Source organism: Fictibacillus sp. Mic-4 (assembly GCF_049843615.1).
Lineage (GTDB): Bacteria > Bacillota > Bacilli > Bacillales > Fictibacillaceae > Fictibacillus_A > Fictibacillus_A gelatini.
In genome coordinates, this window is record NZ_JBBHZM010000006.1 from 56,795 (window position 1) to 114,465 (window position 57,671).

Sequence of the window (57,671 nt, forward strand, 5' to 3'; positions counted from 1 at the left end):
TGTTCCCTCCAAAAGCGACAAATCCCCGGTCGGCATCAAGCCTTTTCCCGCCTGCCAACTCTACTCCGCGAAACTTCCATTCATTTTCGGTTAAAATGCGCTTGATTGGCTCGTTTACGTAAGCAATGTTTTTGTCGGCTAACCTTTTAGCGAGATCGGCCCCCGGATCGCTTTGCTCATGATTAATATACGTAATGTCGTCCGTCCAGTACGTTAACGTCAGCGCCATAGTTGCTCCCGTTTTTCCCGCTCCCATAACGATCGTCTTTTTATTCGAGATTTCGTAGCCATCACAATCGGGGCACACATATACCGTGAGCCCCAGGCATGGAAGGAGACCTGGCAAGTCCGGCAGCCGATCCATCACTCCGGTTGCCAGCAAGATGCATTTGCCGGAAAACTGATTTCCCGTTTCATCCGTTACCGTAAATCCGTGTTCACTTTTTATTACTTCAATAATTTTCCCATAATGAAAACTTACATTATATGATGAGACATGCTGCTTTCCTAAATCCCGCAAATGGTCGCCGGCCACCCCGTCCGGCCATCCTAAAATATTATGATAGCTCTTGCATATCGTCGAGCGCCCCCAACTTGCATCAATGATTAAAACCGAACGTTTATAGCGTCCGAGTTGAATGGCGGCTTGGAGTCCCGCAATGCCTCCGCCAATAATTAAACAATCGTACTTCACGTATAGGTCGCCTGCCTTTTTAAGTAAGTCCAAAGAAACGGACATGGTTTCTTTCATCGTATGCGCTCTTCTTCATTAACGTTAGTATCACTCAAACCTATTTTTTTAGACGACTCAATTTTTCTACTGCTTTTGAAAGCATTTTTCGTAAACATATGCCACAATAAATGCTCGGCATACGTCGTGCTGAAAAAAACGTTTCCTTCATCCTTAAAAATTCACCGAATCCGCCCTACTGCTATTTTTTATGTTATGCTTAAGAAAAATAAGAGGGAGGTTTTTCATGTGGCAGAGCATCATTTTTACTTAAAAGCGGACTGGCCTGGCTTGAGAAACGACGTGGGTAAGATTGAGACGGCCAATTTAAAAACGAAAGTCTCGATCCCTCCGGAAATGGACGGGCCGGGCGTCGGGACAAATCCGGATGAGATGCTGCTCGGGGCGGCGGCTACGTGCTATATTATTACACTTGCAGCGATGATGGAGCGGAGCGGCCTGGAAAAGGTGAGCTTGACGATGGAGTCGGAAGGAATCGTCGATGTGACAAAAGGCATCATCACGTATAAAAAAATCATTCATCGCCCGCGGATCGTCTTAAATAAGGATGCTACAGAAAAAGACCAGAGACTCGCACAAAGACTCGCCGAAAAAGCGGAAACATCATGCATGATTTCCCGCGCAGTCAAAGGCAATGTCGAAATCGCGCTGGAAGCTACCGTCATGGTTGCTGAAGATTAAGAAAACCGCTCCGGCGTTTTACCATAATAAGGTTTCGTATAAAGGACGACAGCTATACTTAGTAAGGTTTTTGTTAAAAAATAGGTGGGATTCTTGAAGGACCCCACCTTTCCATGTATTAATCCGTATCCACTTCATTCGTCTTCACCAGTTTTTCCACAAGGAAGCTGGCGCCGTCTTCTCGGATCAAATATTCACTGTCAAACGTTTTTAGCTTCGTCGTTTTCCCTTGATACGTAATATTGTATTCTTCTGTTGTTGAAACTTTATAGCGCCCATTGTCCAGCTCTTCAACATTTGTCACCGTCGCGCCCAGAAACTCTTCCGTAATTTGTTTCTTTTTCGTATAAGCAATATAATCTTTTCCTTCCTTATATAATTTCCCATCTTTAGCAAGGAAGGATTCAACATAGGAAAAATCATGGTAATTGATCGCGTCGACTCCCGCTTTTAAATAGCTGTCCATAAATTGAGAAATAGCGCTATTGATCTCATCGGTGTTGCCAGCCTCATCATCCACAGGTTTTTCATAGTTGATCGATAAATCGACGTCATGAGTGGAGTCATTGATAATAACTTCTTTACTTTTTATCGTGCCTTCCGGAAAGCTTTTTTCCGCATGAAGCGTAATGGAGCCGTCCGTTGCAACAGGACCAAGTTCCTTTATGTCTCCTACAGTATGGCCAGTACTTTTTCCGTTTACGAAAAGAATCGCATCATCGTAGTTTGAGTACGGATAGACAAAAGTTCCATCTAGTTCAATGTCTGCCTTTGCGACATTATTCTCTACCTGGTTGAGTTTGAGTTCCTCTTTTTTCTCGATCTTTCCATAGTCCCCTTCATACGTTACTTTCACTTGAAGGTCCCCGGGGAAATAAGGACCGAATTTTTCCGATTCATCTTTATTTGGAAGCTGTCCCGCCTTTTGATGATTAATGTAGACAACGGAACCCCCATAATTGGATGAAATTTCAGCATAAATCGGCTTTACCTGAATGTTATAAGCGGTGAAAAAGAACCATTTGCTGCCCGCTTTACTCAGTTTTAAAAACTCATTTTTATTTGGATCCGCCGCCGCTTTCATCGTGCCGCCATCTTCCAATTGCTCCCCTTGGCTTTTTAATGCGGCAATCGTGTCGCTAAATAAGGAAGGATCTTTTTTATAATAAGAAATAAGTTCTTTTACTTGCTCGTCGCTTACTTTGGCTGCATTCGAGTCACTTTCAATCAGCTTTTTGACTTTCCCGACATCCTCTTGTTTCACCGCTTTTTCAAAATCTGAAATTATGGCGTCTGGCCCTGTTGCGTTTTTTCCGTAAAAATAGCCGCCCGTTCCAATTCCAATCAGAAGAACGATCCCGCATAAAAGAAGAGCCATTTTCTTTGACGGTTTCTTCCTGTTCTGTGCTCTCTCTTCTTGCCTTGAAGATTCCGGTTCTGCTTTTGGATTGGCAGTTTCATAAGCTTTCCCGCAATTGGTACAAAATTTCTCATCTGCGCCTAGTTTTTTTCCGCAGTTTACACAAAATTTCAAACGTATTCCCCCTCATCCCCAACAATGAATAGCCAGGCGGCCAACTTTCGCTTCTACCAGCGAAAAATTGACCGCTTCGCTACATCGGATCAGTATGTTTTCCCGAAGCTTCTTTTCACATAAGCCGTGATGCCAGCAACAACCCCTGAGAAGAGCACACTTATACAAAACGTTCCAATTAATTTAAATCCGATAAAAAGCGTAAGATCTTTCATTTCATGATTTTCACTTACTCCGGATATACCTAAATTCGTAATCGCTGCTAAAAATGCCATCGTCAATCCGTACGTCACACTAAAGATGAGGATCCCTTGAATGATGCTCTTCGACTGTTTGCTAATTTTAATTCCGGCCCAAATGAATAAAAGGATTGGGATAAAAACGAGCAAATAGAGCCATAGCTGAAAATCCGAACCGAAAAAGAGATCGGTACTGCTTAACCAGCTTAACGTTTGGTCGGTTTTTTCATCAAACCCGGTAAAAAGGTGGAACGACGATGTCACATCTTCAACATTCACCGTCATGATCAGAAGGTTCAATATTCCCCAGAGCCACAGCCCGAGCTGCGAGACGACAACAGCGGTAAAAGAGGCTGATAAGTCAATAAAGATTTTTAAGTCATCATAATGATAAAGGAAAACGATGAATGTAACGATCGTTGAAAGAATGAATCCTTTGACCACCGTGGCCATCCCTTGATAGATCGGCTCGCCGTAAGCCGTTGTGCTCCCGATTTCACGTCTTGCCTTAAAATAGCCCATTTGCAGTATCGAACCAATGTAGCTGAAGAGCGTCCCGAATACAATCCCATTGACGAGCGATCCCCAGAAGGAATAATCCGTATTGATTGAATAAGATCCTCTCAATAAGCCTTGATCGGCAGTGACATCGTAAGAAAACCCGGCAAATAATGAGATAATGGCAAGAATGACTCCATACCCGAGTCCAATGAACAGAGATGAGCGCAATCGTTCATGAATCGTTTCTTCCTTATTTTTAAATGCAAAATAGAAGCCGCCGGCAAGCAACCCAAGGAATGGGATAAAAAGAAATAATGGCGATCCTGTTTGCACATCGATTGATCGTTCATGTTCCCTGCCCTGCTCTTCGGCATGGAAAGTAATCGAACTGTCAACGAGGTGGGACATCATGACGGTATCACTCAGCCCAAAGATCGGGCCGGGTTTTGGGGCATCAATGCCCGCATCTGCAATTTCATTAGCCAATTCTTCAATGTCAATATCTTTTTCCTTTAAAAAATTGGCCATCCCGTCTCCTAATTTCATGTTCAAGAAGAAGGAAAGGATAAAGACAAGGGCGATAGATAAAACCGCGCTGATCGCCGCACTTGTCCATTTTTTCTGGTTTAGCTTAAAAATAGAACTGCTTTTTAGCTTTGGCAGTGCCGGTGTTTGGACGGAAAATGCGCCTTTCGTCTGTTCAACGGAAAAAAGGCTGTTGCCGCAATTCTCACAGTAATTGTTTCTTTTATTGTTATCCGTTCCGCAAGAAGGGCAATAACGCAAGTCTTGTTTCAACTTGACTGGCGAGTTTTTTGGCACGAACGTATGTAAAGGTGTTCCGTCATGAATACAATAGTTCCACGATTCCTCGTTGTGTCCGCCACACGTACGACAATACATTTCTCATCTCCCCCCTATTCCATTTTCAACCCGCAACTGGCACAAAAGGAGGCGCCAATCGGGACGGGCTCTTCACATGTCCGGCAGCGAACCATTTCTTCTTCGTTTAACTTAGCCAGCTGCTCAATGCGTTCCCCACAGCTTCCGCAAAATTTGTCGGTCGGCTGAATCGGGTTACCGCAGTTGCAGGCCATCCCATTTTCTTTTTGTTGCACTTCCTGCAAGGTTTTGTTGATTTGGTAAATCGTGCGGTCGAGTTCAATCATGTCGTTTTTGAACGTCTCCAGTTCAGGATTCACATAGTCGCCTTTTCGAAGCTGGCTATAGACCGTTTCCCCGAGCTGGATCACTAGCTCCAACCGCTTTGTGCGTGCTTCTGATGCGCTTTTCTTCAAATCGCTGATCACCTGAGCTTCCTGAAGTTTCTGCTTGCCTTGTTTTATGCTGCCCTGGATTTTAGCAAACCCGTCTCCAAGTTTAGATTGAATATCTGACAATAAACTCATCCTTTCTTTTTGATTTCGAAAGGGAGTACTTGATCCCTATCTCCCCTCCCTCCCAATATTATACTTTGCTGCTATTATTATGACTATATGTATTTAGGAAACAATTAGATTGGCTCTCCCTACGATTCCGAAATGAAGAACCTACTCTGATTTATTCCGTTCCGCTGATATGATGCTCGATTTGATCGATAACTCTTCTAATTTGATTGATATCCTACTCCAATTAATTGATAAACATAAAATTAGGGACCCGCTCCACTCGATTGATTGATATCATACTCGATTTGATCGATAACTCTTCTAATCTGATTGATATCCTGCTCTAATTGATTGATAAACATAAAATTAGGAATCCGCTTCGCTCGATTGATTGATATCCTGCTCGAATTGACTGATAACTCTTCTAATTTGACTGATATCCTACTCCAATTGATTGATAAACATAAAATTAGGGATCCGCTACGCTCAATTAATTGATATCCCTCGCAAATTGATCGATAAACAGAAGATGGCGTACCCGCTTCGCTCGATAAATTGTTCGCTTCTCTAGATGAAGTAAAGAAAGTCTGTTTCTTCTCCGTGCACCAAAGCCATCATTTATTTTAATAAGCAATAATAAAATAGAATGAAAACGAAAATGGAACCTGGGGGAAGAAACGTTGAAGAAACGATGGGGCGCCCTGCCGTATTCCCTGTTAGACGTTAAAGATGAATTAAAGAAAAAAAGCAAAACGAAGCCTCCTGTCCTGATGAAATCGGATTTAACGACCGAAGAGAAAACGATAATTCGCCATATTGAGGAACGAACAAGACAGCATAACAAAAACAACGTGACTCGAACGCAAAGCTATTTGGATTTTTACAATCGGCACCCGGAAATTGAGTGGGCGCTGCTCGGCCATATGGTTTCGCGAAACGGCGGCTGGAACATGACTGACCTAAAGGGCGAGCTCTATACGAGGCTATTATCTGAAAAAGAACAACATACCTTTTTCTCATTTTTAGAGCGCGGAAACTGGCTAATTTTCCAGGACGTCTACCCTCAATTTTTGTTGTACGAGCAAAGCGTGAAACGGAAAGAAAACTTGTTTTACCTTCTTCCTTTTTTTAATGTTTCAACGTTTATGGAAACGATGTGGAATCATTTTTGGCGAAAAGGCGACCGTTATCAATTGGCGATCGCAACCGTCATCAATGAACAAAACTATATCGAAAATCGGGTCATCCAAAACGACTATTTTAAAAAGACGGTCCTACAGACAATGAACTTTCAACTCTATGACTTTTTCCGCTTTAATCATATTCTCTTTCCTTATTATAAAGATGGAAGAAATCAAGAAGTCGGATTACTCGGTAACACTTTGCAACACTTCACTTCCCTACATGAGCGGATTATGTTAGGCAAGCGGCTGTATGCTTTGCTTTTTCGCCAGGAACGGTTATCCGACATCGTTCGCTGGGCATCCGATCATCCGCATACCGGTTCGCGGAAAGACTACTGGCCCCATTTGTTTTATGATGTGAACGAGACTTTCTCCCGCGCCATCTATAAGCGCAGGCTGAAAAACTGCCAATTGCGGAAAGGGGCAGGACGTTTGTATAGCCCGCCGCTGGTGTATGCGTGGAAAGAAGTCGAGCATGAAGAAGCAAAGCCCGGCGACTGGTTTGAAGACTGGCAGATTATCGACTATTTGATCGACAAAAATGAAACGATAAATGGAGAGATAAAGGATGAATACTGCAAAACATTGGAGGCGATCGAGCTTGCGATTCTGGCGAAAAGCGCCGTCCTCCTCCGGGAAGAGGATGAGGATGGATGACGACCTGAAAGCAATCGTTCTAGCCGTTCTTTTCGCATCTTTTATTGGAACGTATTTGGACTTGCTGTTTGTCGGGTGCAACTTGTATACCTTTCCAGTACGGCCTCTTGCCAGCGTCTTTTCGGTGAATATCGCGTTTACTTTATTTTTGTTGCCCCTCGTGACCGCCGTCTTTTTACGGATTGCACGAAAGCTTCAGCCCTTTTCAAGATTCATTTTGATCGTTTTCATCGGCCTTCTGGCAGGAGTTGGCGAACAACTTGCTGAAACATTCGGATGGTTCATCCATAGCAGGTCATGGCATCACTCCTACTCCATTTTCGGCTATATGGTTTTCCTCCTCATCATCTGGCGCGTCTATCGTTTGTTTCTTAAATAAAATGGCGTGTTCTTTTTTCACTTTTAAAAAATACATAATAAACTTGACTTCATGAAATATAATTATTATACTTACTTACATAAAGTAATTACATAACAAATCGGGAGGAATCCATTCTATGAGCAAAGATTTTTATGCCGCAGTGAAAGATAGACGATCCATTTATGGAATTAGCAAGGAAGCCGTCGTTTCGGATGAGCGCATTCAAGAAGTGATCGAGCATGCCGTGAAGCACACACCTTCTTCTTTTAATTCACAAAGCGCGAGAGTCGTCCTATTATTGGGCGAACAACACGATAAGCTCTGGGACATTACGAAAGAAACGTTAAGAAAAATCGTTCCCGCTGATCAATTTGCGCCGACGGAAGAAAAAATGAATGCATTCAAGAGTGGATATGGAACGGTGCTGTTTTTTGAAGATGAGACGGTTATTGAACAATTGCAACAGAGCTTCCCTTCGTATAAAGAGAACTTCCCGATCTGGTCCCACCATTCTTCCGGCATGCACCAATTTGTCGTTTGGACCGCATTGGAAATTGAAGGGTTCGGCGCCACATTGCAACATTACAATCCATTGATAGACGATCAAGTAAAACAAGAGTGGAACATTCCGGCAGAATGGAAACTCATTGCCCAAATGCCATTCGGAAAGCCAACTGTCCAGCCTGGCGAGAAAGAGTTCAAGCCGCTTGAAGACCGAATAAAAGTATTTAAATAAACAAAAGAAGGCGTGCACATCAGTCTGCATGCCTTCTTTTTATACCAACTACGCGTCTGTCTTCACTTTTTCAACTTTATTTTTTTATAAATAAAAAACACAAGGATCAGTCCGATAAGGCCGCCGACCGAATCTAGGATGACGTCCTCGACATGCGGGCTTCTCCCGCCTGTGAAATGCTGGTGAAATTCATCCGACGCTGCATAAAGGACGGTACTAAGGAGCGACAGAATGAACGCCGCAACCTCCCGCAAATACTGGCGGATCGCCCGGTACAGCAAAAAGGCCAAAATGAAATAAACACTGAAGTGGGCAAACTTGCGAATAAAAAATTGAACAAAATCCGCTGCCCCGAGATGCTGAATGCTTACTTCATCTCCCGCATAATCAAACTTCACCCAGGAAAATGCTGAATCGATCATATGCAAAGGAAGGTACTCCGTCAATGTCGGCTTCAGATCTTGCTTTTTATACGGCTGCGAAGAAGAGTAGAAAATGACACCCGCCCACACGATAACCGGGAGCCAGTATGCCATCCATTTTTTCATGTTCATCACCATTCTTTGCTATAATGAACTATCATAACATAAGCGCGGATCTAGTACAGTGAATCATCCTTTTTATTTAGATAGAATCAAAAAGAAAGGGGAGAAGGTCTTGAAGTATGAAACATTCTTTCCGGATAATGTAAAAAGCGCTCTTTCGAATGACCCTCCAGGAGCCTGGATGCCAAAAATCCCGCATCATTGCATTCGATTGCATGCAGGGTACCCAGCACCTTCCCTCATCCCGGATAAAGAAATCAATTCCGCAGTCAACGATTTAATAACCACCGAGCGTGATTTGCCTTTCCATTATCTCGGCAGTTCAAATGTTGAACGGCTAAAAGAAAAAATACGAAGGCGGCTATCCGAAAGGGGGATCACCGCTCGAGAGAATGAGCTTCTTCTGACTTCAGGGAGCAGCCAGGCCATTGATCTGATCGCTCGGATTCTTCTTGATCAATCGGCCATCGTGGTTGTGGAGGCGCCGACCTATATGGAAGCGCTGGAGACGTTTAAAAATTACACACGTCACATCCTCACTGTTCCGATAGACGAACACGGTCTTAAGGTTGATGCTCTGGAAACGGTGCTTCGCAAAAGAAAGAAAGAAAAATTGCCGATGCCGCGATTCGTGTATACGATCCCTTCCTTTCACAATCCGACAGGCGTTACGATGAGTCATGAGCGCCGGCGGCAATTGCTGAGTCTTGCCTCACAATTTGACTTCCTGATCGTTGAGGATGACGCATACGGGGAGTTGTCCTTTTCAAAAAGCCCCGTTCCGCTTAAAGCCATCGATACTGAAGGGCGGGTGCTCTACGTCGGGTCGCTTTCTAAAGTAGTGGCTCCGGGTATTCGCGTCGGATGGATTGCCGGTGCTGAAAACTTCGTCTCTTCATGCAAGTGGTTTAAGAAGGATTTAGATCATCCATTTATGCAAGCGGCAATCGGCACTTACTTGCATAACAGCAATTTTAAGGAACGAATAAAACACGTAAAGGAAGCTTACAGGAAGAGACGTGATTGTATGGTTGCCGCACTTCGGCAATCCATGCCTGAGTGGGTCACGTGGGATGTTCCGGACGGAGGTTACTTCGTTTGGCTTCATGCCCCGAACATCGATGCCTCTTCATTGCTAGAGGAATCTTTAAACATAGGAGTCTCATTTATCCCGGGCCAATATTTTTTCTTACATCCTCATGAAGGAAAGGAATACCTTCGGCTGTCATTTAGCTACGAACAGCCGGAGCGCATGACCCTCGGCGTTCAAAAATTAGCGGAACTTATACGAACGAATGTAAATCAATAGTCCCGGTTTTATATAATTCATTTAAATTCGAAATATATCAGCCACTTTTTATCGAATAACGGCCACTTCTACTAATTTATCAGCCGATTCACTAAAAAATGGAATCCATTTAAAGGAGAAGAGCATGTTTACCGCTAAACATGCTCTTCCGCATGAAAAAAGGCAAGGTTCTATGGCATAAAAAAATTCAGCAGGTTTTTAATAGGGCCATCTTCTTCAGGCGCTATTTTAAAGCTTACATTTCCATGCTTTGTGATATACGGAGAGAGCCTGTAGTTGACGTTTGATGGCAGTTCAATGGATTTCCCGCGATCGCCTTTTCCGAGACGGATGAATTGGTGGTCATTTCGGAGAGAACAGCTGACATACACATCGAGCTTTCCCTCTTCCAACTTGAATTATCTTGCAAGGCCGGCTAGCGAAAAGATGCTTGTAAATTGTGCCGCATATTCATCCTTCCACTCGACCTGTGCCGCCAAATACTGATCGATTAACTCGGTTCGTTCTCTGATATATAAGGAAAGCTTCAAGTCTTCTTGCAAACTTTCGATTCCCTTTGGAAAAGCAATGGTTCCTTCCAGTTTCATTTCATCATTATGATAGTCTACATTCGTTAACGTGAGTTGCGGCTTGCCAAGATTTGCCCGGCGGCGTTTTTGCTCGGACGCTTTTTCAAAAACACGAAGCCATTCCTGCGCAAATTTTTCATCACTTAACGTGTCTGCGATCTTCCGCGCTTCCTCGCCCATGAGCCGCCTTTTTTCCTGGTTGATGAAAAGCTCAATCATGGCGTCGCTTAGCGCCTCGATGTCATTCGGGTCAATTAAGAGGCCGTCTATCCCATTGGTGATCACATCATGTGGCCCGTATTTAATATTAAAGCTGATGACGGGGGCCCCTGCTGCCATGCTTTTTCGAATTGTGAAGCTAATATATTTGCACGGTTATAAAGGGCCTTCGTCACCCCACCTCGAACCGTTTCAATCGCATGGATCAAAAAGAAAAGTTGTGCATCCATTGATGTCTCTCCTCATTTTCGAGCATTAATGTTTCACATTCTTTGTCTTCCCAAACCTTGTCAGTATAAAACATAATTGTTCTAGATGTATGTGCCATGAAAAGAAATGCTGAATAAGCTAATTTTATAAAGGAGGTTTAAGTCAGGTGTACAATTCTTATCACCCCGGCTGGCACTACCCCCCGGGTCAAACAGGAAACGGCTGGCAAAACGGATCCCCCGGGCAAACGAATAACCGTGCTCATGGGCAAGGATCAGGGGACACCGCTAATGGCGGCGCTCAGGGACATCCATCGACTTACCAGGCAATCAGCCAGGGGCAAGGAACCCCTCAAGGCTATACGTATCCGCCATACCCGGCGCCAGGTTCCTATGGCGCTTCATCCGATATGCAATACATTTTCCAGGTGCTCGTCAACCTTGGGAACCAATTGGATCAATTAAGCAGGTTGATTGCGCAGAACAATCAACTGCTGCAATCGATGCATGGAGCGGAAGACACGAAATGCGTTCAGGGCGCTGGCGGCGGCGCGATCATTGTGCGAATGTAAATTTAGCTGGGAGTCCGGGTCGGGCCGAATCAGCAAAAGGCCGATTCACGCTTGCTTCACTCACTATGTAAAAAGGGTTGCTATATGGCAATCTTTTTTACATGAAATTTCTTCATCATTGATCGATCATCGCCCTTCCCCTCCTACTCCTCCAACAATTCCAGCTCAATGACTGTATCCCATTCATCAGGCAGCTGTGCGCCGGGCAAGTTGATGACCACCGCTTGCGATGTCGGAATATTGCTCGGCCGTCCATGGCGTTTGGACATGAAGCTCAGACCCGTCGGCCAGCAATCTTGCTTTTAGCCCTGAAAAATTAATCGGGCCAGTCTCCGGATCATAGACGTGAGCGTAAAGGAAGTTTCCTTTTTGGGTATTGCATCCCCACTCCGGTTTTGGAAGATTAGCTGAGCTGTAGCCGTAAATGCTCTCACCGTTGTTCTTCATCCATTTTCCAACCGCTTCCAAAATCTCAAGTAATTCTTTCGGAATTTCCCCCTTCGCATTCGGTCCTACATTCAATAAAAGGTTGCCGTATTTGCTGACGCACTCTACCAATGCGCGGATCACTTGCTTCGAAGATTTATAGTTTTTGCCATGAGTATGATAGCCCCAATGGTTATTTAACGTAATGCACGCTTCCCATGGCACCTGCTCCCCTTTTTCCTTCAGGATGTCTTCGGGCGGGACGATTTGCTCAGGAGAGTAAACGTTGCCAGCATAAATTTCCGGATTCACCGCTATAATGTTCCCGCCGAGACGGTTGTCGATAATCATGTCCGGCTGAAATGAGCGGATCATTTCCACCATTCGGTTTATCAACCCGAGCAGGTTATTGTCGGAAATCCTGAATGAATTGTCCAGGACCAGAACGCGATTGCGAGTTTTTAAATAACTGTTACCAAATAGAATACCCCTGATCCAAAAAATGTTCAGGGGTTGTTTTAATCTATTTTTCACCGGGAAACAACGGAGCGACAATTACGATATGCATTCCCGTCCTTTGGAGAAAGCGATTCGTACAACGATTGAATCACTTTCAAATTTAATAAACCTTATCACCGTTAAAAATGGAGTTTTTCACAACGACATAATCGACATTGCGGATGGCGTCAAGCTTGTTTCCTCCAGCATAAGAAATTGAGGATTGAAGATCTTGCTCCATTTCGATCAACGTATCTTTCAAAGAGCCTTTGAACTCGACAAACATTTTTTTCCCTTCTACATTTCTTCGTTCGCCTTTTTGAAATTCCGAAGCTGAGCCAAAGTATTCTTTATAGAGTTTGCCGTCTTTTTCAATCGTTACTCCTGGAGATTCTTCGTGTCCGGCAAATAATGATCCGATCATCACCATCGATGCACCAAATCGAATCGATTTAGCGATATCGCCATGTGTGCGGATACCTCCGTCGGCAATAATTGGCTTGCTTGCCGCTTTTGCGCACCATCTTAACGCGGCCAATTGCCAGCCGCCTGTTCCAAATCCAGTTTTAATTTTCGTAATGCACACTTTTCCCGGTCCAATCCCTACTTTTGTCGCATCTGCACCGGCATTCTCAAGTTCACGTACAGCTTCTGGCGTTCCGACATTTCCTGCAATGACGAAACTTTCAGGCAAATGTTTCTTAATATGCTGAATCATCTTGATCACATTATTGGAATGACCATGCGCGATATCAATCGTAATGAACTCAGGCACAAGACGCTCCTCTGCTAATTGCTCGATGAATGCGAATTCTTCCGCTTTCACGCCAACACTAATCGATGCGATTAATCCACGTGATTTCATATCTTTGACGAAAGAGAGGCGTTTCTCCGGCTGGAATCGATGCATAATGTAGAAATAGCCGTTTTCCGCCAAATATATTGAAATTTTTTCATCAATGATCGTCTGCATATTGGAAGGGACGACAGGCAATCTAAATGTATGCCCTCCCAACGTTACCGAAGTATCGCACTCTGTTCGACTATCTACTATACATTTTGCTGGAATTAATTGAATATCTTCATAATCAAACACATTTTCCATGAAATTTCACCTCAAACACGAATATTAAACTATATTCATTCAAAAAACGTTCGTATATTCTCACTATACCTAACTTTTATTAGGATGTCAAAATTTATTGAAACTATTAGAAAGGTTTCTTTCTGTTAATTTTTTACATATGCAACGCCAGTGAGTCTAGAAGAGTTTACTTTTTTATCCATTCCAGAAATTCTATACGGTTTCCAAAAGGGTCGAAAACATAGAACCTATTAGCTCCAGGCAGATGATCATCTTCAATAACAGCAACGCCGTTTGTTCTAAGGTGTTTTTTTAACTCCTCAACCTTTTCGATTTCAAATGCAGGATGTGCCTTTTTAGACGGGGAAAATGGTTCTTCAATCCCTATATGCACTTGATAATTTCCGAATCTAAACCAGACCCCGCCGCGTTTCTTTAATTCTTCCGGCTTTTCAATTTCAGCCAAACCTAAAATATTCTTATAAAACTTTCTTGCAATGTCCTCACTGCCTTTAGGAGCAGCCAGCTGAATATGGTCAATCGCTTTAAAAATAAAAGACATTTTGATCCTCTCCCTTTGCTTTGCTCTCCCCAATTTTAGGCGAAACAGGATAATAAGAAGATTTTAAAATGATTATTCATAAGCATAAGTCTTGCTTATCAGCAAAATAATGAAGGCTGCTTAAACTCTAATTCACTTTAAGGGCGAAAACATAGGAAGCATCACCGTGCATTTCGTCCGTCCACCATACGTCGTACGAATAATAATAGATGCCTTTTTGTGAAGGTGCCCTAAACTGATGATTTTTTACCTCGATTTCAGCTTGATTGCCTTTGTTCATTTGCACAACATGGAATTCATTCGGTTTTGGCTCATAATCCATTGCAAACGTTACATTTTCACCTGGTTTTACTTTTATGGGCTTTTTTTCTTTTAATAAATCGGTTGGCCCAACGGTATCCACACACGATGTTTTCCAGCAATACGTGCCCAATTTCGTTTCATAGGTTTGATCACCAATCTTTATGAACGCTTTTGGCGGCTTTTCCCGGGCTAACTCGCCATTTGAACACCCCATGATATTCATTGCAACAAGAATAAGTAAGACGGCCAACCACCGATTCATTTAAATACCACCTTTACACCCTTCATTTTTTGTCAGTGCGACCATAATGAGTGTTACGAGCCCCATTGTTTAATGCCGGCTAAAGGACATTTTTCATGCCATGGACCCTGATTTTGTCCTTTAGAACCTTTCTATAAGACACTTTTCATACTGCGGGCCACAATTTTGTCTAATAGAGCTGGTCTAAAGGACACTTTTTATACCGCAGGCTCCGTTTTCATCCATTAACATATACATGATTAAAGCAACTCCTTCACCATCGTATAATAACTGCTACCGGGCGGATAATCTTTGATTTCGCCTACCACTTTATATCCCTTTAATTCATAAAAAGAACGCGCTTGAAATTCAAAAGTAGTTAACAGGGCTTTTTTCGCTCCTTTTTCCATAGCGATTTTTTCAGTTTGATCGAGTAAGCGCCCGCCTAATCCTTGCCCCCTGAATTCTTCGCTTAGCCACAAGTCGTTAATTTCAACCCAGCCCCAATATACTTCTGCGTTGATGCCCCCGATCCATTGTCCATTATTGTCTGATGCAATGATGTTTATTGGCTGTATAGAGCCACTTTTCCTTGCCTCTTTATGATAAATAGAGCGTTCATTATTAAACTCCTTTATCTTCGCCTTTAAAAAAGTTGAAAACTGATCGTTATTCTCCAATAAAACTTCGAAATTATCATTCATCATCACGTTCTCCTTGTTTAAATACAGTAGTATTTTTTGCAAAAAAACAGCTATTAATTTGTAAAATGTGCCATAACTATTAAGTCATGATATGTTTCGCTATCAATCTTTATCGCCTTTACTTTGCGCCCTTCCTCGGCAAAACCCAATTTTTTATATAAACAGATGGCATTCGAATGGTCTGCGAATACTTCAAGGCAAACTTTTTCGATTAAAGGATTTCCTTTTGCCCACTCTAGCAATACGGTTAATAGCGCTTTACCAACTCCTTGATTTCTAAATATGCCCGCAACGCTCATACCGAAAGCGCCTTGATGTTTAGTTCTCTCTTTATGTCCATTATGGAAATCTAAAAAGCCAATGACTTCTCCTTGATACTCAGCGATAATCGCTAATTTCCCCTTATCGTCTGCCATCTGTTTTAATCACTCTTTTTCTTGATCATACGTTATATTAAATTCTGCCTCGGTCGTAACTAAATAAGGCGCCTCGCTAATGATTGCCTTGTTAAATGCAAGTATCTTTTCGGCATCTTCCGGCAATGCTGCTTTTACGTAAAATGTTTGGCCGTTCTTTGTTTGAAAAAGTTTTGGTTCAACTTTTTCCAAAAAAGCACCCCCTCCCATTCATATATAGATTCTTCTATTCCAATATTTTTCCTCCTGCCTTGCAAGAAAGAAGAACCTACTTTTGCCTCACCTTGAAATCAGCATAATTCTTCAGACTTGGAACTTTTAATTTTTTCCAGTTTTGCATGCGAGAAAAGAAATTTTGGACAGAAATTTCGAGTTTGGAAAATAAAATTAATTACCAAAGAACCGACAGAAATCGGCTTTTTGTCGTTCAACTTTAGGCAAAAAAATAGGCGGAATCGGCATTAGTCGATTCCGCCTTGAAATTTTAAAACTTATAGTTGAGTAATGCTAAATTTGTATTTTGTAATCGAATCGTATACCTCGCCTTTTTCCAAGATCCACGACGGAAAATGCGGGTGGTGAATGGCATCAGGGATTCCCTGGGTCTCCAGGCAAATACCGAGGTACTTTCGGGAAGGAACACCGCGAATTTCGCCATCGTCAGCCAGCTGATTCCCTGAATAAACGACAACGCCCGGTTCATCCGTTTCAACGGTCAATGTCCGTCCACTTTCCGGATCACAAAGAACCATTTCGTGATCACGGTTGGCGCTTAATAGAAAAGGATGGTCATATCCTTTCCCGGCAAGCTCATTTTGCGGGTGACCGGATTCAATGCCAGTTTTTATAACCCTCCCACCCCGGAAATCAAAAGGGGTATCAGCTACATCCGTGATTTCCCCGGTCGGCAAAAGTTCGCCGTTTAACGGGAAAAATTTATCGCTTTTTATCGCCAACGTATGGTTTAAGACGTCTCTTTTTAAATTACCGCTCAAATTAAAGTACGAATGGTTCGTTACATTTAATAGAGTCGTTTTGTCCGATTGGCCGCAATAATGGATAATCAATTCATTATGGTTATTTAACGTATAAGTAACCTGCATTTCTACATTGCCGGGATAGCCTTCTTCACCATCGGGGCTTATGTATTTGAATTGCACCGCGGCTTCCTCTTCGTTTTCAAATACAGAAGCGTCCCAAACGACGCGGCTAAACCCGTTGATCCCGCCATGAAGGTGGTTATTGTTATCATTTTTTGCCAAAGAATACGTTTTTCCTTCAAGCTCAAAAGACGCTCCGCCGATTCTTCCAGCCACTCGTCCTACGACACATCCAAAATAAGACGAGTTGTCCATATACTCCTCTAAACTGCCATAGCCTAAAACAATGTTTTCAAAGTCCCCATTTCGATCAGGAGTGATGATTTTGGTGATGATGCAACCGTAATCAATGCACGAAACCTCTATCCCATGGTCATTCAGAATCGTATAGGATGTGACGGATCTATTTCCTATCGCCCCGAACCACTCCTGTAGCACTCTCATGTTTTCCCCCTCTTTCCCGCATATATCGCATCTTATTTCTTTCGATTCTATTTTCTAAACTCCTGCAGCTGTTGCCCGAGGCCTTTCGTTTGCCCATACACTTGTTTGTAAATGTGGAAAAGCTTTTTGTATTTTCTTGCATGATCGTTGTGCGGTTTGTACGTTTTTACCGGATGAATGAAGTTTTCTGCACACTCTTTTAGCGACGAAAACCAGCCACATCCGAATGCAGCAAGCATGGCGGCACCCATACCGGGCCCTTGTTCACTGGATAGCCTGACAATTTCGGCGTTAAAAATATCCGCCTGTAGTTGCAGCCACGTATCGTTTTTTGCCCCTCCGCCAATAGAGACGATCGTATCAATCGTTTTCCCGTTCTTCCTTAAGATTTCAATCGATTCATTCAATGAGAATGTAATTCCTTCAACCACTGCCCGGACAAAGTCACGGCGTTTGTGGGAAGCATCCATCCCGATAAAGCTTCCGCGAATGGCGGAATCCGCATGCGGCGTTCTTTCTCCTACTAAATACGGTGTGAAAATCAATCCGTTCGCCCCAATCGGTACGTGGTCCATCTCTTGCAACAGTTGTTCAAACGTTTCATTTTTGGCAAAGGTGTCTTTAAACCAGCTTAGGCTGTAGCCAGCGGCCAATGTGACGCCCATCGTGTAAAATGCGTTCTCTTTCCCGTGGTTGAAATAGTGGACCTTTCCTTTAAAGTCCTGATCATTGCGCTCTTCATAGGAAAGGACGACTCCGGACGTCCCGATGCTCGCAAGCGTTTTTCCTTCCGACAAAATTCCCGCTCCGATCGCTCCGCATGCATTGTCTGCTCCGCCGGCAAATACCTTAACAGACTCAGGTAAACCGGTCTTCTTCGCGAAATCGGGAGTAATCGTTCCAACAAGTTGATGGGACTCCACTAGCGGCGGACAAAGATCCGGATGAATGCCGACAAGTTCACAAATTTCTGTACTCCACTTTTTCTCGCCAATGTTTAATAACAATGTGCCCGCTCCGTCAGAATACTCGCTATGGACTTTCCCTGTCATGACAAAACGCAAATAATCTTTAGGGAGCATAAACAGATGCGCCTTCTGGAATACTTCCGGTTCATATTGTTTCACCCATAGAAGTTTTGGCAGCGTAAACCCTTCTAAGGCCGGGTTTTTGGCAATGGCAAGCAGCCGGTCTTTTCCAACCTGTTCATAAATTTGCCGGCATTGCTCTGTCGTTCTCGTATCATTCCATAAAATGGCGTTTCTTAGCACACGATAGCCCCCATCAAGCAAGACAAGCCCGTGCATTTGCCCAGAAAAGCTAATGCCTTCAATATCGCTTGTGTTTCCCTTTAAATGCTGAACGAGTTCGGCAATGCCTTCAGTTGTTTTCTCAACCCATTCTTGCGGGTTTTGTTCACTGTACCCGGATCTTTCTTGAATGAGCGGATAGGATCTCGAAACTTCATGACACACTTCTCCATTTTGATTGACGAGCAATATTTTAACCGCGCTCGTTCCAAGGTCAATTCCAATGACTGATTTCATTTTTGTCACCCTTTTGTAAAAATGCGCTGGAACGAATCCATTCCAGCACATCGATAGTTCGTTATACTGTTACACTGGTCAACGTTTCTAGCAGATATTGATTCACCAATGCCTTTAGACGTTCCTGGCGGCCGGATTTATTTTTGATTGCACCGAGCTCCAGTGCATATTGTTCAAGCTTATGGAAGTCTGTCTTGCCTTCGACGATCTCCAATCCGACACCTTTTCTGAAGCTTTCGTACCTTTCTTGAATAACAGCTTCCAATACGTTTTCCTCAATTAGTTTGTTCGCCACTTTCAAGCCAACGGCAAACGCGTCCATTCCGGCGATATGGGCATGGAACAAGTCTTCCGGTTCAAAGGAGCCCCTTCTCACTTTCGCGTCAAAATTAAGTCCTCCCCTGCCGAGGCCGCCGTTCATTAAAATTTCATACATTCCTAGAGTTGTAGAATATAAATCTGTCGGGAATTCGTCCGTATCCCAGCCAAGCAGCGTATCTCCCTGGTTCGCATCAACCGATCCAAGCATGCCGTTAATCCGGGCCACCCTCAGCTCATGTTCAAACGTATGGCCGGCAAGTGTCGCATGGTTCGCTTCAATATTAAATTTAAAGTGGTCGGAAAGGTCGTATTTTTGCAAGAAGGCAAGGCCAGTTGCAACATCGAAATCATATTGGTGCTTCGTCGGCTCTTTTGGCTTCGGCTCAATTAAAAACTGGGCATCAAAGCCAATTTCTTTCGCGTAATCTACCGCCATATGAAAGAAGCGGGCAAGGTTGTCCTGTTCAAGTTTCATGTCTGTATTCAATAACGTTTCATAGCCTTCACGGCCGCCCCAGAATACATAATTTTCCGCGCCGAGCTCTTTGCCGATTTCAAGCCCTTTTTTCACTTTGGCCGCTGCAAAGGCGAAAACATCGGCGTTGTTGGATGTCGCTGCGCCGTGAACATATCTTGGGTGCGTGAACATGTTTGCCGTATTCCAGAGCAATTTCACTTTGCTTGTTTTCATGTAATCTTTGATCATTTTAACGATTGGGTCAAGATTTTCATATGTTTCCTTTAATGTATCTCCTTCTGGCGCAATATCGGTGTCATGGAAACAAAAGAAAGGAACATTTAGTTTTTCAAACAATTCAAACGCTGCTTCAACGCGCGCCTTTGCAAGATCGAGCCCTTTGAAGCGATCCCACGGGCGGACCATTGTCCCAGCGCCAAACGGATCGGTTCCATCAGCGGTAAATGTATGCCAATAGGCAACAGAAAAGCGCAAAATTTCTTCCATCGTTTTGCCATTCACTTTTTCTTCCGGATTGTAATACTTAAAGGCAAATGGGTTTTTGGACGCCGGGCCTTCAAATTGAATTTGGTGGATATTCGGGAAATAACTCATGTCGTTCTCCTCCTTATTATTTTCACAATTTGCAACGCTTACAAAATACTTCATGTATGATTTCATTGTACGGCAAATTATTAGTTAGTGCATTAGATGAACTAAGTTTCGTGACTTTATTTTATCCTCTTTTTCTATAAGACTTCTTTTTCAAGCATTTTTCACGCCGGTTTTGTCCAGCTTTTTTCCATTTCCTCAAGCGTCTTCCCTTTCGTTTCAGGGACAAACTTCCAAACAAATAATGCCGACAGAACGCTCATTATCCCGTAGAAACTGTATGTCATCGCGCCGGAGTATTCCATCATCATCGGATATGTAGATGAAATTAAATAATTGGCGGCCCATTGCGCCGCGACAGCAATGGCTACAGCTTTCCCGCGGATCTTATTTGGAAAAATCTCAGAAATCATAACCCAGCAAATAGGACCCCACGACATCATGAAGGAAGCCGTGTAAATGATAATGAAGAGCAATGTGCTTAATCCAATGACATTAAAGAAGGCGAGAGACGCTACGCCAAACATGCCAATGGCCATGCCTATGGAACCCGTTATCAATAGAGGTTTGCGCCCCCATCGATCGACAGTCACAATCGCAATAACTGTAAAAATAACATTGACCAGCCCCATGACGATCGTTTGCAGCATCGATGCATCTTTTGCCGCCCCCATGCTTTCGAAAATTCTCGGTGCATAATAAAGCGCGACATTGATGCCAACGAACTGTTGGAATATCGAGAGCAAGATTCCTATGAAAATCACTAATTTTCCATACGCAAATAGCTCTTCGGAGGAAACATTTGCATTTATCGTTTGCTTGATTTCCTTTAAGATGCCGCCAGCTTCTTTTGAACCATTGATTTTCGCGAGAATTGACAGCGCTTTCTCATCACGGTTTTTTAACGCAAGGTAACGCGGTGTTTCCGGTACGAGAAGCAAAAGCAGGCCGAACAACAGGGCCGGAATCGCTCCGGATGCAAACATATATCTCCAGCCAACATCATTGATCCATTGTGTCGTTTCCCCGTGAGCAATGGTCCAGTTGACAAAATACACAACGACCATTCCAAAAATGATCATAAATTGGTTAAATGACACCAATCGACCGCGAATGTCTGCAGGGGCAATTTCCCCGATATACATTGGACAAACGGCTGAAGCAAGGCCAACGCCGATTCCGCCTATCATTCGATAAATGTTAAAGGCAATGAGCAATGAAATCGTCGGTTCTCCTTTTGTGAAAAACAAAAACTCAGGGTAACTGGCTCCAAGGGCTGAAACGAAGAATAAGATGGATGCAATAATAAGTGATTTCTTGCGTCCGAATTTCGTTGCAAAATATCCAGAAATGAGGCCGCCGATAATACAGCCGATTAATGCGCTAGAAATGGTTGCTCCGTGAACGAACGCCCCTAAGTGCAAACTGTCGATAAGATAGATTTGCAACGATTCCTCGGCACCGGATATGACAGCCGTGTCATATCCGAAAAGCAATCCCCCTATTGCGGCTACAAGCGTGATCGAAAAAAGGTAAAATAAGTTTCGTTTTTCTCCCATCGATTGCGAAAACAGCTGATGCTATCCGAAAAAGCAAGTCTCACACCCCCTTTTAAAACGCTTTCAAATGAATGATTAAAACTAAAGGTACCAGGGGGATGTCCAGAATTGCTTGAAGGATAATCGCATTCTTCTGTTTTCTTTCTCCTTTCCATATAAAGTTACACATATGCCCTACTTATGGAAATACACTTAAAACTTGCTATTTTCAGAATATTTTACCCACTCCTTTTCGCTTCTCATTCAAAACGAACGGCCAACGGCTAAAGATATTGTTCGATGGATTTATTATAACAACCTTATCTTTGTTTGTCTATTAAACTAACTATTTTATTGTTACGAAATATAAAAAGGGCTATAATTTATGATAGGCTATTGAAAAGAAAGGAATCGAAAGCATATGCACACGACCTGGAATCAACATGTAGTTAAAAAAGAAAACAAAGCGCTTGTCTTAAATTTGATCATCGACCATTCTCCGATTTCGCGCGCCGATATCGCACAAAAATCCGGACTAAACAAAGGAACGGTTTCATCATTAGTAGCAGAGTTATTAGAAGAACAGTTCATTTATGAATCCGGACCCGGTGAATCAAGCGGAGGCAGGCGGCCGGTCATGCTCTGGTTCAATAAAGGAGCCGGCTACTCCATCGGCGTTGACCTTGGTGTCAACTACATTCTTGGCGTGTTGGCCGACCTTCACGGCAATATTGTAAAGGAAGAAAAAGAAAAGTACGAACATTTGTCGTTTGAAGATACGCTTGATCGTGTGAAAAGGGTCATTTCCTCTTTAATGAATACGGCCCCGCCTTCTCCTTATGGCATTGTCGGAGTCGGAATCGGCGTTCCCGGAATTGTAAATAACGAAGGTGATGTTTTGCTTGCCCCTAATCTAGGTTGGGAAAACATCCACTTGAAAAAAGAACTTGAAAAACGATTTGAGTTCCCTGTTATCGTAGAGAACGAGGCAAATGCGGGCGCTTACGGGGAAAAAAGGTTCGGAACTGGACAGGATTTCGATCATCTCGTATATGTAAGCGCGGGGATCGGAATTGGAGCGGGCATCATTATCAATGGCGATCTTTATAAAGGAATCAATGGCTATTCCGGTGAACTTGGACATATGACGATTGATAAAAACGGAATGAAGTGCCGCTGCGGGAATAAAGGCTGCTGGGAACTTTATGCATCCGAGAAGGCATTACTTGCGAAAGCGCGGCAGTCACTTTTAGAAATGGATGAAGAAATAACCCTCGAGCGGTTAATCGAACTCGCAAGAAATAACACAGAGCTTGTCGTTCAACTCTTTAAAGAGATTGGCAACCATATCGGCTTAGGAGTTGTCACAACCACCCATGCCTTCAACCCTGAACAAATCATCATTGGAAACCGGCTTGCCGCAGCCAGGGAATGGATTGAACCCGGTGTAAAAGAAGCTATCGAAAAGTATACATTGCCTTTCCACCGGAAGGACATCCAGGTTAACTTTTCCGACTTATCCATCCCATCTTCTGCATTGGGAGTTGCTGCTTTTTCCACCGAAAACTTTCTTAAATCGAGATTGCAAAACTAATGACATGACATATAAAACATCAGCGGAAATAGCGTAGTGATACCATTCACCACGCTATTTGCGTGTAATATAAAATCTGAAAACCTCTGTCCGTGCAGGAATACGAATAAAGCAGCTTCATTAGAATGAGTGGTTTGAGATTTCCTGCAACAAGTAAAGAGAGGAAACTATGGTCTCCTCCCTTATATATCTTTTTATTCTTTTTTCTTATGGTTCACCGCTTCTAAAGGAGCGATGGATTCAGTGCCTATTTTTTCGTCGGACTCGACATACGCTTTGAGCATGGCCATTTTGTTTTCCCAAAACCGTTCAAAATAAGCGAGCCAATCATTCAATTCTCGAAGCGGTTCTGGCTCCGTTCGATATCTCGTTTCACGGCCGGCTTTCCTTTCTTTCACGAGCCCGGCGTCTGCCAAAATGTGCAGGTGTTTAGAAACAGCCGTCCGGCTCATCGGAAAATGCCCGGCTATGGCGGTGACAGGTAGTTCCTGTTCGGCAAGCAATTTTAGCAGCTTGCGGCGAGTGGGATCAGCGATAGCTTTGAAAACATCATGTTTCGGTGATGGTTCACCCATGTTTTACGCCTCGACGTACGCTCCCAATTTTTTATGAAGCCCCGCCCAGCCTTTATCCATATTGCCACGGACAGCCGTGTGAGGCGCTCCAAATTCTGTCGCTTTTTCAGCATCCCAGCCAGAATGAATAATAGTGACTTCTGTTTTGCCATCCAGATCCTTTAGTTCGAAACTCAGGGTCCAATCTTTTCCCCAATTAAAAGATAATCGGTTAGGCGGATCCACTTCCGTCACTTTACAAGGTGACATTCCGAACTCCCCTGCATTTAGATGAAACTCGTGGCCGACGACAGGCTCCATGTCATTTGGCATGAACCACGCAGAAAGGCCGTCTTTCGTGGCGACCGCTTTCCATACTTTATCTATTGGGGCATTGAATACTCCTGTATGAACGATGTCCTGCATTTTTGTATTGTTATCCATTTGTATAATCCTCCGACTTTTTATGTTATGAAACGATTTGGTTTCATTTCAGATTATATACAACCATTTGGTTTCATGTCAAAATAAAAGGGAATGTAAAATATTGTTATAGAACGACTAAAAAAATAGCTTGAAGGCGATAATTTGTCCCATAGAGCCTGTCTCAAGGACAATTATGGGTGCTGGAAGCAAAATTTTGTCCCATGGAGCCTGTATCAAAGACAATTATCAGTGCTGGAGGCAAAATTTTGTCCCATGGAGCCTGTCTAAAAACGAGTCTTTTGATTAGATGAATAACTCCTTTATTAGAGGAATAAATCGGTCAAGCCGGCGAATAAGCATGCGGTACCGAAAAATCATGATACATGAGAGGATCGTTCGGCTGAATCCCAATATGATTACAAATAAGTAAGCTCTTTGCTAAAAAATGATAAAAAAGGAGAGCCTCAACCACTCTCCTAATAGGTGCATTTATATACTTTCCAGTTGTCTTTTGTCTTGTACAAATAAAGGTGTTGCGTATATTCAGCTAATTCACTCGTAATGTATTGCTTAATATATAAGTATTCCGTGTTATTTTTCACGAAATATGTTACTGTTGGCTTTTTCGGGGAGTAGTCGGCGTTCCAATCAAAATCAAAAAAGTAATAGTAAGGCGCATCGGTTCCGATATAGCTGTACAACGTATTTCCGTATTTATCTTTGCCGTTTGGCTCCATATCATACTTGATAATTTTGTCAATGTAACTGCTCGTAAAGCTGGAGCCGAAATACAAGTGGATTTTTTTTCTGGTGGAACGGTCGGGAAGCGTTCGCAGCAGCTTAACTGGCTTGCTGACGATCTTTTTGGCATTGGAACGGGACATCGTTTGATAGTATCGGAGAAACTCGTTGCTGACAAAAGCAGTTGATTGACTGTACTTTATTTTCGCCCAGTTGTTTTTCGTGATCAAATAGACAGTAACTTTTGTTTTATCTTTTAAGGATCCAATTTTCTTATAAGACGTTCCCGGTCCTTTCCTAACATTAAGGCTTGTCGCATCGACAACGGCTGTTTTCGTTGTTGAAGCTTTTACTTTTAATCCGCTTAATTGAATGGTGGCAAACGTCAATACTGCAAGCGTAAAGATTTTCAATGCTGTTACTAAAAAGCTTCTTTTCACTGGCATACACGATCCCTCCCATTATTTTTTAAACTCCCTTTTCTCCCTTCTTCCGGCTTCAAATAATGACATTGATAATTATATGCGCCCTTATTGATGTATTACTTTCTCTTTTTTATTAAGGAATCCTTGTTAAAAAGCCAATCTTCTTACAAAAGATCCGTTCTAAAGGACAATCTTTCATGCTGAGGACTCCATTTTTGTCCTATAGGGCCTTTCTTTTGGACACTTTTCTGCCAGTGGATTCCATTTTTGTCCTATAGAGACTTTCTATTGGACACTTTTTGGCTCATGGACTCCATTTTTGTCTTATAGAGTCTTTCTTTTGGACATTTTTTAGCCCATGGACTCCATTTTTGTCTTATAGAGCCTTTCTTTTGGACACTTTTCGGCTCGGGAACTCCAATTTTGTCCTATAGACGTCCATTTCGCCCGGGGGAGCATAGACATCATTTGTCTTCTTCTACTTTCAACTCTTCGGATAATGCTCAAGTGACCCTTGCAACACTTTCCAAAAAAGTCATTGACACCTTGCATAGTTGATGGTAATATTTCTCTTCTCGACTCAAAAATGTTAGGAGGGGAAGCGGTTGATTACTGTAGAGAGTTTAAGCAAATCCTTCAAAGTTGCGAGACGTTCTACCGGCTTACGGCAAGCGATGAAAGCGCTCTTTTACCGCGAGCATACGATTATTGAAGCATTGAAAGACATCTCTTTTACCATTGGTCCAGGGGAAATCGTAGGATATATCGGCCCGAATGGCGCGGGCAAGTCGACAACCATTAAGGTGATGAGCGGCATATTGGTTCCCGATCGGGGATCGTGCACCATTATGGGATACACTCCGTGGAAAGACCGTGTTTCCTATGTGAAACATATCGGCGTCGTCTTCGGCCAGCGTTCCCAGTTGTGGTGGGACGTGCCGGTTATCGATTCATTTGAACTTCTTCGCGATATTTATAACGTTCCGGACCATGAATATAAAAAGACATTGGATCTCCTCATTGAAACACTCGATTTGCAACATCTGATCCATTCTCCCGTACGGCAATTAAGCCTTGGCCAGAGGATGCGTTGTGAAATTGCTGCCTCTCTCCTTCATAACCCGAAACTATTATTTTTGGATGAACCGACTATCGGGCTTGATGCCGTTTCTAAAATTGCCGTACGTCAATTTATTAAAACGATCAATAAAGAAAAAGGCGTCACCATCATTCTGACGACACACGACATGTTTGATATCGAAGCATTGGCCGATAGGGTCATTTTAATCGGCAAAGGAAGCCTGTTGTACGATGGGAAACTGGAAGCGTTGCGAAAGCGGTTTGCAACCCATAAAACGATAACAGCCGATTATCGCGAAAACCGAAACCAATTTCATATCCCGGGCAGCTCGTTTCTTTCATGGTCGCCAGAAAGAGCGGTCCTCAGCGTCGATACAGAGCAAGTAATGATCTCTGAAGTGATTAACCAGCTGTCCCTTCACGTTGACCTTATCGATGTCTCGATCGAGTCGCCGCCGATTGAAGAAATGATCGTTCAGCTCTATAAGGAGTACCAACTATGAATGCGTATTATTCTGTGTTGAAGCTCCGTTTGCTTACTGGCATGCAGTATCGCGCAGCGGCTCTCGCGGGGGTAGCGACGCAATTTTTCTGGGGATTTATGTATCTCCTTATCTTTCAAGCTTTTTACCAACAAGCCTTATATAACCCGCCCATATCTTTAAACGAATTAGTCTCATACATCTGGCTTCAGCAAGCGTTTCTCGCTTTCATCATGCTCTGGTTTCGGGATGACGAGCTATTTAACCTCATCACAACCGGGAATATCGCCTATGAGCTTTGCAGGCCATGCGGGATTTATGGTTTTTGGTATGCCAAGCTTCTTGCCCAGCGGCTATCGAGCGCTTTTCTCCGCTGTTTCCCGATTCTTATTGTCGCCTTTTTGTTGCCGGAACCTTATCGAATGAAATGGCCGCCATCGTTTACGGCCTTCCTTTTATTTCTTACGGCGTTGATGTTAGGATTGCTTCTTTTAGTCGCCATCTCGATGTTTATTTACATTTCTGTTTTCATGACGATGTCGCCTGTCGGATCTTTGCTCATGTTCGGGGTGATTGGAGAATTTTTCGCAGGGTTGGTCATTCCGATCCCTCTTATGCCCTCGTGGCTGCAAAAGGTGACAAACTTGCTTCCGTTTCGCTATACTGCTGATTTTCCGTTCCGGGTTTACTCGGGCCATATTCCACAGAATGAAGCGCTTGTCGGCCTATTCATACAGCTTATCTGGCTTATTGTTCTCGTTTGGCTGGGCCGAATGGCTCTAAATAAAGCTTTAAGAAGAGTCGTCGTACAAGGAGGTTGAATGAACCTGAGACTTTATTTCAAATATCTTCTCATTCTTTTCAAATCGCAAATGCAGTACCGGGCATCGTTTTGGCTGCTCACGATCGGCCAGTTCTTTATACCGTTCTCCATGTTTGCAGGACTCTATTTCCTGTTTGAACGGTTTGGGCAAATTAAAGGATGGGATTTTTTCGAAGTGGCGCTCTGTTTTGCCGTCATTCATATGGCATTTGCCATTAGCGAATGCTTTGCCCGTGGATTTGATGCTTTCTCTTCTCTTGTGGCAGGCGGCGATTTTGACCGATTGCTCGTACGCCCTAGAAGCACTATCATTCAAGTGCTCGGCTCAAAGTTCGAGTTTACGAGATTCGGAAGGATGCTCCAGAGTGTGATCGTACTCGTCTGGTCATTACGCCATCTTTCCATCGATTGGAGTGTAATGAAAGCGATCACTCTTATTTTAATGATTGTAAGCGGCGTTTTTATTTTTACAGGAATCTTTATGCTTGCCGCCACGATGTGCTTTTGGACGATCCAGGGACTGGAAGTGGCCAACATTTTTACGGATGGAGGCAGGGAGATGGCGCAATATCCGCTCTCGATATATCCGAAATGGGTAACCCGCTTCTTTACATTTGTCATCCCTTTTGGATCCGTCAATTATTTGCCTCTGCTCTACATTCTCGGTAAAAGCGGCGGAAACGCCTTCCTTTATATGCTTGCGCCGATAGCCGGGATCGCCTTTATTCTGCCCTGTTTCTTAATCTGGCAAATCGGCGTCAGACACTACCGCTCGACGGGCTCCTGAACACCCCTGAGGATATAAAAAAGGTTGATCCAACATGATTTGAATCAACCTTTTCTTTCTTTTAAAATCCTTTTGCACTGTTCTGAACAGCCGTTTCTTCTATTTTACAAAAGAAAAAATGGCAACTTAAGTAGCTTCTTTATTCAAAAAATGCTTCAGGATATTCGACAACACCCGAGACATGATCAAGCGTATTTTCTCTCAATTCCAATGCCATAAATGCCTCGTCCGGCACTTCAAAAGGGGCTTTAATCCCCCATGAGGATGCTTTTTTGAAACCAAATTTCGGATAATATCCCGGATGCCCCAGTACAACAACGGAACAGTAGCCAAGCTCTTTTGCTTTTTGTAATGCTTCCGCAATTAAACGTTTGCCGATGCCTTTATGCTGGTGCTCCGGCAGAACGGAAACAGGAGCAAGGGCGAGCGATTCTACCGGGTGATGGCCGTTCACAATTTTTATTTTTGATAAAAGAATGTGGCCAATGATTTTTTCGCCTAAAATCGCAACTAATGACAACTCAGGAACAAATGCATCCGATTTCCGGAGCCGGGACACTAATTCATGTTCTTTTTTGTCGCTAAACTCCATATTAGCAAATGCATTCTTCACGACAGCTTCCGTCATTTTATAATCTTCGGGCACCTCTTGCCTGATGGTAATGTCCATTTTTAAACTTCTCCCTTCTCGTCCAGTTAACCATAAAGATTGTTTTCAGCCAATAGGAAACACCTCTTCCCATCCCAGCTCCTTGAGTGCTTTTAAAAAAACATAGCCATGTTCCGCTCCGATAGTGACTAATATTCTCTTTCCTTCGTTTTCTTCTATCACCTTTCTAATATTCTCGATCATTTTTTTATTCCGCTCATCCCAAACGATCTGTTGGACTTCGGGGTTAACTTTCCTCAGCCATTCTTGTTTCTCTTCAATCAGTTGATTGAGCTGATATGAGTTGAACGGTATGGGATCACGTTTCGCCTTTTCAAATATCTCTTCATATCTATTCATTAATTCGGAAGACAATCGTTCTTGTTCTTCCTTCGAATATGGAGCAAAATGGTCCAATTTGACATGTTCATCTAAGAAATCATCGATCGGCCAAAATGGGATGCCGTATTCTTCACATAAAGGGATGATCGTTTGCCTATATTCACTCGGACCTAAATACCCTGAATATGTTTTATTCTTTTGGTATTCGTTCCAGTCTTCTGGCCGCACTTCCCCACAAATGATTTCAGGCTTAAATTCCAAAATTTTTTCCCGCATTAGACTCAATGGATAATTGGCCCATGATCTTGTTTCATCCGTATGCAGTGTTCCCAATAAGCCGACTAATGTCATGATCCACCTCATAAAATGATTTTTTGTAAATTTAACGTTCGACCTCTCTTCGGACATTCCCTCCTTTCTTTTTAGAGAAAATTCAATAGTTCCATTTACCTATAAAAGACTTTTGCGAACCGGTTCAATAGTTGCTTGAAGGTATTTTTCGATAATGTTATTATCCTACTAATCGATTTTTTGGAACAACGTTGCTCATTATGAAACAATCGTACAAAGAAAGGGGACTCAATCAAGTGAAAAAACTAATTTTAGTGCTTTTATTGCTTCTATTGATTCTAGGATTCCAGCTACAATTTGGTTTAACTGAAGCCGCAAACAAGGAAAGCGAAAATCAATGTAAAGTCATAAAACGTAACTCCGGGCTTGAAGTCAACCTGGCCATGATCTTCAGGGGAAAAGGGAGAGAAAAATGAACAGAAACGGCCTTTTTATGTAGATTGCTAGTGCCCTTTCAGCTAAGAAAGTTCTTATTTTCAAGAATCAATTTTCGCCTGTAAAAAAATAAAAGTAAAAAACAGGATCAAATTTCTCTAGTGTGGTGCTATTTTCATGGCATTTGGACAATAAACAGTGGATTTCCGACAATAAATCTATTCCATCGGACAATAAATGGCCTGTGTCGGACAATAAAATGAGTGGTTTTTTCGCTTATTGTCCAAAAGTAAGATGTTATTGTCTAAACCGGATGACTTATTGTCTAAATAAGAGCACTTATTGTCCGAGAACGAAATCATTTTAAATGATGTAACGATTCGTGATCGATTTTCCTCATTTCACAGATCTAACGAGGTGTTCTTAAAATATGAATGTTCGATTACTGAAATTCAAACTATTTTTCTAGAAGAGGCACTGGCAACTTGTAGTAACCGCCCGCGCTTCTACACCAGCAACGACACAGCCACCAGAAAAAAAAGACAGAGGCAAAAAAGAAATTGGTCATATGAAGAAAACCGCTGCCCCAATAAATGGTCAAGCTTAGATTCCACATTTTCGAAATGCGCAAATGGCATAGAGCAATCTCCAATTAACATCGAACTTTCAAAAAGTGAAGCTGGATCAAACAATGGAAAAACTAAAAACCAACTATAAACCCGCGACGTTTACAATAATAAATAATGGGCATACGGTTCAAGCCAATGATGCAACCGGCAGCAATTTTATAATAATTGAAAGCGAAAAATATAAACGAATGCAAATGCACTTCCACAAACCGGGCGAAAACCAACTTAATGGACAGTCCTTTGACATGGAAGGGCATCTTGTTCACAAAAATAGTAAAGGAAACCTTGCCGTACCAGGGTTCTGGAAAAGAAAACAAGGAGCTGGTTGAAATCTGGTCGAAACTCCCGGCGAAAAAAACGAAAGAGGATATAAAGCTTGAAGCACCTGTTAACCCGGCGAATCTATTGCCAAAAGAAAAAAATCGTTCCACTATAACGGTTCTCTAACCACTCCCCCTGTTCAGAAGGGGTGAAATGAATCGTTTTACAGCAGCCAATAGAATGTCTAAAGACCAACTTGATGCATTCGGCTCCATCTTTCCGGATAACCACCGGCCTGTCCAACCACTAAATAAACGGGAAGTTTTAACAAATTAATTGACTTAATGAAGAAACTGAAACTAACAAACAATACCAGAAAATCTTTGAATCCCATAGTCGCATGGCGGTTGAATTGCCTGATTTATTCAAGAACCTGGAACCTGAAAATTAAAGGGCAATTACTGAATTTATTGATGGGGTCATCTGGTTTATCGATAAAAGCGCTGCTTTTAGTTTACTAATTTATTTTCATTTTTTTATATTGTTCTAGCAAAAGCGATTGATTCGAGTACCCTTTTATTTGGAGCCTTTGTTTAATTACCATCTATAATTGTTTTGTATTCTTTATGCCAAAATAAAATAATTTTTTTTAATTCTTCCGTTTCAATTAAACATTCATCGATAAATTCATCTAAAGCATAATTGTCTATTACACAAGTATAATCTTTTTTAATCTTTATTAATTCTTGTCTTTATATTCCCTTACGATCATTCCATTGGCGAGGATGTGGTAATCACCGTCATATTCCGCATATTCATCAATGACATGAACCGTTTCAATTTTTTGGTCCTGTAGCGTTTCAAATTCTTCATTCGTTACGTTTTTATTTTGCAATTGTGCGATGTACGATGCTGCGATTAATTGCTCGTCTGCATCCGGGCGTCTAATCGTATTTTCATATGGATTTGTCTTCTGGGCAAGGTCGCCTATCAAGTCATTATACGTATCGTACGATGTGATTTGTTTTACCGAGTAATTTGAAACATTCACTTCGCCGTTTTTGATTGCCGAGCTGATCTGGTTGATGTAGTTTGCCATCAGGGCGAGGTCTTGTTCTACCGTTTCCAATGCGGCGGTTTGCGCTTGATCAAAAGCGTAAAGCTGTTCGATCGTCGTTTTCGCATGTCGTTTCGCTCGCCAGATGTTTTCCACCACTTCTGTTTCATCAAGGAAAGGAAGATCAACAATATCCCGGACTTGAGCACTAGTAAACACTTTCACGTTATCCATTTTTTATCGCCACGAGCTTTGTCAATCTTTTAGTTTGTCAGCCATTCCGCATCATAACTATCCCTTTCAATGTAAATATCAACTCGCCAATTTATCTTTATTATTTTCACAAACTAAGTATTAATACGATACCTCTTGATGGTATAACCATCATAAGTTTTTCAAAAGTATTGTCTTTAAAAATAAAGTTCTAAAAATAAAAAACCTTGAAAGGCATTTGACCAATCAAGGTTTTATTGAAACATGACTAACAATTAAAATATGCTTTTAAGAAATCAAAAAACGATGACCAAGTTTCCTTTAACTTTCCTTTTAACAGCAGTTCATCTCCACCCTCAAAATTAACTATATAAACTTTATCCGTTACAGTATCCAGCACTAATACAGCATTTGCTGACATTTCGCTTAAAACCAGATACTCGTTCGGAAAACCATGTTCTTTTCTAGAAATGAGTGTGTATGATTCAATATTATTTTCTTCATTTGCTATATCTAGTAATTCAAAGGGTACATTCTCTTCCCAAAAAGGCCCTTCATAATGGTTATAAAATTCTTGAAAAGTATCTGATGCGTTTACACCTAGCCTTCTTAAAGCATCCTGTACTAGTTTGCTATCCTCGCGTTTATATATTTCTTCTCCAAGAATTTCATCTAGTCTCTCAGGCAAAATACTCATATTATTTTCCTCCTAAAGCTTCTTCTCCTCGTATTTTCCAATAATTGATAGAGTCTACTTTTTGAAATGCTCCTCTAGTTGTCTCATCCATTGGATAAAATGGGTTCAACTTTCCTCTATAAGGATGTAGCGGAGCTTTCTTAGCATTACTGATATTATGGTACCTAGTTGAAGCTTCATATAATGGTCCAACACCTTTTTGTTGTGAATGATGCAATGTTGCAACACTACCTGCGTCATCAAGGATTGGAGCAAGTCCGTATTTTGCAGATGCTTCAGCATTTGTTAACCCTCGCCCTTTTTTAGCACCTTTTGTTCGAACCATATCCCAATTAATATCCCCTCTTTGATATACTTTATAAGTAAATCCTGTTCCATCTTTACCTGCATTATATACTACACTCCGAGTAAAATATTTATTATTCTTATAGTCCTTTAGATGTTGATAAGTTTCTTTACCCGTACCTCCAGTATACTCCTTTCATCACTTTCTTTTCGATACCCGTAATCGCCTTTTTCCCCAGTTTTGTTACTCCTTTTTTTACAAGAGTTGCAGGGAAAGCAGCATACTCCGCCCATTCTAAAGGAGTGCCTTCATATAGTGAATCAAGAAAACGAACGTCTCCTTCTGGCTCTACTATCGGTATTTCATCAACTATTTTATACCTTATGTTGAAATTTTCATCTTGATATTCCCGTACGATTGTCCCATCGGCGTAAATGTGGTACTCACCATCATATTCACTATTTTCGACAGCGACGTGGATGGTTTTCATCCGCTTATTCTCAAGCGATTCAACTTCTTCTTTTGTCAATGTTTTACTTTGCGCGATGTACGAAGCCGCGATTAATTGTTCGTCCGCATTCGGGCGTCTAATCGTATTTTCATATGGATTTGTCTTCTGGGCAAGGTCGCCTATCAAGTCATTATACGTATCGTACGATGTGATTTGTTTTACCGAGTAATTTGAAACATTCACTTCGCCGTTTTTATTTGCCGAGCCGATCTGGTTGATGTAGTTTGCCATCAGGACGAGGTCTTGTTCTACCGTTTCCAGCGCGGCGGTTTGCGCTTTATCAAAGGCGTGAAGCTGTTCAATCGTCGTTTTCGCATGCCGTTTTGCTCGCCAGATGTTTTCCACCACTTCTGTTTCATCAAGGAAAGGAAGATCAACAATATCCCGGACTTCTTTCATCACCTTTTTCGCTTCATCGAGGATGCCGATGGTTGTTGTCTCTATTTTATTAAGTCCGGCCCTTACATCGTGGTCCAAAAAACTTTCGCTAATAAAGCCGTTTGGATCAGGCTCAAAATTTTTCAGCTGGTTTTTCATCGATTGCAGAACGGCTTTATAATCTTCAATGAACGATTCAAAATAAAGCAAAAACGACAGATGGCATTCCTGGTAGAATGAACGGATCGCCTGTCCCGCTTTTCCTTTAAGAGCGTCTTCGAGAGAAATAATTCCTTTCACCGCATCCTTTGTTTGTTTAATCTGTTCACTTGTTTATTGAAAAAAACCTTGAAAGGCTTATAGCCAATCAAGGTCAACTTTTTTCTCTATACAAATGATTTAGTTATTCAATATCATCATATGCATCACCTAGGGAGATAAAATCACTTCTTAGCCAATACCAATATTGCCCTTTATTTTTTATAAGTCGTTCAAGTAAATCAGTAAACGAAGTAGCTATAATCTGGGACTCACCTACAAGCCCATGTCGGTCAAAAAAACTATCGTAGCATTTACCTAGTCTATCTTCATTGAGGTCAATCGTTAAATATTCATCCGTTCCATCATTACAAATAATATACCAGTTAGATGAAATATCTTCTTCACATAATTCTCCTACAATTATTGGATTTGCCAATACAAATTTATCAGGAGATACAATATAAATTGGATATTCCTCATTTTCAAATAGAACTAATCCCCCACAAAGACTATAAAACTCTTTTAAATCATTAGGTAAAATATGCTTTTCTTCATCAATAATGGGTAATCCAGAAGGCTCAAAGATACGACAATGTGGTAAGGTGTTTATTTGTGTAAGCAACTGCTTTATCTTTTCCATTAGCTTCACTCCCGATAATTATATTTATTAAAAGAATTATAATATTCTTGTCTGGCTAATTTGGGAACATTTGCAGCATCAAACATTCTTTCTGTAAGTTCTTGTATCTCCCTTGGAGAGACTGATTGCCAATCAATTTTGCCCCCAACCTTCTTACCTGTTTTTTCATATAACCATTCTCTATAAACAGCTTTTGTAGCAGCATGTTGTTCTTTTGTAAGTGCTACTGTTGGGGTGTTCCCACCTCTACTTACATAGTTTGGAACATTATGTTTAGCCCATACATCCATAACACCATGATGATTTTCTAAAGGTGAATTACTAGGTCTATATGGTACTACGTCATTAGGTTTAACAGTTTTATCTATACCCTTAGTATACTCCTTCACCACTTTCTTTTCGATACCCGTAATCGCCTTTTTCCCGAGTTTGGTGACGCCTTTTTTTATAAGTCCTCCGGGGACGGCATACTCGGCGATTTCTAATGGAGTGCCTTCAAATGGGGAATCTAATTCTCGGACGCCTCCCGCCCGGTTTTTTGGTACTTTATCGACAATTTGATATTGTTTATTAAAATTCTTGTCTTTATATTCCCTTACGATCATTCCATTGGCGAGGATGTGGTAATCACCGTCATATTCCGCATATTCGTCAATGACATGAACCGTTTCGATTTTTTGGTCCTGTAGCGTTTCAAATTCTTCATTCGTTACGTTTTTATTTTGCAATTGTGCGATGTACGAAGCCGCGATTAATTGTTCGTCCGCATTCGGGCGTCTAATCGTATTTTCATATGGATTTGTCTTTTGGGCAAGGTCGCCTATCAAGTCATTATACGTTTCGTACGATGTGATTTGTTTTACCGAGTAATTTGAAACATTCACTTCGCCGCTTTTGATTGCCGAGCTGATCTGGTTGATGTAGTTTTCCATCAGGGCGAGGTCTTGTTCTACCGTTTCCAATGCGGCGGTTTGCGCTTTATCAAAGGCATGAAGCTGTTCAATTGTATGATTGCTGTATCGTTTCGCTTGTCTGATGCTTTCAACCAAATGAGTTTCATCTAGATCGGGCAGATCTATAATATCCCGGACTTTTTTCATCGCTTCGTTCGCTTCACTGATGATCCCGATGGTTGTTGTTTCTATTTTATGAAGTCCGGCCCTTACATCGTGGTCCAAAAAACTTTCGCTAATAAAGCCGTTTGGATCAGGCTCAAAATTTTTCAGCTGGTTTTTCATCGATTGCAGAACGGCTTTATAATCTTCAATGAACGATTCAAAATAAAGCAAAAACGAAAGGTGGCATTCCTGATAGAACGAACGGATCGCCTGCCCTGCTTTTCCTTTAAGGGCGTTTTCGAGAGAAATAATGCCTTTTACCGCATTCTTTATCTGTTGAATCTGTCTGCTTAACGACTCCAAATATTTCTCGGTGTCACTGATCGATTGGTTCAACGCCCGGGCATCCAATACCTTCATGAAGTCACTCCTTCTTTGGCCGGTGTCTACAAATTGATTATCCGGCTATCTCATTAATCCTTTTTCCTATTATAGGAAAATGCATTTTAATAGTGAATAGATTGAGAGAAAAACAGGTCTATATACCTATTTATTCAAGCGGAAGTTGATAATATGCACAACCTATATTTTTGGAAGTAATTTTACATTCCTTGTAGTATAATTGGTCATATGGTAACAGTTTTTTATTTGATCAAAATGAGGTGCATCAATGATTACAGGTGAATTGAAGAACAAAGTAGATAAAGTGTGGGAAACATTCTGGACGGGCGGTATTACAAACCCGCTTACCGTTATTGAACAATTTACCTATCTTCTTTATATAAAAACGCTTGATGAGAATGAAAAGAAAAAAGAAGCCGATGCGGAACTTTTAGGCTTGCCTTTTGATGGGATTTTTCCGAAGGATCAACCCGAGTTACGCTGGTCCATTTTTTCGAATATGGGCCCGGATGAAATGTATAAAGTCGTGTCAGAACAAGTTTTTCCCTTTATTAAAGGGTTAGGCGGGAAACAGTCGACCTATGCCAAATTTATGAAGGATGCGATCTTTGTCATTCCGACGCCTTCATTACTTGCTAGAGTCGTCGCCGGCATTAACGGGCTATTCGCGGCAAGTCATTCGGATGGGAAAAAAGATACGCTTGGCGACCTTTATGAATATTTATTATCGAAGCTTTCCACCGCCGGAACGAACGGTCAGTTTCGAACCCCCCGCCACATTATCGATATGATGGTTCGGTTAATGAAGCCAACGCCAGAGGATATCATTGTTGACCCGGCTGCAGGATCGGCAGGTTTTCTTGTCGCTTCAGGTGAATATTTAAAAGAATCGCATCACGATATGTTTTTCATCCAGGGCTTGAAGGAGCATTTCAACCAGAACATGTTCCACGGATTTGAAATGGACGGAACGATGCTTAGAATTGGCGCGATGAACATGATGCTTCACGGTGTCGATAACCCGAATATCACTTATCGTGACAGCCTGTCCGAACAAAATAAAGATACTGAACAATACACACTTGTTCTCGCTAATCCGCCGTTTAAAGGATCTTTGGATTACGAATCCGTGTCTGATGATTTATTAAAAGTGACGAAAACAAAGAAAACGGAACTACTATTCTTAGCACTTTTCCTTCGGTTACTCAAAAAAGGCGGACGCTGCGCTTCCATCGTTCCGGACGGTGTTTTATTCGGTAGCTCCAATGCACATAAGTCGATTCGAAAAGAAATTGTGGACAATCATAAACTCGAAGCGATCATATCCATGCCATCGGGCGTATTTAAACCATATGCCGGAGTTTCAACGGCCATCATGATCTTTACAAAAACAGGCGCAGGCGGCACAGACAACGTCTGGTTCTACGATATGAAAGCAGACGGCTACTCATTGGACGACAAACGAAACCCGGTTGAAGCCAACGACATCCCGGATATTTTAACGAGATTTAGCAATCTGGACGCCGAAAAAGAACGAAAGCGGACCGAACAATCCTTCTTCGTACCGGTCGAGGAAATTCGCGAAAATGGATATGACCTGTCGATTAATAAGTACAAAGAAATTGAGTATGAGGAAGTGGAGTACGAGAAGCCGGAAGAAATTATAGCAGAAATAAAAAGCATAGAGGAACAAATTATTATAGGGATCAAGGAGTTGGAGGAATTAATAAATGGAAAGTAAGGTCACAATTAGTGAAATAGCTCAAATTAGTTCCGGAAGTACAGCCCCTAAGGATCAATATTTTTCTGATGAAGGCATACCATTTATACGAGCCGGTCATTTAGAAAAACTGATAAATGGGTTCCCGTTAAATAATCTACCCAAAATAAGTAAGTCCATTGCAAATGGCCTAAAGTTAAAGAAAGTCGATAAGGGAAGTATTTTATTTGCTAAAAGTGGTATGAGTTCAACGAAAAACAGAGTTTATCAATGTAGTGAAGAAACATATATAGTAAATCATTTAGCTTCTATTACACCTGATAGCACAAAGGTTGAACCGGAATATTTAAAATACTTTCTACAGTGGTTTAACCCTAGCCGGCTAATTATTGATGAATCTTATCCCAGCATAAGATTATCGGATATAGCTAATATCCAATTAAAACTTTCAAATATAGAGACACAAAGAAAAATAGTAAGCTTATTAAATAAAGCCCAAAAGCTAATTTTTTTAAGAAAGAACCAAATAGCGGCATTATCCTCCCTCACGCAAAGTGTGTTTTTGGAGATGTTTGGGGATCCGGTTATAAATAGAAGAAAATGGGTTGTTAGACCACTCGAGGATTTTTTAAAGAAAATTGATAGTGGTTGGAGTCCTAAGAGTGAGTCATTTCCTGCTAAAGAAGGAGAAAAAGGGGTTCTAAAATTAAGTGCTGTAACAAAAGGAGTATATCTCCCTACAGAAAATAAAGCACTTTATGTAGACACACCATTTAAAGAACAATACGAAGTTAAAAAGGGGGATCTTCTTATTACCAGGAAAAACACAAAGGAGTTAGTAGGAGCCTGTGCGTATGTTTTTAATACACCTACTAATCTTATGATACCGGATACAATTTTTAGATTAGTATTTAAATCTGTTCAATATCAGATTCATCCTATTTTCCTTTGGAGGTTATTGAATAATAACAGTTTTAGACATAAGGTAACTGGATTGGCTGAGGGTAGTGCAGGATCAATGCCCAATATTTCGAAGAAAAATCTATTGAAATTACGAGTAATTGTACCGCCAATAGAATTACAAGAACAGTTTTCAAAAAAAGTTATAAAAATCGAGGAACAAAAAGATTTACTAAATAAAGGATTATTAATTCTCGAAAATAACTTCAATTCCCTTATGCACCGCGCCTTCAAAGGCGAACTATTCAACGATTAGCCTTATTGTCTATAAAACTACTTCATCAGGGGGGATCGATTTGTTCAGCAACTTTGAGTTCTTGCAGGAAAAAGCTCAATTTTATAGTTTTGCAAATGCTTGTCTGGAGGCGGAGAGAAGCCTTCAGGTGAGCCCCGCTACGTGTGCGATTTTGACGCGGAGGGCGCTTGAGCTTGCGGTGAAATGGCTGTATGCGTCAGACAGCGAATTGAAGGTGCCATATCAGGACAATTTATCAAGCTTGATTCACGAACGGACGTTTTTGTCGATTATTGATGAAGACTTGTTTCCTTTATTGAAATACATTATTAAGCTGGGAAATGTCGCCGTTCATACCAATTCGGTCATCACAAGAGACGAAGCGGTGCTCGCGTTACATAACCTTCACCAATTCATCGACTGGCTTGACTATTGTTACTCCGAAAATTATTCCGAATCCGAATTCAAGGAAGAGGTTCTTCTGACCGGAGAAGAACCTCGAAAACGGCCGGAAGAATATAAAGAGTTATACGAAAAGCTTAGTTCGAAAGATCGTAAATTAGAAGATTTAATGCGGGAAAATGAACAGCTCCGGAAACAATTAACGGAAAAACGGAAAGAAAATACGCAAGAGTATGACTTCCAGGTTGACGAGCTTTCCGAATTCAATACGCGAAAAATTTATATTGATATCGAATTGAAATTGGCAGGTTGGGAATTTGGCAGAGACGTTCTTGAAGAATATGAAGTGACTGGCATGCCGAATCATCAGGCAATAGGTTTTGTCGATTATGTGCTACTCGGGGACAACGGCAAGCCGGTCGCCGTCGTCGAGGCGAAGAAAACATCGTATGACGCCAATAAAGGAAAACACCAGGCCAAACTATATGCCGATTGTATTGAACAAATGCACGGACAGCGGCCGATCATTTTCTATACGAACGGATTTGATATTCGTCTCTGGGACGACCAGAGCTACCCGGAACGAAAAGTGTCGGGCTTTTATACAAAAGCCGACCTCGAGCGTCTCATTGACCGCCGGATGATCAAACGGCCACTCGTTGATATTGAAATTAATGATGATATTTCGAATCGGTACTATCAAAAAGAAGCCATTTTATCAGTGTGTGAAGCTCTTCAAGGGAAGCAACGAAAAGCGCTGCTCGTCATGGCAACTGGAAGCGGGAAAACGAGGACGGCCATTTCTCTCGTTGATGTGCTCGTACGCCACAATTGGGTGAAAAATGTATTGTTTCTAGCGGATCGAAAGGCGCTCGTTCTTCAGGCAAAGAAAAATTTCAATAACCTTCTTCCGAGCATGACACTATGCAATTTGCTAGATAATAAGGATAACCCGGAACTAGCGCGCATGGTCTTTTCGACCTATCCGACGATGATGAACGCCATTGATGACACGAAGCGGAAAGACGGCAACAGGTTATTTACCGTCGGGCATTTTGATTTAATTATTGTCGACGAAAGCCATCGGAGTATTTATAAAAAATACCGGGCCATCTTTGACTATTTTGATGGAATATTACTAGGATTAACGGCAACGCCAAAAGATGACATCGATAAAAATACGTATGATGTCTTCGGTCTAGAAACCGGCGCTCCAACTTACGCATATGAGCTGGAACAAGCCGTTAAAGATAAATTTTTGGTTGATTATCGGACGATTGAATCGACTTCCAAAATTTTAGATGATGGACTTCGTTACGATGAATTGTCCGATGAAGAAAAAGAGCATTATGAAGATACATTTGATGAAGAAGAAGGCGAAATCATCAGCAATTCGGCCGTCAACCAATGGCTGTTTAACGACAGCACGATAGACCATGTGTTAAATGACCTGATGGAAAAAGGAATCAAAGTCGAAGGCGGCGATAAACTGGGAAAAACGATTATTTTTGCTAACAATTCAAAGCATGCCAAGCGAATTGTCGAGCGGTTTAATCATATGTATCCGCAATATAACGGGAAATTCGCAAGCCAAATTGACTATAACGTTGATTATGTCCAAAATCTTATCGATGATTTTTCAACAAAGACGAAATATCCGCAAATTGCCGTATCGGTCGATATGTTAGATACAGGTGTCGATATCCCTGAAGTCGTGAACCTTGTATTTTTCAAAAAAGTCCGTTCGAAGTCAAAGTTCTGGCAAATGATCGGACGCGGCACCCGTCTTTGCCCGAATCTTTTCGGAATTGGCGAAGATAAAACGTATTTTCTTATCTTTGATTACTTACGAAACTTCGAGTTTTTCCGCCAGAATGAGAAAGGAATAGAAGGAAGAGTCTCCATTGGGTTAACCGAACGAATTTTTAATTTAAAAGTGGATATCATTAAAGAACTTCAAGCGATTCATTTTCAAGAAGAACCGTATATTCGCCATCGGAATGAATTAATTGATAGTGTGTATGAAGAGATAAACCAGCTTAATGATGAAAACTTCCAGGTAAGAATGCATTTACAATATGTCCATAAATATAAAAACCGGGCGAACTGGCAGGCACTAAACGTTACAAATGTCAGTGAAATTCAAGAACATATTTCCCCATTAATTCTTTCAATTGCCGATGATGAACTTGCCAAACGCTTTGACAGTCTCATGTATACAATTGAACTGGCTAAACTGACAGCAAAAAATGCAACAAGACCCATCAACAGTGTCGTCCGGACAGCGGAAGAGTTATGTAAGCTAAGTACGATACCGGCGGTTGACGCCCATCGGGAAATCTTGTTAAAGGTGCAATCCGAAACATTCTGGGAAGAGGCAGACCTTTTTGAGCTTGAAGAAGTGCGCCAGGCCATTCGCGATCTTGTGAAGTTCTTAGAAAAGGAAAGCCAAAAGGATTACTATACGAACTTTAAAGATAATTTTACAATTATTAGTGAAGATGGCACTCCTTTTTATGCTTCAAATGATCTGCATAATTACCGGAAAAAAGTGAATCAATACCTAAAAGAACACCAGGATCAACTCGCGATTTATAAGCTTCGCCACAATAAGCCGTTAACGAAGCAGGATGTTGAAACACTTGAGAGAATCTTGTGGAACGAGTTAGGGACGGAAGAAGAGTATAAAAAAGAATTCGGCGACACGCCGGTCACAAAGCTGGTCAGACAAATTGTAGGATTGGATATTCATGCGGCCAACGAAGCATTTTCGGAGTTTCTTAACGAAGAAAAACTGAACGTTCACCAGCTTCGTTTCGTTAAGCTCATCATTGATTATGTGGTCAAAAACGGAACGCTTGAAAAAAAAGTATTGCAAGAAGACCCGTTCCGTTCGCTTGGTAGTGTAACGGATCTATTTCGAGACAACATCGACCACGCCCGCGGGATCATCCGGGTCATCGACAGGATTAACCGGAATTCGGAGGAAGTGGAAGGAGCTTAAAATATAAGGGAGAATTCATTCCTGAGTTCTCCCTTACTATCAATGCCGGAAACTATAAGAGGCTGGAATTATGTTGAAAAGAAAATTTGTAGTGGCTGTCATGATTTTCGTACTTTCAAGTTTAGTGATTTCTTTCCTTTGTCCTTTGGAAACTTTTTTAGGGGAAAAGAGCTCTTTTCTTTCTAATCTATTAATAGTGTCCATTTATACAGGCCCTGGGATCTTTTTGTACGGTTTTCCCGTATCCATCGCCATAGAATGGATGACAAAAAGCTGGGGTGATGCAAGGTTTTTCTTTGCATTTTTGTTCCATCTGATTTTTGGGATCGTTCCTTTTTTTATCCTGTGGTCCTTTACTCTATTTTCTATCATCATTTCCGTATGCTATTTTCTCTTAGACGAATTTTTCAAATATAAAACAGGGCTCGCAGAATTAACTTAGGGGTTACCACTATCTTCATTTAAAAAGGCCATTTTCCTTAAGTATGGAAAATGGCCTTTCGAATCATTCAAGGTTAGTCGGCTTCTGGCCAATCCCAGCCTAGCTGCAGGAAGAGTCCGAGACGGTCGCTGACTGCGCGAATCTGACTAATTTTATAATTCTCCACCACTTTTTTATTGCTTGAAAGCTTCGACTCTTCCATTTTTCAACCACCTTTACGCTGTTTAATATTTAAGGGAGACTTCCGTTCTGAACTCTCCCTTTAAAACTATCTCTCAACCAACTCAAGCTTTTCTCCATCCGGTCCTTCAAAGAAGGCGATTTTTACCGTACCGTTTAAAATGCTGCGCGGCGATTCGTCAACCAATTTCACGCCGAAACTTGCCAACCTCTCTAGCTCGGCTTCGATATTGTCTACGGAAAAAGCAAGATGATTCACTCTGCCTTCTTGTTCGCCAACTCCTCTTCCGCCAATTAATTCCACTTCAACAGCGTCTTCCCCTGGAAACGCCAAAAAGGCAAGTTCCACCTCATCATTTAAAGCCTCTCTCAGGCGTAGCTTAAGACCTAACACGTTTTGATAGAAATCAAGCGACCGGTCCATGTCACTTACCATAATGCCGGTATGTTCCAACTTTTTAATCATATTCATTCACACTCCGTCCTATACATTCAAATCAAGCATGGCATGGTTCTCAAGAAGTAGCTACTATCTTGTTGTTTCTTTATTTTAACCTCATAGAAAAGTAAACTTCCAATAATAAAACCATTATTTCTGTGGCTGTCAGTATTCAATAATATTAAAATTTAGCTATGATTGGCTGCGGAATAGTACTGACGGCGACGTTCTTTTCTTTTCAAATGTGCCATCAATATCGAGCCGGATGCCCCCATTAGTGAAACCACGAGCCACGGAAACCCGGCCCAGCCATCTAACCCGAATAGGATCGGGCCGAAAAAACTACCGGCGGACGCTCCAATGCCAAATGACATTTTCGATAGCCCGAAATATGCTCCCGATGGCTTTCCCCTGCTGTAAATGGACACCTTAATATCGGATGCGGGAAGAACTAACGTTTCTCCGACGGTAAATACAATGACACAAAACAACAGCCACCATTTGCCCGGAATGATCCAACTGAACAAAAGGCCGATTGCCATTATAATCATCCCCTTTATGATGAGCGCGGTCGATTCATATGCCTCGAACAAGCGCCTGACGAGGAACATGATGAGCAATCCGGATATAAAGTAAACGCCCAAAATTGGGCGTTTATTTGTCATGCTCATTTTTTGGTTTTCGTCCAGACGTTTCATCATTTAACAGTTATTTTTAGCAATCCCGGATCTTAATTTATACTTTCAGACCGGAAATTCAACCAACATTAGCTTTCCTGCGGTCCTTGATTCTTTGCCGCCATCTCTAAAATTTCCATCCCCTTCTTCACCGTCAGCGTTTGATAAATGTAGTTTTTAACAAACTCCCTGGCATCGGGGTCACCGCCAGCCACGACCTCTTTTGCCGCAGCCTTTGCATCATATGTTGTCCGTCGGAACTCGTAGCCTCCGGGGTATAGCAAAAGCCAGTAAGCGCCTGGGAGATCGGCGAAAGGCATTCCCACACTGCCGGCATTAAGAATGTGCACTCCCCCCACTTGCAACTTGAATTGAAGATGAGTGTGCCCGCAGACAACAAGCTGTTGATCCACATGATTGAAGATGGCGGCAAGCCGTTCCTTTGATGTCAATAGGGTAAAAATCTCCATGTCGCTTGTTGGCGTGGCATGACAGAATAAGATCTCTCCCCACCCTTCCGTATGAACGATCGCTTGTTCCGGCAATCGGGCAAGGAAATCCCGCTCGGACCGCATTAACTGATCAGCGACCCAGCGCTGCTTATTGAGCCCTTTTTCTGATAAATAAGGAATGGACTTTCCGTCAAAGGCCATGACCGCCTCCCGGTCCCCATTGCCGCGAATGAAGCGGGCTCTGTTCCCCAGTACAGAAAGCCGTTTCAATGTTTCCGATGGCATGGGACCCGAAACGATATCGCCCCCGATGACGATCATGTCTGGCTGCACTTCTTCGAGCTCCTCCAGCACTGCGTTCAATGCCGGCAAATTCCCATGAATATCGTAAAGCGCTGCAATTTTCATCTTCAAAACCCCCACAGAATTTGATTGCCCCTGCTACTGAAAATCCAAACTATTTTTAACATACGCGTGAAGGGCTTAGCCCAACGGTAAGAGCTTATTTGCCTCGCATGTAATATAGATGTTATGTACCGTCTTTTCGTTTTTCTTCTTTTTTATACTCGTCAAAAGAATCCGTCCCGAGTAACCAGCCTTCCACCCGGGCAGTGTGATTCCCTCTTTGAATATATAGCCTTCCAGCAAAGAGAACGAAACGGATGCCGTTTAAACCCTTCTATTTCAGCAGCCCGCCCGGCACCCCCTGCGGCTTCACGCAATCGGTCGATCTGAAAGTCTTTGCTTTCCCAAGACCGACCAATAAAACATTCAGTTCATCCCCCCTGCCGAAAAACCACGTTAGCGCCCCTCTTTTGGACATATGGGGGCGCCTGTTCATTTCCTCAAGCGGCTCGCTTTCTTCAAAGATCGGATAAATGGCTACATCCAATTGACGGAATTGCTTTTACAGCAGTAAACTTCACTCCAGCCACTCCCCTAACCTTGCAAAATTTGCTTAACCTCTTTCACTTTCTCTGCATCTACGGGCTCCAATGCATGTTGCTTAAAACGGACGCCTGTACCGAAATGAACCTCTTTCACACGGGTCGTTTCGATGAATCCTTTTAAAGCCGGAATCGTCAATCCGCTCCCCGCCATAATCGACAGATGCGTTTGTTCCGTCTTTTGCACGAGCTTGATCATTTGCTCTTGTGCATCAAGAACGCTTTTTTTGCCTCCCGATGTTAAAATTCGTTTAATTTGCTTAAAGCGAAGCAGTTCTTCCAGCGCCTTTTCCTGATCAGCTGCTTCATCAAACGCCCGGTGGAAAGTGACATCCAACCCTTCAGCTGCATCGAGCAGCCGTTTAAGCGTTTCAACATCAATTTGCCGCTCCTCTGTCAAACAACCGATAACGACCCCAGCCGCGCCAATTTGCTTGACGATTTGAATGTCTTTCTCCATCGTTCGAATATCATCCTCGTTGTACATAAAGGACTGGCTATGAGGGCGGACCATGACGTTCACCGGGATGGCGACAGCCTGGACGGCTTCTTCGATCAGCCCGTAGCTCGGCGTCAATCCGCCTTCCAATATCCCGGTAATCAACTCAATCCGATCCGCACCGCCTTTTTCTGCTATTTTCGCATCGCCCGCCGTTGTCGCAATTACTTCCAATACCATGTTTCATCACCTTTTATCTGTTCAATTTCAATTCGAAATCAAGCGTTTTTGTAATGTGAAAATCGCTTTTTTCGAACCGACCACTTTTTTATTATCGTTGATAATGTCAATTCCCGCTAATCTCCGTAATTGCGTAATATTTTGTTGCCTTATATGTTTGCGCCTTTTCTTTTGCACGTTCCTCATTCAAATCACAAATCGCATCAATTTCCGCCCGACTGTTTTTTCATACGATTGCAAGTACATGTCCGATATCGAACCCGCTCCGACTACGCCAATTTTTAATTTCGCCATTCCCCTTCCTCCTTTGATTTTACACTTCTTCTAAAAATCGGCGGGCATTGTCCATGCCGATTCGCGAACCTTTTTTGCAATCTTCCATTCCTTCAAATTCAATTGAAACATAGCCTTCATAACCCGACTCCTTAATGATTTTCAGGATTTTGCGGATCGGGATGTCTCCATGTCCGACGATGGCTCCCCTTAAATAATTGCCAGCTGTCGTTTGAAACCAGCCTTCACCCGGATTTTCGTGTGATGGGCGAAGATAGAAATCTTTCAAGTGGATCATTGAAGCAAAAGGAAGATTTTTCTTGACGGCAGATACCGGATCTTCATCTACGCACATGAAATTTCCGATGTCCATTGTCGTCTTAAAGTTCGGACGGTCAACCAGCTGAATTAGACGCTGTACCCGGTCGCTCGCCTGTATGAAAAATCCGTGGTTTTCAACACTTGTCGTAATGCCAAATTGCGCGGCATAATCCGCAATTTCCCGGCACGCCGAAACGAGGCGCGGCAAATCTTCCTCAAACTGTTTGATCGATGTTTCATTTATTTGGCGCCAGGCGACGTCATGGCGCATGAGCTTGACACCGAGTCGGTTCGCAATTTCCACTTCCTTCTTCACCCGCTCGATTTCAGCCTCGTACGACTTGTCATCATCTGAAATGAAATTCGCCCCGATGGCATAGTTGGATATGTCGATTCCGGCTTCTTCCGCCTTTTGAACGATCGTCTCTACTAAACGAGGGTTTTCGTCAAAATTAAATCCGAGCGGGACGATTTCAATGTGCTCGCCGCCATGATCACGAGTCCACTGGATCGCTTCAACAATGGTCATTTCCCCCGACTTCAACGCAGAAAATAGGCTGTATGAACTTAACCCGATTTTCATAAATTCCTCCAAAAGATTAAGTATATGATTTCCCTAACGAAACCCGCTTCAATTCAACAGATTGCTTCCGTTCATTCGATTCATAGGCTGCCTTTACCACTTCAAGTGTGCGCAATCCATCCTCTCCCGTAATCGACGGCGGCCTTCCTTGCTTGATGCTTTCGAGAAAGTCGTCAAGCATTCCTTCAACAGCGTTTTCTCCCCAGGAAAGCTGCCGGATGCAATTGGCTTCATCATTGTAATAAAGGGAGTTTTGGGCAAATGCATCAACCGTTACGGTTCCTTTAGTCCCGACGATTTTCATCCAGACATCTCCCCATGCCGGAAATGTTTTCGGCCGCGACCAGCTCGGGTCGATCGTGGCAATCGCACCTGATTCCATTTCAAGTGAAACGATCCCGCAATCCTCCACATCGATTTCGTAAAATCTTGTATCGAGCTCAGCATAAACATTTTTCACTTCATCATTCGTGATCCAGCGAATGAGGTCCATCACATGAACGATATGACTGGCAGCCGCTCCGCCGCCTGACTGTTCCTCTTCGCTGAACCACCCGCCGGGCATTTGCCCATGGTTCGTTCCATTGATCGCAACGACTTCTCCGATGGCTCCGGACTGCACAATTTCCCTCACGTTTTGAACAGCCGGGACAAATCGCATCGGGAAAGCCATTTGCAAAGTGACTCCTTCTTTATCGCAGGCTCGGATCATTTCGGCTGCATCTTCAATCTTCGTCGCAATCGGCTTTTCACATAAAATAGGCTTCTTTGCTCTGGCTGCGGCGATAACGTGTTCTTGATGCTTTGCATTTTCAGAACAGACAACAACGGCATCCATGTCGGCGCTCAAAAATAGCTCGAGATTCGGAATGAATTCCGTGTTGAACTTGTCCGCCGCCTTCATTCCGCGGGTTGTGTCATCATCCCAGATAGCCGAAAGCTGTACATCATCCCGCCTGCTTAATAGCCCGGCGTAGCCGTATGCATGCATATGGGCAAAACTAATGATGCCAATCTTCATTGTGTCACCCCCTTGTCGAGCAATTGAACAGGCTCGCCTGTTCGCGCAGATTGGGTCACCGCCTCTGCGATTTCAATTGCTTTTAACGCATCATTTGCCGTAATGACCGGTTCGCATTTCCCCTGTAAGCAATCGATAAAATGCTCAAGCATCCGCTCGTACGGATCCTTTTTTATTACGTTTTTCGGAACAGCCGCTCCAGTTGAAGGCTCTGTCGCTTGCTTTCGGATATGCAGGCGGACTGGAAAGCTTTCCGTACTGTTGTAGGTGATCATTCCAAGGCTTCCGGCAAGCTCGAAGGAAGCTTCAAACGCCGGTTCCGCCCAGGAGCTCTCAACATGGGCGATCGTGCCGTCTTCCATGACCAATATAGCCAGTCCAAATTCAAGGGCACCGCCTTCTTCTCCTGAACGTTTTACATGCCTTGCCATCACTCTTTCAACTTCTCCAAACGTCCAGCGTAGCCAGTCAAAATCATGAATGCCAAGGTCTAAAAAAACGCCTCCGCTCAAGGTTTCATCCCCGTACCAGATCCCTCTCTCACCTGGATGAGGGCCTCCTCTGTTCAACCGGACGACGCCCGGCGTCCCGATCGCCCCGTTTTGCACTTGCTTGCGAGCATCGGCATATTCCGGAAAAAAGCGGAGCGTATGCCCGACGAAAAGCTTAACCCCTTGCAAGCCGCATTCATCGATTATTTTCTTCGCCTCATCCTTAGAAAGCCCCAACGGCTTTTCACAAATGACATGCTTTTTCGCTTTTGCTGCCTCGATGGCGAATTTTTCGTGGGCATGGGTTGGCGTGCAAATATCGATGACATCAACTTCGGTCTCGTGTAACAGCTCTTCTAGACTCGTAAAAGGAAGGATATCATATGTTTCAGCGATTTCCTTTAATCGGCTTTTGTTACGGCCCACGATACCTACAACTTTCGCATTTTCTATGCGGGAGAAGGCTTCAAGATGCCTCCCGCCCATTTTTCCCGTACCACCAACAACCGCGATTTTAATCATGAACACACCTCACCTTTTTTCGTCATACGATGATCCTTGCAAAACAGACTGGCAAAATGATGAGAGGGAAACCGCCTGTCCTGATTTTTGCGATTCGTTCGCAGCTAGCGTGACGGCCAATGTCTTTACTCCGTCTTCATAGCTCGCTAACACAAGGTCTTGATTCTTCGTTTGGACGGCTTCAATGAACGCCCGGTCTTGTGCGGCGTAAAAATCGATGCCTGACTTGTACGTCGTTGTCTTTCCTCTTTCTTCAATTATTACGTTCACCCCGTCAATGACGACACGGAAATCGCGGCCTAACAATTCAACGCCCATCCGGTGGTCGTACTGGATGACCGTGCTGTCTAAGTGCCCGACCCCGCCGGATTCGAACGTAAAGTTGACGGAAGTGACATCCGGAATATCGATGTTTTCAATATCATTAAGAAGCACTAACGACATATTCGCATACACTTTATCGATTTCGCCGACTAAATAACGAATCATGTCAATCGTATGGGTGGATTGCTCGACTAGCTGTCCGCCTGATTTTTTCATTTCGCGGTACCATGGGGTCGGCACCCAGCTTGTTAAATAATGCCCGCGAACCATCGCTACCGTCTTATCTTTCAAATATTCCTTCGCTTTTTGCACAGTGTCCAAATAACGCAGGCAATAGCCTGAAGCATTGACGATTCCCGCTTTGCGAATCGCTTCCGCTTTCCGATTGACCGTATCCAAATCTAATCCGAGCGGTTTTTCAACGAGCAAATGGATTCCTTTTTTCGCCGCTTTTTCTTCGATTTCGCCATGCGCAAATGGAGGGACGCAAATAAATAAGGCATCCAGCATTTCTTTTTCCAACATGAGATCGATGTCGGTATAGGCTCTCGCCCCGTATTCAGCTCCCTTTTTTTCTGCATTTTCCTTAACGATGTCACATACGGCGACGATTTCCGCTTGAGGATCTTGTTGGACATTTCTTAAATGAGCCCCTGCAATCCCGCCGACTCCGACAAAACCAACTTTTACTTTTTCCATTTAAAACAACTCCTTTTTAAATTTTCAAACAATTGTAAACCTATAGGTGAAGCTAACAAGAAAAATGATAATGCCGAAAATTCAGACTTCAATTAATAAAACCTATCCAAAGACCATTTCCCCTGCTGCAAAGACAAAAGACTGTCATTGTATTCCCTCTATTACTTTCTCCAATGAAAAAATGAACTTCATGTCATCTATCTATTCGGAACTTAGCCTTCGATTCCTTCTTTAGTTATTAAATGGATGAATCGGATGCAAGCTGCTTTTTTTTCTATAGCTGGCATAACCATTCCTCCATTCCACCCGTGCAGAACAATAAAAATTTTTAGATCATTTATCGAGGGAAATGCTACTGTTTAAGAAATCTAGTCCCTCTCTCTTCTAGAATTTTAAGGAACACCTCGATAAATCGGGGGAAAATTAAAAAAATATTACGAATCGTTGCCATTCGCTTTATTTTTATCAATCATTTCAGCGCGGATATCTTTCAATTCGATGCGTTTATCAATCTGTTTGCAGCACTTTTCAATTCGTTTTATTCTTATCAATTATGTCGATGTGGATCTCATTAAAATTATCTAGCTCCATATTGGAGAAGTTGGAGCTCACTTCTTCAAAATTTTTTCCTTGAAAAATAAGATATGTCTTAGCTAAATGGGCACTAGCCTGATGCTTCCCTTACCGTAAAAAACCATAGCCCCTATTAAAAAAGGGACTATGGTTTTTTAACATACCTGTGGAATCATTTATTCCTGGCTGAAATCAGCGTCCTGTAATGGGACCATTTTAGATTTCATGACTGCTTTATAGCCTAAATATCCTGCGAGGAATAATGGAAGCCCGATATAAGAAACTAAAATTCCATACCAGTCGATTTTCGGGCCAATGAAAGCACTGTAATTGGTTCCTAACATCGCAATCAAACACATAACAGTCGCCAGAACCGGACCAAGCGGATACCACTTTGCTACATACGGCAGGGCTTTCATATCTTTTCCCTGTATCTTATAGGCTTTTCTGAATCATAAATGCGTAATCGAAATGCTTAACCATGAAATATAGCCCGCTAAACCTGCTGCATTCAACAGCCAATTATAAACGGTTCCTTCACCAAAGTGAGAAGTAAGGAAGCAAAGCATGCCAATTAAAGTAGTTGCCAGAATAGCATTATAAGGAACCCCGCCTTTATTGACTTTTTTCAAGAAGGCCGGTGCCTTTCTTTCCTCAGCCAGCGTCCAGAGGACACGGGAGCCAACATATAATGCGGAGTTTCCTGCAGATAAAACAGATGTTAAAATAACGGCATTCATTGCAGCTGCAGCAAAGGCTAAACCAGCATGTTTAAATACTAGCGTGAATGGGCTAACCGCAATATTGGTGATGTCTGAGCTTAATAAATTCGGATCTTTATAGCTAATTAAACAACCGATGACAAAAATCGCCAATACATAAAACAAAAGGATCCGCCAAAAGATTTGCCGAATGGCTCTTGGCATGTCTTTTTCAGGGTTTTCACTTTCACCAGCAGCAACCCCGACCATTTCCGTTCCTTGAAAAGCAAAACCTACCACCATAAAAACACTAAAGATAGAGAGAATTCCGCCTTTAAATGGGGCTTCACCTTTCGTCAAATTGGAAAATCCACCCGTATGGCCGCTCATAATTCCGAAAATCATTAATAAACCAATAACGATGAAAATGATTATGGTGGCCACTTTAATAATCGAGAACCAGAATTCTGATTCACCATACCCTTTAACCGATAATATATTCAACAAGAAAATAACGACAAGAAAGCTGGCACTCCAAATAATTCCCGGTACATGAGGGAACCAGTATTTCATAATCAGCGAGGAGGCCGATAATTCAAGGGCAAGAATAATCGCATTGTTATACCAATAGTTCCAGCCGACAGCAAATCCTAGCGCCGGGTCGACAAACCGGGAGGAATACGTGCTAAATGAACCGGAAATCGGGATAAAGGCCGCCATTTCAGCAAGGCTCGCCATCAAGAAATAAACCATGATCCCTGCAATAAGATAAGCCGCGATAGCTCCACCGGGACCGGCGTCGTGAATGGTGGCACCGCTGGCTAAAAAAAGCCCTGTTCCGATGGTTCCGCCAATGGCAATCATCGTTAAATGCCTTGTTTTTAATTTTCTTTCCAAGTGTTCTTGCTGTGGTACTTGTCCATTTGGTTGATACATACGTTCTTGATTTTCCATTTAACACCTCATTCGCTATTTCTCCGATGAAACTTAATAAAAAAATAATATTCATTATTGCCCTAACTTCACTTCAAATACAGACCATATTGCACTACATAGTATAGCAATAATGGCTAAAATCATCGAAAAATGTCGTTTTATTTTCTTTAGTCCTCCTTTCAAACCGACTTTATTTTCAGTCAATTTGCAACTTTCGTGCCAATTTTGCAAACGCTATAAATCAGGATAAGAGAAAGCAACACTGCAAAAAATGTTAGCAGTAATGTAAATTTTTTTGCACCTTTTATGCAAAAAAATTTAACATAACAAAGCACCCCGATCAATCCCGGGAGTGCTTTGGTAAATTATTTTTTCTCTCCATATCGCTTATAGGTTTTATTCGTGATTGCAAACTGGTCAGTGGAAAGACCTGTACTGATCCATTATAAATAGAGACGTTCCCCCGCAAATTCCCCAACACATCCGAGATCATTTTCTTAAAAACCGGCTCATCGATGAAGAACATCACCTTACCATAGTTTACGGAATCATTGGGAGGGATCGGATAGATAACCTTGTTACTGGATAGTCAACTGTATTTATCTTTAAATAACTGCTCATTTGTCCAATGGTCGAACCTGTGCGCATTTACGGTAAGCGTATTTTAGAAATAAAACTCCGAAGTGTTGTCTGGTATTACTTTGTAACGCATTTATTTTTTTATTGACCGGACGTTCATTCAATAATAAGATAATATTAACTTTAATGGAATGGAGGGCTTGCAATGGATTTGTATTATGAGGTTAATGGAAATGGGCATCCCGTCGTTCTTCTTCATAGTGGGGGAACTGATTTACGTGATTGGGCATTTGTAGCACCTCTTCTTGCCAGGGACTATAAAGTCGTTGCTTTTGATGGGCGCGGTACCGGGAAATCCCCGGCGCCTTTAAAGAATGCGAACTATGTTGAAGATTTACTATCGCTGCTTGACCATCTAGAACTTGAGAAGGCCACACTCATTGGACACTCTATCGGCGGTCAGATTGCCACCGAATTTGCCCTGAATTCCCCTGAAAGAGTGTCGAACCTTGTTTTGATTGCTCCTTCTTTGTCAGGGTTTAACTATTCACAAGAGTTTAATGCGTTTATCGGCAAAATTAACGAGGCAGCCCCGGATATAGAAAAGATGCTTGAGCGTTCACTTAGCGGTTCATTGTATGGTGTCGTAATGGCCGGGCCCCATCGGAATCTGATGATCGAGATGCAACGGCATTATTTCAAGCGGATCATGGAATGGCCAGCTTTCGAAATGGTTTGGCCAAAGCCGCCAGCTATTGAAAGATTAGAGGAATTAACGACCAAAACACTATTTATTATTGGAAAGCAAGACTTTCCGGATAACCTTCGTGTTACAGATTGTTTTCGAAAAGCCCCACACATTCGTTTCGTTGAAATTTCTGATGCCGACCATATGCTAACACTTACCCATCCTGAGGATCTATATCACTATATTACCGACTTTATGGAGGAATGAATGCAGCATGCCAAGAACCGAGAAAGAGAATGAAAGGATTCGCCAGTTAGCCAAAGAGAATATTCTTAGCGCTGCGATGAGGCAATTCATAAAACAAGGATACCATGCGACTTCGATTAGCGATATAGCAAAAGCAGCCGGCATATCGAAAGGTCTGCTGTACAATTATTTTAAAGGCAAAGAGGAACTTCTTGCTACAATGGTGAAAGATAGAATCGGAGAATTAATTAAGGTCATGGAAGGCGCAGCCGCTTTGGAGACGCCTGCTGAACAGCTTAAATATATAGTAGAGGGCGCGATCGATAACGTTGCTCAAAAGCCGGAAGTATTCCGGTTCTATCTGCACTTGCAAACCCAGCCAGAAGCGGATCGAGAGCTAATGAAATACAGTCATATGCTGATTGAAGAAAGCGCCAGACAGTTCGAGTTACAGTGCCGGATGTTCGAAAAACTCGGTGTAAAAGAGCCCCGGAAACGGTCGCTATACTTTTCATCCACACTTCAAGGGATCTTGTTAATGATATCTACCTATCCTCAGCAGTTTCCCATTGAAGAAATAAAAACAGAGATGATTAATGAATTTTGCTTCCCTTCTAAATAGAAAAGACAATTTTAAAAAAACTTTACTGGATTGATTGTATGTATCGACACCAAACAAGTAAAAGGAAGGAAGTCTAACTACCTTTTATTTGTTGATTTGATTGATTTAGATGAGCCAACTCCACTCCATTCAAATTTTGAAATTTGGTTCGAACGATTTATATTAGCTCAAGGAGCCGTTTTTTGGGAATGGCCGATCTATTCGGCTAAAAACTATTATAAAGGCAAACAAAACTACTAAAGTTCAGATGGTATGATCTTGTTCTTGAATAGATTAATCCACCTAAAAATGATCCAATAAAAGAAGAAGAGCGGTCTGCTCTTCTTCTTTTTAAATTAATTTTTTGGATACATGCCAATCTTTGGGTTCAGACGAATAAACATCGTAATCGGCTAGAAATCTTAATCTATTCCGGAAGAGACGCCGACTTTTTTGCTTCAATCAAGTTCAATTTTACAATCGAAAAATATTTTTTGAAACCTTCAACGGGGTGTAGCGTATATGTTGGTATAGGACAATATCGTTATAAAAGAAAGGGAGAAGCTATGTTTAAACGAATTGGCTATTTTCTGCTTGTTAACGTGCTTGTTGTTGTGACGATTGGAATTGTGACAAGCTTGCTCGGGATTCGAAACTATATTTCGGCAACCGGAATTAATTACAGCACACTGCTTATCTTTAGTGCGGTTGTCGGTTTTTCCGGCTCGCTCATTTCGCTCGGGCTTTCCCGTTTTATCGCGAAGCGGGTGATGGGCGTCCAGGTCATTGATCCGAACGGCTCGCACCATCCTTATGAAAAAGCTCTGCTTGAAACAGTGTACCGCCTATCGCGCAATGCGGGCTTAAAAGTCATGCCTGAAGTCGGCATTTATCATTCAGGGGAAGTTAACGCATTTGCGACCGGACCAACGAAAAAGCGTTCGCTCGTTGCGGTATCTAGCGGTTTATTGGAGCATATGGATGATGACGCGGTCGAAGGCGTGCTCGCCCATGAGGTGGCGCACATCGCAAATGGCGACATGGTAACGATGACTCTTCTTCAAGGCGTCATCAACACGTTCGTCGTCTTCCTTTCGCGGATCTGTGCGTATATCGCTTCCCGGTTTGTTAAAGAAGAGCTCGCGCCCGTCGTCCATTTCATTGCCGTTATTGTGTTTGACATATTATTCTCGATTTTAGGAAGCATTGCCGTCATGGCATTCTCCCGTTACCGCGAGTACCGGGCCGATAGCGGCGGCGCGCATTTGGCCGGCAAGGAAAAAATGATTCACGCCTTGAGATCCTTGCAGCATACCACAAAGCTAATCGATACGGAACAAGCATCTGTTGCGGCGCTGAAAATCAGTGGCAAACGAGGCGGCGTCCTCCGCTTGTTCGCAAGCCACCCGGACTTAGAGGACCGCATCGAACGTTTACAAGCTGGAAGATAATAAAAAAGAGACCCGAATGTTTTGCTTTTGCGAAACTTCGGGTCTTTCTTCTTGTGCAAGCTTTTATAAAAATATAACTTTAAAAAATGCTTAAGTCCCATTCCTGGGCGATGTGTTTCAAGAGCATGACTCCCGCTGTGCTATTGCCATGTTGGTCGATGGCAGGACCGTAAATGCCGATGCCGCACCCATCTTGAAAGGGGGCTTCGCGCCGGGACCGTGGAGGCACAAGCGCCATGATTCCGCCGGATACGCCGCTTTTTGCGGGCATTCCCACAAAGGCGGCGAACTTGCCTGAAGCATCGTACATTCCACATGTCAGCATAAGGCTTTTCGTCAGCCTGGCGATGTTCACTGGGAAGATTTGTTCATTCCGAATGGGATGGTAGCCATCATGGGCAAGAATCAGCCCGATCAAGGCGATGTCTTCCACTGTTACTTCTATTGAACATTGCTTCAAGTAAACTTCTAACGTTTCTTCGACTTCTGATTCCAGAAAGCCTATTCCTTTTAAATAGTGGGCAAGCGCTCGATTTCGATGGGCCGTTTTCCATTCCGACTGAAACACACTCTCATTCAACGCCGGCCGCTTCCCTATCATTCTTTCAATTAATGTGTAGATGGATTCCAGCTTTTGTTGCGGCGTTCGGCCGGAAAGCATGGAAGCCACTGTAATGGCCCCGGCATTGATCATCGGATTAAATGGTTTTCCCGGTTTATGTGTTTCGAGGCGAATGATCGAGTTAAAAGGATCCCCTGTAGGCTCCACATCGACCTTCTCCAATACATACGAAA

The 57,671-nt window shown here is 42.5% G+C and carries 59 protein-coding genes and 3 pseudogenes (2 of these 62 running past the window's edge); 19 read left to right on the plus strand and 43 right to left on the minus strand.

Annotated features, from left to right (window positions below; all coding sequences use genetic code 11):
• Positions 1-751, minus strand: the 5' portion of a protein-coding gene (locus WD019_RS06685) for an NAD(P)/FAD-dependent oxidoreductase (RefSeq protein WP_425710993.1). The gene continues 221 nt to the left of window position 1, outside the view; the window shows 751 of its 972 coding nt (coding positions 1-751); the start codon lies at positions 749-751; the stop codon falls past the left edge of the window.
• A gap of 228 nt (positions 752-979) precedes the next feature.
• Between WD019_RS06685 and WD019_RS06690 the strand changes: the two genes are divergently transcribed.
• Positions 980-1,432 carry an OsmC family protein gene (locus WD019_RS06690; RefSeq protein WP_425710994.1) on the plus strand — a complete coding sequence of 151 codons (453 nt, stop codon included), beginning with the start codon at positions 980-982 and terminating at the stop codon, positions 1,430-1,432.
• A 118-nt stretch (positions 1,433-1,550) separates the two neighbouring features.
• On the opposite strand, the gene WD019_RS06695 is transcribed toward WD019_RS06690, so the two are convergent.
• From WD019_RS06695 to WD019_RS06705, 3 genes are all read right to left on the minus strand, one after another.
• On the minus strand, positions 1,551-2,966 hold the full coding sequence (locus WD019_RS06695) for a zinc ribbon domain-containing protein (RefSeq protein WP_425710995.1): 1,416 nt from the start codon (positions 2,964-2,966) through the stop codon (positions 1,551-1,553).
• 89 nt (positions 2,967-3,055) lie between these two features.
• Entirely contained in the window at positions 3,056-4,609 is a 1,554-nt protein-coding gene (locus tag WD019_RS06700) for a hypothetical protein (protein ID WP_425710996.1), read from the minus strand.
• A 14-nt stretch (positions 4,610-4,623) separates the two neighbouring features.
• On the minus strand, positions 4,624-5,106 hold the full coding sequence (locus tag WD019_RS06705; protein ID WP_425710997.1) for a zinc ribbon domain-containing protein: 483 nt from the start codon (positions 5,104-5,106) through the stop codon (positions 4,624-4,626).
• 653 nt (positions 5,107-5,759) lie between these two features.
• Between WD019_RS06705 and WD019_RS06710 the strand changes: the two genes are divergently transcribed.
• The 3 genes from WD019_RS06710 to WD019_RS06720 all read left to right on the plus strand — a co-directional run bounded on the left by WD019_RS06710 (position 5,760) and on the right by WD019_RS06720 (position 8,032).
• Complete coding sequence (locus WD019_RS06710; RefSeq protein WP_425711048.1) at positions 5,760-6,935, plus strand: DUF2515 domain-containing protein; 1,176 nt, start codon at positions 5,760-5,762, stop codon at positions 6,933-6,935.
• Positions 6,928-7,314: a CBO0543 family protein gene (locus WD019_RS06715; RefSeq protein ID WP_425710998.1), complete on the plus strand. Its 387-nt coding sequence runs from the start codon at positions 6,928-6,930 to the stop codon at positions 7,312-7,314. The genes WD019_RS06710 and WD019_RS06715 overlap by 8 nt, the downstream gene beginning before the upstream one ends.
• 118 nt (positions 7,315-7,432) lie before the next feature.
• Positions 7,433-8,032, plus strand: coding sequence for a nitroreductase family protein (locus WD019_RS06720; protein ID WP_026679479.1), 600 nt, complete (start codon positions 7,433-7,435; stop codon positions 8,030-8,032).
• Between the two features lie 62 nt (positions 8,033-8,094).
• On the opposite strand, the gene WD019_RS06725 is transcribed toward WD019_RS06720, so the two are convergent.
• Positions 8,095-8,580 carry a VanZ family protein gene (locus WD019_RS06725; RefSeq protein WP_425710999.1) on the minus strand — a complete coding sequence of 162 codons (486 nt, stop codon included), beginning with the start codon at positions 8,578-8,580 and terminating at the stop codon, positions 8,095-8,097.
• A 109-nt stretch (positions 8,581-8,689) separates the two neighbouring features.
• On the opposite strand from WD019_RS06725, the gene WD019_RS06730 reads away from it, so the two are divergent.
• Positions 8,690-9,886 carry a PLP-dependent aminotransferase family protein gene (locus WD019_RS06730; RefSeq protein ID WP_425711000.1) on the plus strand — a complete coding sequence of 399 codons (1,197 nt, stop codon included), beginning with the start codon at positions 8,690-8,692 and terminating at the stop codon, positions 9,884-9,886.
• A gap of 170 nt (positions 9,887-10,056) precedes the next feature.
• Here the strand turns inward: WD019_RS06730 and WD019_RS06735 are convergent, their stop codons facing one another.
• Genes WD019_RS06735 through WD019_RS06745 form a run of 3 tightly spaced genes read right to left on the minus strand, consistent with a single transcriptional unit; the run spans position 10,057 to position 10,904 of the window.
• Positions 10,057-10,278, minus strand: a complete 222-nt coding sequence (locus WD019_RS06735) for a hypothetical protein (RefSeq protein ID WP_425711001.1) — start codon at positions 10,276-10,278, stop codon at positions 10,057-10,059.
• Between the two features lie 6 nt (positions 10,279-10,284).
• Positions 10,285-10,794 carry a glycosyltransferase gene (locus WD019_RS06740; protein ID WP_425711002.1) on the minus strand — a complete coding sequence of 170 codons (510 nt, stop codon included), beginning with the start codon at positions 10,792-10,794 and terminating at the stop codon, positions 10,285-10,287.
• Positions 10,737-10,904, minus strand: coding sequence for a hypothetical protein (locus WD019_RS06745; RefSeq protein WP_425711053.1), 168 nt, complete (start codon positions 10,902-10,904; stop codon positions 10,737-10,739). The genes WD019_RS06740 and WD019_RS06745 overlap by 58 nt, the downstream gene beginning before the upstream one ends.
• 146 nt (positions 10,905-11,050) lie before the next feature.
• On the opposite strand from WD019_RS06745, the gene WD019_RS06750 reads away from it, so the two are divergent.
• Positions 11,051-11,455 (plus strand): hypothetical protein, encoded by a 405-nt coding sequence (locus tag WD019_RS06750; RefSeq protein ID WP_425711003.1) that lies wholly within the window; start codon positions 11,051-11,053, stop codon positions 11,453-11,455.
• 186 nt (positions 11,456-11,641) lie between these two features.
• On the opposite strand, the gene WD019_RS06755 is transcribed toward WD019_RS06750, so the two are convergent.
• The 11 genes from WD019_RS06755 to xylE all read right to left on the minus strand — a co-directional run bounded on the left by WD019_RS06755 (position 11,642) and on the right by xylE (position 21,729).
• The gene (locus WD019_RS06755) at positions 11,642-12,265 is read right to left on the minus strand and encodes an alpha-L-fucosidase (RefSeq protein WP_425711004.1); all 624 of its coding nucleotides are present in this window, start codon (positions 12,263-12,265) and stop codon (positions 11,642-11,644) included.
• Between the two features lie 235 nt (positions 12,266-12,500).
• Complete coding sequence (guaC, locus tag WD019_RS06760) at positions 12,501-13,484, minus strand: GMP reductase (protein WP_026679485.1); 984 nt, start codon at positions 13,482-13,484, stop codon at positions 12,501-12,503.
• A 166-nt stretch (positions 13,485-13,650) separates the two neighbouring features.
• The gene (locus tag WD019_RS06765; protein ID WP_026679486.1) at positions 13,651-14,025 is read right to left on the minus strand and encodes a VOC family protein; all 375 of its coding nucleotides are present in this window, start codon (positions 14,023-14,025) and stop codon (positions 13,651-13,653) included.
• 127 nt (positions 14,026-14,152) lie between these two features.
• The gene (locus WD019_RS06770; RefSeq protein WP_425711005.1) at positions 14,153-14,590 is read right to left on the minus strand and encodes a hypothetical protein; all 438 of its coding nucleotides are present in this window, start codon (positions 14,588-14,590) and stop codon (positions 14,153-14,155) included.
• Positions 14,591-14,829: 239 nt separating this feature from the next.
• Positions 14,830-15,276 carry a GNAT family N-acetyltransferase gene (locus WD019_RS06775; protein WP_425711006.1) on the minus strand — a complete coding sequence of 149 codons (447 nt, stop codon included), beginning with the start codon at positions 15,274-15,276 and terminating at the stop codon, positions 14,830-14,832.
• 50 nt (positions 15,277-15,326) lie between these two features.
• Positions 15,327-15,689, minus strand: a complete 363-nt coding sequence (locus WD019_RS06780) for a GNAT family N-acetyltransferase (RefSeq protein WP_425711007.1) — start codon at positions 15,687-15,689, stop codon at positions 15,327-15,329.
• Between the two features lie 9 nt (positions 15,690-15,698).
• Positions 15,699-15,881: a hypothetical protein gene (locus tag WD019_RS06785; protein ID WP_425711008.1), complete on the minus strand. Its 183-nt coding sequence runs from the start codon at positions 15,879-15,881 to the stop codon at positions 15,699-15,701.
• Positions 15,882-16,180: 299 nt separating this feature from the next.
• Complete coding sequence (locus WD019_RS06790) at positions 16,181-17,233, minus strand: aldose epimerase family protein (RefSeq protein WP_425711009.1); 1,053 nt, start codon at positions 17,231-17,233, stop codon at positions 16,181-16,183.
• 47 nt (positions 17,234-17,280) lie between these two features.
• Entirely contained in the window at positions 17,281-18,780 is a 1,500-nt protein-coding gene (gene xylB / locus WD019_RS06795; protein WP_425711010.1) for a xylulokinase, read from the minus strand.
• A gap of 61 nt (positions 18,781-18,841) precedes the next feature.
• A complete protein-coding gene (xylA, locus tag WD019_RS06800) occupies positions 18,842-20,173 on the minus strand; it encodes a xylose isomerase (RefSeq protein WP_425711011.1) in 1,332 nt (443 codons plus the stop codon).
• A 161-nt stretch (positions 20,174-20,334) separates the two neighbouring features.
• Entirely contained in the window at positions 20,335-21,729 is a 1,395-nt protein-coding gene (xylE, locus tag WD019_RS06805) for a D-xylose transporter XylE (RefSeq protein WP_425711012.1), read from the minus strand.
• A gap of 400 nt (positions 21,730-22,129) precedes the next feature.
• Here xylE and WD019_RS06810 point away from each other — a divergent pair, with 400 nt between their 5' ends.
• Positions 22,130-23,302: an ROK family protein gene (locus WD019_RS06810; RefSeq protein WP_425711013.1), complete on the plus strand. Its 1,173-nt coding sequence runs from the start codon at positions 22,130-22,132 to the stop codon at positions 23,300-23,302.
• Between the two features lie 194 nt (positions 23,303-23,496).
• Here the strand turns inward: WD019_RS06810 and WD019_RS06815 are convergent, their stop codons facing one another.
• From WD019_RS06815 to WD019_RS06825, 3 genes are all read right to left on the minus strand, one after another.
• Positions 23,497-23,877 (minus strand): ArsR/SmtB family transcription factor, encoded by a 381-nt coding sequence (locus WD019_RS06815; RefSeq protein ID WP_425711014.1) that lies wholly within the window; start codon positions 23,875-23,877, stop codon positions 23,497-23,499.
• A gap of 3 nt (positions 23,878-23,880) precedes the next feature.
• Positions 23,881-24,300, minus strand: coding sequence for an SRPBCC family protein (locus WD019_RS06820; protein ID WP_026679496.1), 420 nt, complete (start codon positions 24,298-24,300; stop codon positions 23,881-23,883).
• 458 nt (positions 24,301-24,758) lie between these two features.
• Positions 24,759-25,469, minus strand: coding sequence for an SH3 domain-containing protein (locus WD019_RS06825; RefSeq protein ID WP_425711015.1), 711 nt, complete (start codon positions 25,467-25,469; stop codon positions 24,759-24,761).
• Between the two features lie 584 nt (positions 25,470-26,053).
• Here WD019_RS06825 and WD019_RS06830 point away from each other — a divergent pair.
• Genes WD019_RS06830 through WD019_RS06840 form a run of 3 tightly spaced genes read left to right on the plus strand, consistent with a single transcriptional unit; the run spans position 26,054 to position 28,620 of the window.
• Positions 26,054-27,031 (plus strand): ABC transporter ATP-binding protein, encoded by a 978-nt coding sequence (locus tag WD019_RS06830; protein WP_425711016.1) that lies wholly within the window; start codon positions 26,054-26,056, stop codon positions 27,029-27,031.
• Positions 27,028-27,831: an ABC transporter permease gene (locus tag WD019_RS06835; protein WP_425711017.1), complete on the plus strand. Its 804-nt coding sequence runs from the start codon at positions 27,028-27,030 to the stop codon at positions 27,829-27,831. Before WD019_RS06830 ends, WD019_RS06835 begins: the two co-directional genes overlap by 4 nt.
• A 6-nt stretch (positions 27,832-27,837) precedes the next feature.
• Positions 27,838-28,620 carry an ABC transporter permease gene (locus tag WD019_RS06840; protein WP_425711049.1) on the plus strand — a complete coding sequence of 261 codons (783 nt, stop codon included), beginning with the start codon at positions 27,838-27,840 and terminating at the stop codon, positions 28,618-28,620.
• 139 nt (positions 28,621-28,759) lie between these two features.
• Here WD019_RS06840 and WD019_RS06845 read toward each other — a convergent pair whose 3' ends face one another.
• Positions 28,760-29,290, minus strand: coding sequence for a GNAT family N-acetyltransferase (locus tag WD019_RS06845; RefSeq protein WP_425711018.1), 531 nt, complete (start codon positions 29,288-29,290; stop codon positions 28,760-28,762).
• A 45-nt stretch (positions 29,291-29,335) separates the two neighbouring features.
• Positions 29,336-30,019 (minus strand): hypothetical protein, encoded by a 684-nt coding sequence (locus tag WD019_RS06850; protein ID WP_425711019.1) that lies wholly within the window; start codon positions 30,017-30,019, stop codon positions 29,336-29,338.
• Positions 30,020-30,198: 179 nt separating this feature from the next.
• Between WD019_RS06850 and WD019_RS06855 the strand changes: the two genes are divergently transcribed.
• The 3 genes from WD019_RS06855 (at position 30,199) to WD019_RS06865 (ending at position 31,563) form a co-directional block, all read left to right on the plus strand.
• Positions 30,199-30,378, plus strand: a complete 180-nt coding sequence (locus WD019_RS06855; RefSeq protein WP_425711020.1) for a hypothetical protein — start codon at positions 30,199-30,201, stop codon at positions 30,376-30,378.
• Positions 30,379-31,010: 632 nt separating this feature from the next.
• Entirely contained in the window at positions 31,011-31,295 is a 285-nt protein-coding gene (locus WD019_RS06860) for a carbonic anhydrase family protein (protein WP_425711021.1), read from the plus strand.
• 145 nt (positions 31,296-31,440) lie between these two features.
• Positions 31,441-31,563, plus strand: a complete 123-nt coding sequence (locus tag WD019_RS06865) for a hypothetical protein (protein ID WP_425711022.1) — start codon at positions 31,441-31,443, stop codon at positions 31,561-31,563.
• A gap of 403 nt (positions 31,564-31,966) precedes the next feature.
• Here WD019_RS06865 and WD019_RS06870 read toward each other — a convergent pair whose 3' ends face one another.
• The 7 genes and pseudogenes from WD019_RS06870 to WD019_RS06900 form a co-directional block, all read right to left on the minus strand.
• Positions 31,967-32,518, minus strand: a complete 552-nt coding sequence (locus WD019_RS06870) for a T7SS effector LXG polymorphic toxin (RefSeq protein WP_425711023.1) — start codon at positions 32,516-32,518, stop codon at positions 31,967-31,969.
• Positions 32,519-32,765: 247 nt separating this feature from the next.
• Positions 32,766-33,194 (minus strand): SMI1/KNR4 family protein, encoded by a 429-nt coding sequence (locus tag WD019_RS06875; protein WP_026679504.1) that lies wholly within the window; start codon positions 33,192-33,194, stop codon positions 32,766-32,768.
• 1 nt (position 33,195) lies between these two features.
• Positions 33,196-33,519: an HNH/ENDO VII family nuclease gene (locus tag WD019_RS06880; protein ID WP_425711024.1), complete on the minus strand. Its 324-nt coding sequence runs from the start codon at positions 33,517-33,519 to the stop codon at positions 33,196-33,198.
• A gap of 130 nt (positions 33,520-33,649) precedes the next feature.
• Positions 33,650-34,690, minus strand: a complete 1,041-nt coding sequence (locus WD019_RS06885) for a T7SS effector LXG polymorphic toxin (RefSeq protein ID WP_425711050.1) — start codon at positions 34,688-34,690, stop codon at positions 33,650-33,652.
• Between the two features lie 82 nt (positions 34,691-34,772).
• The gene (locus tag WD019_RS06890) at positions 34,773-35,270 is read right to left on the minus strand and encodes an SMI1/KNR4 family protein (RefSeq protein WP_026679505.1); all 498 of its coding nucleotides are present in this window, start codon (positions 35,268-35,270) and stop codon (positions 34,773-34,775) included.
• A gap of 5 nt (positions 35,271-35,275) precedes the next feature.
• A pseudogene (locus WD019_RS06895) lies at positions 35,276-35,644 on the minus strand (sugar-binding protein); the annotation flags it as partial.
• Between the two features lie 516 nt (positions 35,645-36,160).
• Positions 36,161-36,748 (minus strand): annotated as a pseudogene (locus tag WD019_RS06900) (T7SS effector LXG polymorphic toxin); the annotation flags it as partial.
• A 250-nt stretch (positions 36,749-36,998) separates the two neighbouring features.
• Here WD019_RS06900 and WD019_RS06905 point away from each other — a divergent pair.
• From WD019_RS06905 to WD019_RS06915, 3 genes are read left to right on the plus strand one after another with little or no spacing between them, the layout of a single operon-like run.
• The gene (locus tag WD019_RS06905; RefSeq protein WP_425711025.1) at positions 36,999-38,471 is read left to right on the plus strand and encodes a type I restriction-modification system subunit M; all 1,473 of its coding nucleotides are present in this window, start codon (positions 36,999-37,001) and stop codon (positions 38,469-38,471) included.
• Entirely contained in the window at positions 38,461-39,666 is a 1,206-nt protein-coding gene (locus tag WD019_RS06910) for a restriction endonuclease subunit S (RefSeq protein ID WP_425711026.1), read from the plus strand. Before WD019_RS06905 ends, WD019_RS06910 begins: the two co-directional genes overlap by 11 nt.
• Before the next feature lie 40 nt (positions 39,667-39,706).
• Positions 39,707-43,051 carry a DEAD/DEAH box helicase family protein gene (locus tag WD019_RS06915; RefSeq protein ID WP_425711027.1) on the plus strand — a complete coding sequence of 1,115 codons (3,345 nt, stop codon included), beginning with the start codon at positions 39,707-39,709 and terminating at the stop codon, positions 43,049-43,051.
• 515 nt (positions 43,052-43,566) lie between these two features.
• On the opposite strand, the gene WD019_RS06920 is transcribed toward WD019_RS06915, so the two are convergent.
• The 11 genes and pseudogenes from WD019_RS06920 to WD019_RS06970 form a co-directional block, all read right to left on the minus strand.
• A complete protein-coding gene (locus tag WD019_RS06920) occupies positions 43,567-43,695 on the minus strand; it encodes a hypothetical protein (RefSeq protein WP_425711028.1) in 129 nt (42 codons plus the stop codon).
• A 66-nt stretch (positions 43,696-43,761) separates the two neighbouring features.
• Positions 43,762-44,145, minus strand: coding sequence for a VOC family protein (locus tag WD019_RS06925; RefSeq protein WP_425711029.1), 384 nt, complete (start codon positions 44,143-44,145; stop codon positions 43,762-43,764).
• A 155-nt stretch (positions 44,146-44,300) separates the two neighbouring features.
• On the minus strand, positions 44,301-44,783 hold the full coding sequence (locus WD019_RS06930; RefSeq protein ID WP_425711030.1) for an MFS transporter: 483 nt from the start codon (positions 44,781-44,783) through the stop codon (positions 44,301-44,303).
• 95 nt (positions 44,784-44,878) lie between these two features.
• Positions 44,879-45,649: a metallophosphoesterase family protein gene (locus WD019_RS06935; protein ID WP_425711031.1), complete on the minus strand. Its 771-nt coding sequence runs from the start codon at positions 45,647-45,649 to the stop codon at positions 44,879-44,881.
• Between the two features lie 271 nt (positions 45,650-45,920).
• Positions 45,921-46,133, minus strand: coding sequence for a hypothetical protein (locus WD019_RS06940; protein WP_425711032.1), 213 nt, complete (start codon positions 46,131-46,133; stop codon positions 45,921-45,923).
• A gap of 47 nt (positions 46,134-46,180) precedes the next feature.
• Positions 46,181-46,867 (minus strand): copper homeostasis protein CutC, encoded by a 687-nt coding sequence (locus WD019_RS06945; protein ID WP_425711033.1) that lies wholly within the window; start codon positions 46,865-46,867, stop codon positions 46,181-46,183.
• A 313-nt stretch (positions 46,868-47,180) separates the two neighbouring features.
• Entirely contained in the window at positions 47,181-48,044 is an 864-nt protein-coding gene (locus WD019_RS06950) for a sugar phosphate isomerase/epimerase family protein (RefSeq protein ID WP_425711034.1), read from the minus strand.
• 16 nt (positions 48,045-48,060) lie between these two features.
• Positions 48,061-49,065 carry a Gfo/Idh/MocA family protein gene (locus WD019_RS06955; protein ID WP_026677392.1) on the minus strand — a complete coding sequence of 335 codons (1,005 nt, stop codon included), beginning with the start codon at positions 49,063-49,065 and terminating at the stop codon, positions 48,061-48,063.
• On the minus strand, positions 49,062-50,078 hold the full coding sequence (locus WD019_RS06960) for a Gfo/Idh/MocA family protein (RefSeq protein ID WP_026677393.1): 1,017 nt from the start codon (positions 50,076-50,078) through the stop codon (positions 49,062-49,064). The genes WD019_RS06955 and WD019_RS06960 overlap by 4 nt, the downstream gene beginning before the upstream one ends.
• Positions 50,079-50,087: 9 nt before the next feature.
• On the minus strand, positions 50,088-51,101 hold the full coding sequence (locus tag WD019_RS06965) for a Gfo/Idh/MocA family protein (RefSeq protein ID WP_425711035.1): 1,014 nt from the start codon (positions 51,099-51,101) through the stop codon (positions 50,088-50,090).
• 749 nt (positions 51,102-51,850) lie between these two features.
• Positions 51,851-53,311 (minus strand): annotated as a pseudogene (locus tag WD019_RS06970) (amino acid permease).
• 784 nt (positions 53,312-54,095) lie between these two features.
• On the opposite strand from WD019_RS06970, the gene WD019_RS06975 reads away from it, so the two are divergent.
• The 3 genes from WD019_RS06975 (at position 54,096) to htpX (ending at position 56,876) form a co-directional block, all read left to right on the plus strand.
• Positions 54,096-54,845 (plus strand): alpha/beta fold hydrolase, encoded by a 750-nt coding sequence (locus WD019_RS06975; protein WP_026677395.1) that lies wholly within the window; start codon positions 54,096-54,098, stop codon positions 54,843-54,845.
• 7 nt (positions 54,846-54,852) lie between these two features.
• Complete coding sequence (locus WD019_RS06980) at positions 54,853-55,446, plus strand: TetR/AcrR family transcriptional regulator (RefSeq protein ID WP_026677396.1); 594 nt, start codon at positions 54,853-54,855, stop codon at positions 55,444-55,446.
• Positions 55,447-55,991: 545 nt separating this feature from the next.
• Positions 55,992-56,876 carry a protease HtpX gene (gene htpX / locus WD019_RS06985; RefSeq protein WP_425711036.1) on the plus strand — a complete coding sequence of 295 codons (885 nt, stop codon included), beginning with the start codon at positions 55,992-55,994 and terminating at the stop codon, positions 56,874-56,876.
• A 79-nt stretch (positions 56,877-56,955) separates the two neighbouring features.
• On the opposite strand, the gene WD019_RS06990 is transcribed toward htpX, so the two are convergent.
• Positions 56,956-57,671, minus strand: the 3' portion of a protein-coding gene (locus WD019_RS06990; protein ID WP_425711051.1) for a glutaminase. The gene runs 268 nt beyond the window's last position; only the last 716 of its 984 coding nucleotides appear in the window; its start codon lies off the right edge, out of view; its stop codon occupies positions 56,956-56,958.

What these genes read in the sequence shown, in the direction of transcription:
- WD019_RS06700 (WP_425710996.1), bottom strand. Translation starts at nt 4,609, where the DNA reads ATGTATTGTCGTACGTGTGGCGGACACAACGAGGAATCGTGGAACTAT.
- WD019_RS06715 (WP_425710998.1), top strand. Translation starts at nt 6,928, where the DNA reads ATGGATGACGACCTGAAAGCAATCGTTCTAGCCGTTCTTTTCGCATCT.
- WD019_RS06720 (WP_026679479.1), top strand. Translation starts at nt 7,433, where the DNA reads ATGAGCAAAGATTTTTATGCCGCAGTGAAAGATAGACGATCCATTTAT.
- WD019_RS06725 (WP_425710999.1), bottom strand. Translation starts at nt 8,580, where the DNA reads ATGAAAAAATGGATGGCATACTGGCTCCCGGTTATCGTGTGGGCGGGT.
- WD019_RS06740 (WP_425711002.1), bottom strand. Translation starts at nt 10,794, where the DNA reads ATGGCAGCAGGGGCCCCCGTCATCAGCTTTAATATTAAATACGGGCCA.
- WD019_RS06745 (WP_425711053.1), bottom strand. Translation starts at nt 10,904, where the DNA reads ATGGATGCACAACTTTTCTTTTTGATCCATGCGATTGAAACGGTTCGA.
- WD019_RS06755 (WP_425711004.1), bottom strand. Translation starts at nt 12,265, where the DNA reads ATGGTGGAAATGATCCGCTCATTTCAGCCGGACATGATTATCGACAAC.
- guaC (WP_026679485.1), bottom strand. Translation starts at nt 13,484, where the DNA reads ATGGAAAATGTGTTTGATTATGAAGATATTCAATTAATTCCAGCAAAA.
- WD019_RS06765 (WP_026679486.1), bottom strand. Translation starts at nt 14,025, where the DNA reads ATGTCTTTTATTTTTAAAGCGATTGACCATATTCAGCTGGCTGCTCCT.
- WD019_RS06770 (WP_425711005.1), bottom strand. Translation starts at nt 14,590, where the DNA reads ATGAATCGGTGGTTGGCCGTCTTACTTATTCTTGTTGCAATGAATATC.
- WD019_RS06775 (WP_425711006.1), bottom strand. Translation starts at nt 15,276, where the DNA reads ATGATGAATGATAATTTCGAAGTTTTATTGGAGAATAACGATCAGTTT.
- WD019_RS06780 (WP_425711007.1), bottom strand. Translation starts at nt 15,689, where the DNA reads ATGGCAGACGATAAGGGGAAATTAGCGATTATCGCTGAGTATCAAGGA.
- WD019_RS06790 (WP_425711009.1), bottom strand. Translation starts at nt 17,233, where the DNA reads ATGAGAGTGCTACAGGAGTGGTTCGGGGCGATAGGAAATAGATCCGTC.
- xylB (WP_425711010.1), bottom strand. Translation starts at nt 18,780, where the DNA reads ATGAAATCAGTCATTGGAATTGACCTTGGAACGAGCGCGGTTAAAATA.
- xylA (WP_425711011.1), bottom strand. Translation starts at nt 20,173, where the DNA reads ATGAGTTATTTCCCGAATATCCACCAAATTCAATTTGAAGGCCCGGCG.
- xylE (WP_425711012.1), bottom strand. Translation starts at nt 21,729, where the DNA reads ATGGGAGAAAAACGAAACTTATTTTACCTTTTTTCGATCACGCTTGTA.
- WD019_RS06810 (WP_425711013.1), top strand. Translation starts at nt 22,130, where the DNA reads ATGCACACGACCTGGAATCAACATGTAGTTAAAAAAGAAAACAAAGCG.
- WD019_RS06815 (WP_425711014.1), bottom strand. Translation starts at nt 23,877, where the DNA reads ATGGGTGAACCATCACCGAAACATGATGTTTTCAAAGCTATCGCTGAT.
- WD019_RS06820 (WP_026679496.1), bottom strand. Translation starts at nt 24,300, where the DNA reads ATGGATAACAATACAAAAATGCAGGACATCGTTCATACAGGAGTATTC.
- WD019_RS06825 (WP_425711015.1), bottom strand. Translation starts at nt 25,469, where the DNA reads ATGCCAGTGAAAAGAAGCTTTTTAGTAACAGCATTGAAAATCTTTACG.
- WD019_RS06835 (WP_425711017.1), top strand. Translation starts at nt 27,028, where the DNA reads ATGAATGCGTATTATTCTGTGTTGAAGCTCCGTTTGCTTACTGGCATG.
- WD019_RS06845 (WP_425711018.1), bottom strand. Translation starts at nt 29,290, where the DNA reads ATGGACATTACCATCAGGCAAGAGGTGCCCGAAGATTATAAAATGACG.
- WD019_RS06850 (WP_425711019.1), bottom strand. Translation starts at nt 30,019, where the DNA reads ATGTCCGAAGAGAGGTCGAACGTTAAATTTACAAAAAATCATTTTATG.
- WD019_RS06865 (WP_425711022.1), top strand. Translation starts at nt 31,441, where the DNA reads ATGAATCGTTTTACAGCAGCCAATAGAATGTCTAAAGACCAACTTGAT.
- WD019_RS06870 (WP_425711023.1), bottom strand. Translation starts at nt 32,518, where the DNA reads ATGGATAACGTGAAAGTGTTTACTAGTGCTCAAGTCCGGGATATTGTT.
- WD019_RS06875 (WP_026679504.1), bottom strand. Translation starts at nt 33,194, where the DNA reads ATGAGTATTTTGCCTGAGAGACTAGATGAAATTCTTGGAGAAGAAATA.
- WD019_RS06880 (WP_425711024.1), bottom strand. Translation starts at nt 33,519, where the DNA reads ATGGTTCGAACAAAAGGTGCTAAAAAAGGGCGAGGGTTAACAAATGCT.
- WD019_RS06890 (WP_026679505.1), bottom strand. Translation starts at nt 35,270, where the DNA reads ATGGAAAAGATAAAGCAGTTGCTTACACAAATAAACACCTTACCACAT.
- WD019_RS06905 (WP_425711025.1), top strand. Translation starts at nt 36,999, where the DNA reads ATGATTACAGGTGAATTGAAGAACAAAGTAGATAAAGTGTGGGAAACA.
- WD019_RS06910 (WP_425711026.1), top strand. Translation starts at nt 38,461, where the DNA reads ATGGAAAGTAAGGTCACAATTAGTGAAATAGCTCAAATTAGTTCCGGA.
- WD019_RS06920 (WP_425711028.1), bottom strand. Translation starts at nt 43,695, where the DNA reads ATGGAAGAGTCGAAGCTTTCAAGCAATAAAAAAGTGGTGGAGAATTAT.
- WD019_RS06925 (WP_425711029.1), bottom strand. Translation starts at nt 44,145, where the DNA reads ATGAATATGATTAAAAAGTTGGAACATACCGGCATTATGGTAAGTGAC.
- WD019_RS06930 (WP_425711030.1), bottom strand. Translation starts at nt 44,783, where the DNA reads ATGAGCATGACAAATAAACGCCCAATTTTGGGCGTTTACTTTATATCC.
- WD019_RS06935 (WP_425711031.1), bottom strand. Translation starts at nt 45,649, where the DNA reads ATGAAAATTGCAGCGCTTTACGATATTCATGGGAATTTGCCGGCATTG.
- WD019_RS06945 (WP_425711033.1), bottom strand. Translation starts at nt 46,867, where the DNA reads ATGGTATTGGAAGTAATTGCGACAACGGCGGGCGATGCGAAAATAGCA.
- WD019_RS06950 (WP_425711034.1), bottom strand. Translation starts at nt 48,044, where the DNA reads ATGAAAATCGGGTTAAGTTCATACAGCCTATTTTCTGCGTTGAAGTCG.
- WD019_RS06955 (WP_026677392.1), bottom strand. Translation starts at nt 49,065, where the DNA reads ATGAAGATTGGCATCATTAGTTTTGCCCATATGCATGCATACGGCTAC.
- WD019_RS06960 (WP_026677393.1), bottom strand. Translation starts at nt 50,078, where the DNA reads ATGATTAAAATCGCGGTTGTTGGTGGTACGGGAAAAATGGGCGGGAGG.
- WD019_RS06965 (WP_425711035.1), bottom strand. Translation starts at nt 51,101, where the DNA reads ATGGAAAAAGTAAAAGTTGGTTTTGTCGGAGTCGGCGGGATTGCAGGG.
- WD019_RS06975 (WP_026677395.1), top strand. Translation starts at nt 54,096, where the DNA reads ATGGATTTGTATTATGAGGTTAATGGAAATGGGCATCCCGTCGTTCTT.
- WD019_RS06980 (WP_026677396.1), top strand. Translation starts at nt 54,853, where the DNA reads ATGCCAAGAACCGAGAAAGAGAATGAAAGGATTCGCCAGTTAGCCAAA.
- htpX (WP_425711036.1), top strand. Translation starts at nt 55,992, where the DNA reads ATGTTTAAACGAATTGGCTATTTTCTGCTTGTTAACGTGCTTGTTGTT.